This is a genomic window from Sphingomonas sp. (assembly GCF_013812825.1).
GTDB lineage: Bacteria > Pseudomonadota > Alphaproteobacteria > Sphingomonadales > Sphingomonadaceae > Sphingomicrobium.
Genome location: NZ_JACCSU010000045.1, coordinates 1 through 53,483, shown reverse-complemented (window position 1 = coordinate 53,483; position 53,483 = coordinate 1). Strand labels below are relative to the sequence as shown.

The window sequence follows — 53,483 nt, the reverse complement described above, 5'->3', positions numbered from 1 at the left end:
GATGACGGCGCTGAATCTTGCGTCCTCGGCAATGGTGGCGTTCGAGGTGACGTCGCCACCTTCGCCGAGATCCTCGGCCAACACGCGGGCGACGAAATCGTCGATGTCGAACGAGCTGTCCATCGAAGGGCGTGTAGGCGAGCGGCGTTCGTGCCGACAAGCTCAGTGCGCGGTTTGTTCGACCTTGAGCTCGGCGCCGGCGATCCGCCAATGGTCGCCTTCGCGCACGAAGCGCTGCGCATCGCCCGACGCGAACTTGTCGCCGGCCCACGACTGGACCGTCAGGGTGACGTTCTCGCCGTCGATGTCGATCTCGTTGAAGCTTTGCTCCTCGTCGCGCAGCCGGACCGAGGTTGCAGTGCCCGCCTGGATGACCAGCGACGATCCGGCGCGGGTCGCCAGGTCGCGCGCATTGTGCGCCGACGCTCGGTGGTTGTGGCCGGCGAGAAGCAGGTCGACCCCGCAGTCGGCGATCGCGTCGAGCGCCAGCTCCTGCCTGCCGATCGCCTTGCCAAGCTCGGGCCCATCGCCGACCGGAAGCGCGAACAGCGGGTGGTGGGTGACCAGGATCCGCATCGCCTTTGCATCGGTGCGCTCGAACGTGTCGCGGATGAACCGCATCTGCTCGTGGCTGATGTTGCCGTCCTTGAACGTCAGCGAGCGCGCGGTGTTGATGCCCAGCACGGTCGCTCCGCGAAGCTCGTGCATCGGGCACAGCTCGTCGTCGATGAAGCGCTTGTAACGGGTCAGCGGCGACAAGAAACGCCGCAGCACGTCATACAGCGGGACGTCGTGGTTGCCGGGCACCCCGAGCACGTCATGCCCGGCCTCGCGCAGCCGATCGAGGAATTGGCACGCCTCGCGGAACTGCTCGGTGCGCGCACGCTGGGTAAAGTCGCCGCTGATCACGACCAGGTCGGGCTTTTCCTCGTGGATGCGTTGCTCGACCGCCTCGACCAGCCGCGGGTCGTGGGCGCCGAAGTGCAGGTCCGAGAGATGAAGCAGGCGAGCCATGGCGAAAGAACGCGCCTCGGCTCGCCGGGTTCACGCTATTGATCACCGCCGACTGGAAAGCCGCGCTTGCGGAGCAGGGCGTTGACGTCGGGGTCGCGGCCGCGGAACTGGCGGTACGCTTCCGCCCGGTCCGTCTCGTTGCCGGTCGAAAGCAGATACTGGCGGAATCGGTCGGCGGTCGGCTTGTGGAACGGGTCGCCGGCCTCCTCGAACGCCGCCCAGGTGTCGGCGTCCATCGTCTCGGACCACAGGTAGGAATAATAACCGGCCGAATAGGCGTCGGACGAGAACAGGTGATTGAAGTGCGGCAAGCGGTGCCGGAGGACGATCTCCTTGGGCATTCCGATCTTGGCCAGCGCGGCCTTTTCGAACGCGTCGGGATTGATCACCCCGTTCGGGTCCATGTGGAGCATCATGTCGACCAGCGCGGCGGCCAGATATTCGACGGTCGCAAAGCCCTGGTTGAAGGTCTGCGCCTTCTGGATCTTGTCGACCAGGCTCTGCGGCATCGGCTGGCCGGTCTGGTGATGCTTGGCGAAGCGCTGCAGCACCGGCGGGGTCAGCAGCCAATTCTCGTTCACCTGGCTGGGATATTCGACGAAATCGCGCTGCGAGCCGCCGAGGCTCGGATATTTCACGTCGACCAGCAAGTAATGGATCGCGTGACCGAACTCGTGGAACAGCGTCTCGGCATCGTCGAGGCTGATCAGAACCGGCTTGCCGGGCTCGCTCTTGTTGAAATTGTTGTTGTTGGACGCGAGCACGATCTTGTCGCCGAGCAATCCCGCCCGGCTTCGATAGGTGGTCATCCAGGCGCCCGAGCGCTTGCCCTCGCGAGCGAAATTGTCGAGGTAGAACAGGCCGACGACCTCGCCATTACGGGTGTCCGTCACCTCGAAGGTGCGGACGTCCGGGTGGAAGACGGGGACGGTCCCGGTGTTTTCCTTGAAGCCCAGGTCGTAGAGCCGGCCCGCGGACCAGAACATCGCCTCGACCATGTTGTCGAGCGCGAAATAGGGTTTGATCTCGTCCTGGCTGAGGTCGAAGCGCTCCTTCCTCACCTTCTCCTGGTAATAGCGGTAGTCCCAGGGCTCGATCGTGATCCGATGGCCAAGCTTGCGCGCTGTCGCCTGCTGGTCGCGAACCTCTTCCTTCACGCGGGCGACGGCCGCGGGCCACACCCGGTTCATCAGCTCCAGAGCCCGCTCCGGGTTCTTGGCCATCGTGTCCTGCATCCGCCACTCGGCATGATGCTTGAAGCCGAGCAGCTTCGCGCGGTCGGCGCGGAGCTTGACGATCTTGGCGATGAGCTCGTTGGTGTCGCTGGAGCCGCCGTTGTCACCGCGGTTGACGAACGCCCGCCACACCTTTTCGCGCAGCTTTCGGTTGTCGGCGAAGGTCAGCACGGGATCGACCGCCGAACGCGTGTTTTTGATCGAGAAGGTCCCGGCGGGCCGGCCGCGTTCCTTGGCGGCGGCGGCCAGCGACGCCTTGACGTCCTCGGGCACGCCTTTCAGCTCGGCGGCCGTCGCGTCGATGTAGGTGCTTTCATCGGCAAGCACCCGCTCCGAGAAGGTCGCGAACAGAGTCGCCAGTTCCTGGTTGTAGGTGGAAAGCTGCTTCTTCTGCTGCTCGTTGAGGTTGGCGCCGCGGCGAACGAAGCTGTCGTAGAGGCGGGTCAGCAGCCGGTCCTGCTTGGCGTCGAGCCCGAGCGACGCCTTGTTGTCGTAAAGCGTCTTCACCCGCTGGAACAAGGCGGGGTTGAGGATGATCTCGTCGGACGCGGCCGAGAGCTTGGGCGACCACTCCTTCTCGAGCGCCTGGTAGGCCGGAGTCGTCGTGTTGCTGGTCATGACTCCGAACACGGCCTCGACGCGGTCCAGCCGCTCGCCGGAGCGTTCCAGCCCCTCGACGGTATTCTCGAACGTCGGCGCAGCCGGGTTGTTGGCGATGGCGAGAACTTCCCGCTGACGCTCATCGATCCCGAATTGGAAGGCTTGCGGGAACAGCTCGGGCTTGACCAGGTGCCACGGCGGAACGCCCTCGTATGGGCCAGTCCAGTCGGCCAGCAGCACATTGTTCGGCACTGGAATAGCCGGAGCCTGCGGCACGGCCGCCGCTTCGGCCGGCACGGCCGCCGCCGCGGTGACCGGCATTGGGCGGTCCGCAGTCGCGCAGCCGGCAAGCATCGTCATGGCCGTCCCGGCCAGCATCATCCGTTTCATTAAAATTCCTCGTTCATCCACATTTGTGGCGCGACCCGTAACGAACATCGCGCGGGTCGCAAGCCGAAGTTCGACGAACCGGCGATAGTCCGCCGCGACTGAACCTGCGGTGACGGGCCGCGATCAGAAATTCAGGAAAAGCAGAAGCTTGACGTCGATCGCAAATCCCTCGGCGCGCTTGTCCTCGACGAAGGCTGGAATGTCGCGGCGCGCGACCAGGTGGACCTTGATATCCTCGTGCTCGGTGCCGCCGCCCTCGCCCGAGCGGGTGACTGCGTGCGCCCGCACCAGGGTGAAGCTTTCCGACAGCATTCCCGGCGACGCGTGGAAGTCGCCGAGCCGCTCGACGCGCTCGGCGGTAAAGCCCGTTTCCTCCTCGAGCTCCTTGACCGCCGTGTCCTCGACGGTCGCGTCCGGGTCCTCGTCTCCGACCAAGCCGGCCGGCACCTCCAGGCAGCGCCCTCCGACCGCGATCCGCGGCTGGTCGATCAGGATCATCTTGCCGTCATATTCGGCGAGGATGACGACGGCTCGGACATCGCCGACCCGGCTCGCATATTCCCACCGGCCGAGCTTGAGCGCGCGGACGAATTCGCCCTCCCACATCACCTCGGCTTCGTCGGCGGCGGCTTCGCTCACAGCTCGATCAGCTTGTCGGGGATTTCGTTGGTGTCGGTCGACGAGCGCGGGAAATGCTCCCTGAGCACCGCTCCGACGCGTTCCACGGCGGCGACGATCCCGTCCACCGGCCGGCCCGCCTTCACTTCGACGAGCAGCGCGGCCATCGCCTCGCCCCAGGTCTCGGGCGTCGTCACCCTGGTGATCGCCTCGTCGCCGACGATCTCCGCCCGGTGCTCGCCCATCGACAGATAGATGAGGATCCCGGTGCGGCCGATCGTCCGGCGCTCGGCGCCCGCCTTGAAGGTGGCAATTGCCCGCCGCCGCACGCGTCGAGTCTTGGTCGCAGCGGGCGTCAGCGCGAGACGCAGCGGCATGGATTTGAGAAGCAGCAGCGCGACGGTGAATTTGGCGACCGCCAGCACCAGCAGAAGCAGCAGCAATTCGCCGAGCGTCGGCTCGGGCCGCCAGCCGCCCAGGAACAGGTCGAACCACCACTGCAGCAGCGCCGGCGCCGCGGCGAAGATCGCCAGAGTCGCGATCAGGACCAGCACCGCCCAGTGGAGAGCGACGTCGTGGTAGGAATCGCTGAGGTCGGTCGCGACTGCGACGATCTCCCCGTCGCTTGCGCGCTCCGCCGCGGCGATCGCTGCGCTGACCTTGGCGTGGTCGGATTCGCTGAGGCGCTCCATCACCACCCTCCCGACGCTCCACCGCCGCCGAACGAGCCGCCGCCGCCGGAAAATCCGCCGAAGCCGCCGCCTCCCCCGCCAAAGCCGCCGAAGCCTCCGCCGCCGCCCCAGCCGCCGCGCCCGCGCCGCGAGGCCTGGCTCAGCTCGCTCAGGCCCCACAGCACGATCCACGGATCGATGCCGCCCTTGCCGCCCTTGCGGCGCCGATAGCGCCTGCCCGAAGCGCGCCGGAACATCGACAGCAGGACGAACAGCGCGATCATCATCCAGAAGATGACCGGGAACAGGCCGGACCCGGCGTTGTCGCGCTCCCTCTCGCGCCGTTCCGCCGCGCCCGCCTGGCGTTGGGCCTCCTGCGGCGACAGGCTCATCATCTTGATGATCTGGTCGGCCCCGGCGATGATCCCGCCGCCCATGTCGCCGGCCTTGAAGCGCGGCAGGATCGATTCGCGGATGATCACGCTCGACACCGCGTCGGTTAGGAACACCCGGGCGCCATAGCCGGTCTCGATGCGCACCTTCTTCTCGTTCGGAGCGACCAGCAGCAGCACGCCGTCGTCGCGCTTTTCGTCGCCGATTTGCCAGTGCCGGCCAAGCCGGTAGCCATAGTCCTCGATGGTCCGCCCCTCGAGGCTGTTGACGGTCGCGACCACCAACTGCCGGCCGGTCTGCGCCTCGAGCGCCGCCGACTTGCTGGTCAGGTCGAGCTCCTGCTCCGGCCGAAGCAGGTTCGCCTGGTCGACCACTCGCCCGGTCAGCTGCGGAAAGGTCTGCGCCGCGGCGGGCGTGGCCAGCGCAATCAGCGCCAGCCACAGGACGGCGAGGAGGCGCGTCACCTCAGCTGGCGTTGAAGTCGACCGTCGGCGCGGTCTGCGACCCGGCCGCCGCCTCGAACGGGACCTTGGGCTTGGCTCCGTAGAAGACCTTGGCGCCGATCGCGTCGGGGAAGGTGCGGATGGTCGTGTTGTACTGCCGCACCGTCTCATTATAGTCGCGCCGCGAGACGAGGATCGAATTCTCCGTCCCCTCGAGCTGGCTCTGCAGAGTCAGGAAATTCTGGTTCGACTTGAGGTCCGGATAAGCCTCGAACGTCGCCAGCAGCCGCCCGAGCGAACTTCCGAGCTGCGTCTGAGCTTCGTTGAACTGGCGGACCCTGGCGGGATCGTCGAGATCCTCGGCGTTCAGCTGGATGCTGCTCGCTCGAGCGCGCGCGTTGGTCACCTCGGTGAGCACCTCGCGCTCCTGGTCCGCATAGCGCTCGACCGTCCGGACGAGGTTGGGGATCAGGTCGGCGCGCCGCTGATATTCGCTCTGGACATTGCCCCAGGCGGCGTTGACCTGCTCTTCGGCGGTCGGGACGCTGTTGAGACCGCAGCCGGCAAGGCTCAACGCGGCGAGCGGCGCAAGCAACCCCGTCCTGGCTAGTACGGAGCGGCGACGAAGTGCGGTCATCTCAAGTCCCCTGATCACATCCTGTGGCGGGGATAAGTAGAGCGGCGAGTCGCCGCTTTCAATCAGCCGCAACGCGGCTAGGATGCAGCGGCACATGGGAGACGAGTGATGCTCAGGGAATTTCGCGATTTTGTCGCCCGGGGCAACGTCCTCGACCTCGCCGTCGCGGTGATCATCGGCGCGGCGTTCGCGACCATCGTCGCCAGCCTGACCGACGACATCATCATGCCGGTGGTCGGAGCAATCTTCGGCGGGCTCGATTTCGCCAGCTACTTCACGGTGATCGGCGCGGTGCCGGACAGCTACTCGGGCAGCCTCACCAGCTACGCCGACCTCAAGCGAGCCGGGGTCGCGGTGATCGGCTGGGGGCAGTTCACCACGGTGCTGATCAACTTCCTGATCCTCGCTTTCGTGATCTTCCTCTTGATCCGCTGGGCCAACCGGCTGAGCGGCCGCGGCGCCGATGCACCAGGGGGCCCGAGCGAAGCCGAACTGCTCACCGAAATCCGCGACGAGCTCAGGCGCCAGAAATAAGGGAAGTAGGAGGCTTCTGTTGCCCGGTGCCTCGCGCTTGTTTGGAAAGTCCGAGGGATTCTGTTGCCCGGCTCCCTCGGAGGCCGCTGGAATCCCCTTCTGTTGCCCGGTGGGGTCCGACCGCGCTTTTGTCATTGTAACTTCAGACCGTTAGGCCGTCAGTTACGCAGCAATTGCGAGCGCCTCGTTATCGTTGGCACTTGTGGTTATGAACGGTTTTACGGCTCATTCAGGCCGGCCGGCAATCAGGCCTTTACTGCACTCGTCGATCCTATTTCGCCCCCATCAGCAACCCCCGCGCCGGGTCCCATCAAAGTACTACTTTGATGGGGTCCCCATGCGGGGGCTGATGGTGGAGGCGCCGGGGTACTGCCCCCCGGGTCCGAAATGCCTATTCCACCTAACATTCTACCGACATAGCCGGGTCGCCCCGGCCCGTCCTAAATAGGCGTTTTGCCCCGAATTCTCAAGGTTGGGCCGGTCGATCCCCGCGAGGAACCGAATCCAGGCACTGGAATTTGCACCATTGCTGCTGTTATGCCCGACCCCGGCAACAGCCGAACCGAAAGGGATCTTGAATGAAGAAATTCGCATTCGCGCTGGTCGGCGCGACCTCGATCGCGCTCGCCGGCTGCGGCGGCCAGGGCGACGACACGCTGGGCGAGAACGTCCAGGAGAATATGGAGAACCAAGCCGAAAATCTCGACGCGCTCGCGGCCAATGCGGGCGACGCGGAGGCCGAAGCGCTCGGCAACCAGGCCGATCAGCTTCGCGAGGAAGGCGAGCGGCGCGAGGAAGCGATCGACGACGCCGACGTCAACGCCGGCAACCGGGCTGAAGTGGATCAGGCCGTCAACGGCATGTAGGCACGCCGGCCCTTGCCGAACGCAGGCCGCCGGCGGCCCCCCTCAAAGGGCGCCGGCGGCCTTTTTCTTTGCCCACCGCTGGCCTAGGCGGCGGGCGCGATGAGCGACGAGCCGATCCCCGCGGCGACCCTGGTCTTGGTCCGCGACCGCGACCGCGGGCCGCCCGAGCTGCTGATGGTCGAGCGAGCCAGCGGCATGGCCTTCGCCGGCGGCGCCCTGGTGTTTCCCGGCGGCCGAATCGACGACGCCGACCGCGAACTTGCCGGGCGCTTCGGTCTTGCCGACGGCGGCGCCCGGGTTGCGGCAATCCGCGAAACCCTCGAGGAGACCGCGGTCACGGTCGGGATCGCGCCCCTGCCCTCGTGCGCCGACACCCTCGCCTTGCAGCGCGCACTGGTCGCCGACCGACCGTTCGGCGAGCTGCTTGGCAAGAGCGGCCTGGAGCTCGATCTCGAATCGCTGACTCCGCTTGCCCGCTGGCTGCCCAATTTCCACGTCACCCGGCGCTTCGACACCTTGTTCTTCATCGCCGCCGCTCCAGCCGGAGAGTGGCAGCCGTCCGTCATCACCACCGAATGCAGCGGCGCCTTCTGGCTGACTGCGGCCGAGGCGCTCGAGCGCGAGTGCAGCGGGGATGCGCGGCTGATTTTCCCGACCCGCCGCAACCTCGAGCGCCTGGCCGGGCACGACAGCTTCGCGGCGATGCGCGCCGATGCGCTGGCGCACCCGATCGATCCGATTACGCCGTGGGTCGAGGAGCATGGCGGGGAACGGTTCATCACCATCCCCGGCGACCTCGGCTACCCGGTGACCCGCGAAAAGCTCGACGACCTCTGGCGCGGCTGATGCGAACCGCTTTGTGGTGGCTGCTGTTCCTGATCTTGGTCGCCGCCGGGTACCTTTACGGACGCGAGTATGTGCGCCGCCACCCGCAGGACTTCCCGTGGACCGAGCTGCGCCTCGGCGATCCGGTGGGGCTGTTCACGGTGCGCAAACTGGCCGCGCTCGGCGACCAGCCGGCCCAGTGCCGCGCCCTCCTCGCTCAAGCCGGAGTCGGCGATCTCCCCGCGCCTCCGAAAAGCAGCGGCGCCGACTGCGGCTATGCCGACGGGATGCGCCTGGGCGACGAAGGCCGGACGGTCGCGTTCGTTCCCGCCGGACTGGTCACCAGCTGCCCGGTCGCCGCCACGCTGGTCCTGTTCGAGCGCGACGTCCTGCAACCCGCGGCGCGCCGCCATTTCGGCCGGAGAGCGGCGATCATCGATCATTCGGGAAGCTACTCGTGCCGACGATTGTACGGGCGCCTGGAGGGCGAGTTCAGCGAACATGCGACCGCCGACGCGCTCGACATCATCGGCTTCCGCCTGACCGACGGCACCCAAGTGAGCGTCGTTCGGGACTGGCGCTCGAGCGGCCCGGAAGGGCGTTTCCTGCGCGAAGTCCGAGATGGCTCCTGTCGCCTGTTCGCAACGGTGCTGTCGCCGGACTACAACGCCGCCCACGCCGATCATCTGCACCTTGACCAGGCGGAACGCGGCAGGATCGGCGGTGGCCTGTGCCGCTAGAGAGGCGATTCGCCCTCTGCGGCACATGAAAAAAGGGGACCCGCTCGCGCGGATCCCCCGGTCGACTAGCCCTGGAGCCGGCCTATTTCAGATGCCTCGAGAGATGCTTGTTCATCTCGAACATGCTGCAGCGGTCCTTGCCGAAGACCTTCCGGAGCTTGTCGTCCGCTACAATTTCTCTTTTGTTTTGCGGGTTTTGCAGGTTGTTCTTGCGAATGTGATCCCATACCTTGGAAACCACCTGGCTGCGCGGCAGCGGATCATTGCCCGTGATCGCCCCGAGTTCCGGTGAAGGTTGAACCGGGCGTGCCAATCCGCCCCCTGCTGTCCTGCCTGATTTCGCCATGAGCGCCCTCCTGTTGTTGTCCGCTTTTGTAGAGCGCAAAGGCGGCCCCTTTGCAATGGATTCCACACCTGAAGATCAGCTTATTTCGCCCCCGAACGGAACCACCCGGTTAGCCGCGTCGTGGCCGATGTCCGCGCGGCCGCCGAAAGCGATGCCGGATCGGGCGCACCAATCCTCGACGATCGCCAGCTCGTCGCCGCCCCACACGGGGTCGTTGGCGAGGATATCGCCGACCCGGCCGAGGCGAATCCGGGCGACAGCTCGGACATTGGCGCTGGCGGTCACGTGGAACATCGCGCGGTCGATCCGGTAATGGTGCTCGCTGACCTCCTCGAGCAGCAGCTCCGCTCCCGCCAGGTCCAGCTCGAGCGGAGTCCCGAGCAGGCACGACAGCACCGTCAGGTTGAACGCGAACGCCGGAGCCTGGATGTCCGGCTCGAGCGCCGAGCGGTCGCGCCGCACCAGCCAGTCGAGCGATCGGGACACCGCGGCCTCGCCGCCGTCGCGCAAGATGTCCCGCGGCATCGGCCCGTGCGCGACCTTCAGCCCGGCGCGATGGAAGCCGGCGAGAAGGAAGCCTGAGTCGCTATAGCCCAGATAGAGCTTGGAGGCGGCCGCTTGCGGCAGGTCGGCCAAGGCAGCCTCGGCGATCCGGTTCGAGCCGTAGCCGCCGCGTGCGAACCACATGGCATCGACTGACGGGTCGGCCATCACCTCGCGCAAAGCGGCCAGGCGCTGGCCGTCCGCTCCGGCGAAATGCCCGTCCGACAGGAAGCACTGCGCATGGAAAACCAGTTCACAGTCGCCGCGGCGGTCGGCGATCGCCTGCACCCGCTCGGCCGCCTCGCGCTGCAACGTGTTGCTTGGAGCGACCACGGCGATCTTCATTGGGCCCCCATTTGTCATGTCGGCCCGCGTTCAATAGGGCACCGCCGATGAATGATTCCACCTTCTTCTGCGGCATCGGCGGAAGCGGCATGCTGCCCCTCGCCTGCATCCTTCGAGCCTGGGGCGGCCGCGTCGCCGGCTCCGACCGGGCGCTCGATGCGGGCCGGGTCGCACCCAAGTTCGCTTATCTGCGCTCGCTCGGAATATCCTTGTTCCCGCAGGACGGCTCGGGGCTCCAGCCGGGGATGACCCTGGTCACTTCGGCGGCGGTCGAGGACACCGTCCCGGACGTCGTCCGCGCCCGCGAGCTCGGGCTTGCGCACCTGACCCGGCCGCAATTCCTCGCCCGGCTGCTCAACGGCGCTCAGCGCAGCGTCGCGGTCGGCGGCACCAGCGGAAAGTCGACCGTGACCGGAATGATCGGCTGGATCCTCCACGCCTGTCACCGCCAGCCGACGGTGATGAACGGCGCGGTGATGAAGAATTTCGCGACCAGCTCGGCGCCCTTCGCCAGCGCCCTGGTCGGCGACCCCGAACTATTCATCAGCGAGGTCGACGAAAGCGACGGCTCGATCGGGCTCTACACGCCCGAGGTCGCGGTGCTGACCAACATCAGCCTCGATCACAAGGAAATGGCCGAGCTGCGCGCAATGTTCGCCGGCTTCCTCAGCACGGCGCGCAAGGCAGTGCTCAATCTCGACGATCCCGAAACCCGAGCGCTCGCCGACCTGGTCAGAAGCGACAAATGCGTCGGCTACGGTTTCGACAGCCCCGGCGCGGGGCTGATGGGCAAGCAGCTCGAGCTGCTGGCCGACGGTGCGACGTTCGCTGTCGAGGCCGAGGGCGAGCGCCACGAGGTCCGGCTGGCGATTCCCGGCCGCCACAACGCGTCCAACGCGCTGGCGGCGCTCGCCGCGACCCGGGCGCTCGGTGTGCCGCTGGCCGACGGAGCCGCCGCGCTGGCCCGGTTCGAAGGGTTGACTCGGCGGCTCGAAAGGGTCGGCAGCGCGGCCGGAGTGACGGTGATCGACGATTTCGCCCATAACCCGGACAAGATCGACGCCACCCTGGCAACGATGCGCGCCCAGCCGGGGCGGCTGCTGATCCTGTTCCAGCCGCACGGCTGGGGCCCGTTGGCGAAGATGGGCAACGAGCTCGCCCACAGCTTCGTCCGCGGAATGGCGTCCGACGACCGGCTGTACCTGCCCGACCCGGTCTATCACGGCGGCACGGTCGAGCGAGCGCGCGGATCGGACTGGCTCGCCGAGGCTGTCCGGGCCAAGGATCGCCACGCCGAGCACATCCCCGAACGCGCGGCGATCGGCGACGCCCTGGTTGCCGAGGCGCGCGACGGCGACCGGATCCTGATCATGGGAGCGCGCGACGATTCGCTGAGCGAATTCGCCGCCGAACTGGTCGAGCGGCTCGGCGCAAGGAACTGATCCGCTCATTCCGCGTCACTGCTGAATGGCCAAACCCGGCACCGTCACCGGCTGGAAGCTGCCGCGCGATGAGCGCGAACGGCTGCTCGAGCGCTTTCCGCCACGCTACGATGATGTGATCGCCGACCATGTCACGCTGCGGGTCGGAGCGGCCCCCCAGACGCCGCTGCCGCGCAAGCCCGAAGCCCGGGTGATCGGGCGTGCCGACGACAATCACAGCCTCGAATGCCTGGTGGTCGAGCTGGACGGCACGACCGATCGGCCAGACGGCTCGACCTACCACATCACCTGGTCCTTGGGTCCCGGGCGCAAGGCGCGCGAAAGCAACGACGTGCTTCGCGACCGTGGCTGGGAGCACATCGAGGCGCCGATCCCGATCGAGCTCGAGCCGGCCCGCTTCTAGATGCGCAAAGGTCAACCGCGCCTGTTCCTCGACTGCGACGGAGTGCTCGCCGATTTCGACGCCGGCGCCAAGGCGCTGCTCGGGATGACCCCCGCCGAATTCGAGGAACGCGACGGCAAGCGGGAGTTCTGGAAGCGAATCGCCAACGCCCGCAATTTCTACGGATCGCTCCCCGAAATGCCCGACGCCCGCCGGCTGTTCGATGGGGTCGAGCATTTGAAGCCGACCATCCTGACCGGCTTGCCGCTCGGGAACTGGGCGGCCCCGCAAAAGGTCCGATGGGCGGCCGAGCATTTCCCGGGCGTTCCGATCATCACCTGCATGGCCCGCGACAAGCACCGGCACATGGAGCCGGGCGACGTGCTGGTCGACGACCGCGAAAACCACCGCTCCTCATACGAGGCGGAGGGCGTGGTATTCGTCCATCACAAGAGCGCCGAGGACAGCCTCAGCCAGCTGGCGAAGATTTTTCCGTCGGTGAAGGCGGCAGCTTAAGCCGCCGCGATGGCGTCGACCTTCTCGACCCACTCCGGCCAGAACACCGGCTCGCGATTCGACCAGCCGGGGGCGGTTGCCGCGCTTTCGCTGATCGACTGCAGCAGGACTCGCCGGCGGTCGGGGTGAAGATGCGGCAGCGCCGCGGCCGAGCAGAAGGCCGAGGGCAGCCAGGGCCGGGCCGAAGCGCCGATCAGCCGCTCGTAAAGGAACCGATAGGAAGCAAAATGCGGCAGCCGGTCCTGGCCGAGATCGAACGCGGAAACCGTGATCAGCATGCCGATGAACGGCTCGATCATGTCGAGTCCGCTGTCGTCGGGAACCTGGAGGCGCATGTGGTCGAGCTGCTTGTACAGCCGTCCCTGGGCACGGATCGAAGCGGCTTCGCCTTCATCGCGAGCCCAGCACTCGATCGGATCACGGCGGCCGTACGCCACATCGAGCGAGCGCCGAATGTAGCGCTGCGTCGCTTTGGAGAAGCTTGCGAACTCCTTCATTTCGGAGATCAGCATTGCCCCGCTGGCCGGCTGACTCGTCCGCGTAATCATGAACCCGACTCCTTTCGTCTAGGCGGGATCATGCGGCGGTTTGTGTTGCGTATTGATTAACCATGGTCCCACCCCCCGTTCAGCTTGAATCAGAGGGGAGACTCCACGGCAACATGAAATCTTCACACGATGTCGGTTAAAGTCGCCACTGTTGATTATTTGCAACGCGGCGAGTTTTATTTCGGTCCCGCAACTTATTCGGGAAAACTGGACGACGGGACTGGGTCGTCACTCTGGCCAGGCTGCGCAGCCGCGGGCGGATCGGAGGCGTCCATCGACTCGTCGCTGCCGACGTCGGCCTTCTTGTCGAGGTTGTGCGGATTTTCGCGCAGTTCTTGTTCCAGCTCGTGTTCGGGGTCGTCCGAAAACACCGGCGCGGGCGACACGTCTTTCTTCTGTTCGCCATTCATCTTTTTCACTCCTGCCTGCGAGGCGTCAACGAGGGCGCGGCATGGCCGTTCCGCGCCGCTTTCGACGGAGGAGCGTTGTGCTTCTGCCAAACGACCGGTGGCCGATTGCTTTCGCGACTGCCGATGGCCAGATAGAGTTAGATGAACAATCATTCAGAAATCTCGGCCGCCCGAGTCCTGCCGCGCCGCGCTGCGGGTTCGCGATTCGCGGACTGGCCGCTGGCGCTCAAGTCCATCCTCGGCTTCTGGCTGGTCTATTATGTGACCGTCGTCGCGCGGTCTTTCCTCAGCCCCGACCCGGGGACGATCCTGTTCAACCGGTCGTTCACGCTGATCATCGGCATCGTGCTGACCTTCGTCGTCTACAGCGCGATCAAGCTGTTTGCCCGCCGCGAGAATTTGCGGCGGTTGATCCTCGTCGGAGTGGTCGCATCCTTTCTCGCCGCCGCCGTTCAGGCGGCGGTGCTGATCGCGGTCGACCGCTATCTGGAAAAACCGCAGGACGAGCTGCGCTTCACGTCGCGCGAGGGCTACTCCATCACCGAAACCGGCAACATGATGCGGGTCGAGCGAGATGGCCAGGAGCCGCTGGTCCTGACCTTCCCGAGGATCGGCGAGCTGCAGCCCTGGTTCCAGTTCCGGGTCGCAGCCGATTCCACGGTCACCTGGTTCTTTTTCTTTGCCGCGTGGAGCGCCTTCTACATCGCCATGCTCTCGCAGGCGCAGGCGCTCGGCGCCCAACGGCGAGTCACCGAAGCCGAAAGCGCCGCCCGAGCCGCGCAGGTCCGGGCGCTGCGCTACCAGGTCAACCCGCATTTCCTGTTCAACACGCTTAATTCCCTGTCGTCGCTGGTCATGTCCGGGCGGCCGCAGGAAGCCGAGGAGATGATCCTCAAGTTGTCGACCTTCTTCCGCTCGAGCCTGTCGCTCGACCCTTCCGCCGACGTCACCTTGGCCGAGGAGATCGCCCTCCAGCGCCTCTACCTGGACATCGAGCGGGTGCGCTTTCCGCGGCGGCTCAAGGTCGAGATCGACGTTCCGCGGGAGCTCGAGAGCGCGCTTCTGCCGGCGCTGGTCCTGCAGCCGGTGGTCGAGAACGCGATCAAGTACGGAGTCTCGCCGACGCGCGACAAGGTGGTGCTCCGGATCGTCGCGCGCGAGGCCGGGCCAGGGCGTTTCGTGGTCGAGATCAGCAACAGCGGCAATCACAAATCGGCGCGGCAGCGCGACGACACGCCCGAAGGCACCGGGGTTGGCCTGGGCAATGTCTGCGAGCGCCTGCGGGCGCGGTTCGGCGAGGCCGCGCAGTGCGAGTTTGGGCCGATCGACGGTGGCGGCTATCGTGTGGTGATGACGCTGCCGTTGGATCGGGCCGATGGGTGACGAGGCCGAGCTAAGGATATTGATCGCAGACGACGAGCCGCTCGCAGCCGAGCGTCTTCAGTTGCTGCTCGCCAAATGCTCGGGGATCGACCTCGTCGGCACCGCGAGCGACGGCGAAAGCGCCGTCCGGATGGCCCAGGCGCTCGAGCCCGACGTGCTTTTGCTCGACATCGCCATGCCCGGGCTTGACGGGATCGACGTCGCCCGCGCCATCGCCGGTCCCAACAGCTCTCCTGCGGTCGTGTTCGTGACCGCCTTCGACCAGTTCGCGGTCGCCGCGTTCGAGGTCGCGGCAGTCGACTATCTGATGAAGCCGGTCGATCCGGAGCGGCTCGAGCGCGCGCTCGGCCGAGCCCGCGCCTATGTCCGGCAACGCCGCGAGGAGCCGGGCCGGACGCCCTCGAAGACTTCGCAATGGCTCGACGAGTTCTGGGCCTCGGACCTGACCGGCCTGGTGCGAATCGCTGCGCGCGACGTCGACCGGGTGTCGGCCGAGCGCGATTACATGCGGCTGCACGTCGGCCGCCGAAGCTGGCTGATCCACCATTCGATGACGGCGCTCGAGGAAGGTCTCGATCCCGAGCTGTTCGTGCGCCTGCACCGCTCGGCGATCGTTCGACGGGACTTCATCGCCGGCTTCACCCGCAACCAGTCGGGCCGCTGGATCGCGCGTCTCGCCGACGGCGGCGAGCAGCCGGTCGGCCGGCTTTATTCGGATCGCGTCCGAAGCATCGCCGGGCGGTAAATGTTACGCCCGGCCGCCTGGGGCAAGGCAGCCGGGCGCTTCGGGTCGGGCCGCACTGATGCTCAGACCATCAAGCCCGACAATTCGGCCTGGGCGACCGTCGGCAGCAGCAGGATCGCCGAAACGATCGTCGCTGCCAGCATCGTCAAGATCTTCATCGTCACGCTCCTTCAAAATCGCGGCGCGGACCCTCTGGGGGATTGAAGATCTCGCGTCGCAATTTCCCGCTAGCCGGTCGCGGTCCGGAATTCCGCTGCCCCTCGACCAGCGCGCGGCAAGGTTCGGCGATCGTGCGCCGCAGCGACGAACGCCGCTTGCTGGCCGCCGAATCGACGAACGGCGGTCAGCCGGCGTTCAGGCTTCGGGCGCCTCGTCGCCGGTCGACCGATCGACCGCCGCAGTCACCGCGACATCGAGCGTGACGTTGCCCAGCGTTCGGACGATATCGGGGATCATCTCCACCGCGACGAGCAAAGCGAGTGGTGCGATCGGCACTCCCAGCGCCATGGCGATCGGAGCGATCGAGCTGATGAAGGTGATCTCGCCCGGCAGGCTGATGGCCGCGTAGCTCATCACCGCGCCAACAGCGGTCGCCGCGATCACCTGACCGATGCTCGGCTCGTAGCCGAGCCAGTGGGCGACGTAGAAAGCGACCGCGACGTTCATTGCCGGACCAGTGCCTCGGAACAAGGCGACGGCAATCGGCAAGGTGACGTCGGCGACCCGCTCGCGGATTCCCATCAGCCGCGCCGCGGCGAGCATCGCCGGCAGGGACGCCAGTGACGACCGGGTCGAGATGGCGACGCTCTGCGGAGCGATCATCGACTTGGCGAAGGTGCCAAGGCCGATCCGGCCGGCGAGGATCGCGATCGGGTAGCCGACGAGGGTCACCGCAATGCCAATCGCCGAAACCAGGACAATATAATGGAGGACTCCGGCGAACGCGGCGCCCCCGGCGCTTGCCCCGACCGTGAAGGACAGAGCGAACACTCCGACCGGCGCGATCCACAGCACCCAGCCGATGATGACCAGCAGGGCGTCGGAAATTGCCTCGAACAAAGCGAGCAGCGCCCGGCGGCCCTGCTGGCCGATGCGGGTGATGGCGAGCGCGAAGAAAAGCGTGAAAACCACCAGCGGCAGCACGTCGCCGTTGGACGCGGCCGCGATGACATTGTCCGGGATGATGCCGCGCATGAAATCGGCGATCCCGGGCATCTGTGGCGCCGCCGCGCCCTGATCGAGGCCGGCGAGTCCGGCCTGCAGCGCCTGAGCGGCTGCTTGCGGCAGCGGGAAGAGGCCGGTGAGCAGCTGGATCATCAGCATCCCGAAGATCGCCGAGGCGGTGCAGACGATCACGATCCACATCACCGAACGTCCGGCGATTCGGCCTGCCCGAGCGGCCTCGGCGCCCTTCGCGATCCCGACCACCAGCAGCGCCACGACCAGTGGAATGACCGTCATCTTGAGCGCGTTCAGCCACAGCCCACCGACCAGCCCGGAAGCCTGCAGCATCGGCTCGCGGATGCCGTCGCCGAGCCTCGCCGCCCCCGCCCCTAAACCGAGCCCGAGAACCAGCGAGAGCAGGACCCAATAGGACCTGCGCCCTTGCACCGGCTGTGCGACGCTGGCTTCGGCCCGCTCGCTCAAGCGGGATTCCGCAAGCGGTAGTCGGCCGCCGGCAGCATTCCAAACGGTCGCATCAGCCCTCCATCCGCACTGGCGCCTGCGCTTCCCATAGCACGGGGCCTGACCCGCGCCAGCCGGTGAAAATGAAGCGGCCCGAGGCTTGCACGGCCGCCATTTCGCGCTAGGACTTCGACATTCGTCAGCCATTCCTTGGGGGGAGGAAGAGCCTTGGCAACCGTCACTTCACCACGAGCCGAGCAATTGTCGGCCGAGCGCCGCTTCTATTCGCGGATGGCGCTGTTCCTGGTCGCCCTGGCGTTCCTCGGCTTCGCGCCCAGCTTCTACTTGCGCGACATCGTCCCATCCTATCCGCGGCCGAACCCGACGCTGACGCCGGGAGTGATTCTGCACGGCGCCTTGTTCACCTTGTGGATGCTGGTGTTCGTCGCCCAGACGCAGCTCGTCGCCAACGGCCGGACCGACATCCACATGAAGCTCGGCAAGGCGTCGATGCTGCTGGCGCTGCTGATCGTGCCGATGATGTATCTGATCGGCGTCTGGCAGGTGGAGCGGGCGAACCAGCCGCCGTTCACCGACCCACTCAACTGGACCGCGGTGCCGCTTTCGGCAATCCCGCCCTATGTGGTTCTCGTCTGGACCGGGTGGGAGCGTCGCAGACAGGCGCAGTGGCACAAGAGGGCGATGCTCGGCGCCGCCATCGCCGTGGTCGCCGGGCCGGCAATCGGCCGCCTTCCGATCGCTCCTCCAATCTTCGCCGGTTTCGCCTTCCAGATGATGCTCGGCCTCGCTCTGTTCGTGCCGTTGATGCTGTGGGACCGCCGAAGCACCGGCCGAATCCATCCGGCGACATGGCTCGGCTTCGGCGTGGTTGCCGCCTCGGTCGTCATCAGCCTCGCTTTGGTCGGCACCGGCACCTGGGCACCGATCGCTCGGCAGCTGCCGGGGATCTAGACCGATCAAGCTCGCGGGTGGGCGTGGCGGTAGACGTCGAGCAGTCGCGCCGCGTCGACCGCGGTGTAGATCTGGGTCGACGACAGGCTCGCATGGCCGAGCAGCTCCTGGAGCGCTCGAAGGTCCGCACCGCGGGCCAGCAAATGAGTCGCGAAGCTGTGGCGCAATGCGTGCGGGGTCAGGCTGTCGGGGAGCCCCAGGCGCTGGCGCGCGCAGCGCACCGCCCGTCGCACCAGATCGCCGTTCAACCGGCCGCCGCGGGCGCCAACGAACAAGGGCGTCTCGCCGCGCAGCGGGAACGGGCATTGGCGCGCATAGTCCTCGATCGCCTGCGCGACCGCGGGAACGATCGGCACGACTCGCGACTTGGAGCGCTTGCCGATCACCCGGATCGACGGTCCGACCGGCAGCACCCGAGCGGTGAGCGACAGCGCTTCGGCGACGCGCAGTCCGGCGCCATAAAGCAGCAGCAGGATCGCCAGGTCGCGGGCTCCGATCCACTCGGCCGAGGCTCCTCCCGCCGCGTCGTGGGCCAGCCCCATCGCGTCCTCTGGCGAGGCCGGCCGCGGCAGGGTCCGCGGCCGCTTCGGGGCGCGGGTGCGGGGCAGCTGCGCGGTCTCGCCCAGCTGCTCGGCCGCATAGTTCAGGAATGCGCGCACCGCCGACAGCTCGCGCGCCGCGGACGACGCTCCAAGGCCGCTTGAGCGGCGGTCGGCGAGAAAGGCGCGAAGGTCGGATGCGTTGAGCGCCAAGAGCGCGAATCGGCCGATCTGCTCGCCTCGGTGGCGGCCGAGGAAGTGGATGAAGCGGTGGGCGGTGGCGACATAGGCGCGCACGGTGTGCGGCGATCGCCGCCGGTCATGCCGGAGATAGCTGCCCCAGCGCTCGGCCAGCGCCGGCGCCGGGTCGTGCTCCCTCAGCTCGTCGCTGAGTTGGTTGGGCGGGGGTCGGTCAGCCACCGGCGCAGCATAGCGCCAAGGCTGCGGCCAAGGAACATCAGCAATTCCGAGCCGTGGCGGGCATCGAGGCTCTGCTCGGTGCGTTGGCCGAGCGCGATCAGGCCGCGGGGCAGGGGCGGCTCACAGTCGATTCGGATCAGGGCCTCGGCGCGAATCAGGTCGCAGGCCGGACCGAACAGCGGATGGCCGCGCTCGACGGTGCGCATTTCGACCCCGTCGACCTGGTCGATGGCTCGGGCGAGGATTTGCGGCTCGACCAGCTGCACCCCGTTGCCGTCGGAGCGAAAACCCTGCTCGCCGACGATCAAAGACAAGGCGACCGCGTCGATTCCGAGGATCAGCGGCCATTCCTGGGTGACGACGTGGAGCAGCGCCTCGATGCTGTCGGCCTCCAGTGCCGCGAGCACCGCCGCATGGATCGCGGACACCGCGCCCGAATGTCCGCGCGCGAAAGCGATCAGATCCTGGTTGGCTTCCTCGATGACCCCGAGCCGTTCGCGCAGGTGCGCGACCGCCCGCTCCTCGAACTGGATCACCCGTCCCATGCGGCAAGTGTAACCCGCCGGCGGTTAATTTCCTACAACCCCGGCCGGTGAGCGATTGAGCGCTTACCTCGGCTCATGTTGAGTCGCATGCGCCTTCGCCTCGCGCAGCTCCACGCGAGTGCCGTCGCCCTTGCCGGCGACCTCGAGCAACGCGGCGTAATAGCGGCTCGCGTGGCTCATGTTGCCGGCCAGCTTCGCCGCCCGAGCCGCCCCGTACAGTGCCGCCAGGCGACGCGGCGCTCGCGCCATCGAGGCTTCGAATTCGCGCATCGCCTCGGCCGGCCGGCCAAGCTCGAGGAGCAAGTCACCGAGCTGCTCCCTGGCCGGAAGCACGGCCCCCGGCGTCACCGGATGCTTCTCGGTCGAATCGTCGAGATCGGCGGCCGCTCGCATCGCCTTGAGCGCGTCGTCTTTGCGGCCCTCGGCAAAGGCGAGCCAGGCGTCGGCAACCTGGCGCTCGATCGCCACCTGCGTGCGCCAGTCATAGGTGCCGGGAGGGATGACGAGCGCCTGCTCGACCTTGCCGAGCTCGGCGACCTCGCGGCGCGCAAGAGTGGGATTGCCACTGCGCGCGGCCCCGACCGCTCGGGCGAAGTAGATGTGCGCCTTGCCCCATGCGAAACTGTCGAGCGGCGCGTAGCCGCGGACGTTCTCGTGCAACTCGAGCGACGCGGCTTCTTTCCAGCGACGCCGCTCGAGCACCAGGCGCGCCGGGATCGCGGTTGCCGCGTAGCCGACGGTGAAGACGGGCGGTTCGACGGTCTTGATCGCGTTGAGCTCAGCGAGAACGCGCTCGGCTTCGCGGTCCTGCCCGGTCTGCAAATAGCCGTAGGCGAGATAGTCCATTGCGTGCAGCCGCTGGTCCCACTCGCCGGCCATGCCTTTCGACCTCGCGTACGCGCGTCCGGCTGCGTCCGCGGCCACGTTCGAACGGATCATTTCTTCCCACAGGCCCAGCCGGGTGAAAATATGCGAAGGCATGTGCTGCGCATGCGCGGAGGCCGGCGCGATGCTCGCATAGCGCCGCGCCGCTTCGAGCCCTAGGCGGGCCAGCGCGGGATAATCGAAGCCGTGGATCAGGTAATGCGCGACCCCCGGGTGGTTCGGCGCATCGGGCAGGATCCGGTTCAGGATCGCCGCCGCTTCCTTTTCCCGGGCATAGGTCGGATCCTGATCCATCATGCCGGCCGCGATCAACTGCAAGGCGTGAAACAGAGCGGCTTCGCGGTCGTCGGGATAACGCTTCGACAATCGGTCGAGCGCCGCCAGATAGGCGAGCGTCCTGGTCTTGTGATCGACCGTCGCGGCATCGCGGTAGAAGGTATCGAGCGCGGCGATGTAATCCTGCTCGCGCTTGCTTCGCGCTCCGAGCGCCCGCGCCTTGGCAAGAGCCGCACCGGCTTTCTCCAGCTCCGCGGGCGTCGGAGCGGCCCACAATGGGTGGTAATTGCTCATGGCGACGCCCCAATGGGCGATCGCGCAGGTCGGATCGGCCTCGGCGGCGGCGGCGAACGCCTGCTCCGCCGATGCATATTCGAACGAGTGGAGCCAGCCGAGGCCCGTTACCAGCTGCGCCTGCGCGGTCGCATTGCAGGTCGATTGGAAGGAAACCTGTCCGAGCCGGGGACCGTGATCGTGATCGCCTTCGTGCGGCGCGGCGAGTGCGATCGCAGAAGCGATGATCAGTGCGTTCATGGTCAGGACCTCCCCCCGGTCATTGATAAATCAACCGCGCTGAGTCGCGCAAATCAGCCGCAATTGTTCGCTTGCGTCCGTGTCAATGACGCCCCGCTCAAATCTTCTGCCCGCTCGCCTGCCAGTCCTTGAGGAAGCCGGCGATGCCGGCGTCGGTCAGCGGGTGCTTGAACAATTGATGGATGATCTTGGGGGGCGCGGTCATCACGTCGGCGCCGAGCTTGGCCGCCTCGACGACGTGGATCGGGTGACGCACGCTGGCGACCAGGATTTCGGTCGCAAAATCGTAATTGTCGTAGATCATTCGGATGTCGGCGATCAATTGCATGCCGTCGAAGCCGACGTCGTCGTGGCGGCCGACGAACGGCGAGATGAAGCTCGCGCCGGCCTTGGCCGCGACTAGCGCCTGGGCGGCCGAGAAGCACAGGGTGACGTTGACCATCGTCCCGTCGCCGGTCAGCGCCTTGCACGCTTTGAGGCCGTCGGGCGTCAGCGGCACCTTGATGGCGATGTTCTTGGCGACCTTCCGAAGCACTTCGGCTTCGCGCATCATCGAATCATAGTCGAGCCCGACGACTTCGGCCGAGACCGGCCCTGGGCAGACTTCGGCGATGTCCTTCAATACCTCGATGAAATCGCGTCCCGACTTATGAACCAGCGACGGATTGGTGGTCACCCCGTCGAGCAGCCCCGTGGCGGCCAGGTCACGGATTTCGGAGATTTCGGCGGTGTCGGCGAAGAATTTCATGCGTCGGCTGGCCCTTGGCTGCGTGGCTTTGGCGGGCAATAGCCGCTGGCGGGCAATCCGTCATCCGATTCGCCTGTCTGATTTGCGATGGAGCGACAGGGATGAGCGAGCATGTGTGGATCGAGAGCGGCGGCGGAGTGCTCGCCGTCACCTTGGTCCGGCCCGAGCGGCGCAATGCGATCACCGTCGCCATGTACTCGGCGCTGGCGGACGCGATCGGCCAGGCGCAGCAGGATCCGTCGCTTCGGCTGATCACTCTGCGCGGCGAAGGCGAGGATTTCACCGCCGGTAACGACCTTGCCGATTTTCTCGCCGCAATGCCGCGGGACGGCCCAGGGGACGGGGACGAGATTGCCGTCTGGCGCCTGCTTCGGGCGCTCGCCGTCAACGAGCTGCCGGTGATCGCAGCGGTCCACGGCAACGCGATCGGCATCGGCACCACCGTGCTGCTCCACTGCGACTTCGTGCTGGCCGAGGAAGGGACGCGCTTTTCGCTGCCCTTCGTCGACCTGGGGCTGGTTCCGGAGGCGGCGAGTTCGTTGCTGCTGCCGAGCCTGGCCGGCCGCCGCCGGGCCGCCCGCTATCTGCTGCTGGCCGAGCCGTTCGGGCCCGAGGAAGCGGTCGAATGGGGGCTGGTTACGAGGGTCGTGCCGACAGGCGGGCTCGACCAGGCCGTGTCGGAAACGGTCGCTGCGCTGCTCGCCAAGCCGGCCGAGGCGCTTCGACTGACCCAGAAGCTGCTTCGCCACGGCAGCCGCGACGAGATGCTCGAGCGCTTCGAGCTCGAAAACGGCCACTTTTCGGAGCGGCTGCAGTCGGCCGAGGTCAAGGAGGCGATCACGGCGTTCTTCGAAAAGCGGAAGGCCGACTTCACCGGCCTCGGCTGATCCGCATCAGGTGACGGGCAGGTAGACGACCTTGCTTCGAGTCAGGGTCACCGTCGGCCCGGGCACCAGCAGGAAATCCATCGGCGTCGTGTAGGTGATGGTGAGCGTCTTGGAAGTGGTATTGGTCACCGGCGCGGCAACGGTGAAGGCCCCGTAGCCCTGGCCGAACAGCTTGGCGTTCATTCTCGTCGTAATCTGCGAGTCGGTCGGTGTCGGATAGAGCGTCGCCAGCCGTGCCCCTTCGCCAAGCGCGTGCTGCATCCCGGCATTGGCCTGGTACAGGAGCCCGAGGCGGAAAATGCCGTAGATCAGCAGGACCAGCACCGGGACCGCGATCGCGAACTCGATCGCCGCCGCTCCCCGCTGGTTGCGCCGAAGGCCTTGCCGGTTGCGCATAAGAAGAATGGACCTGGTCATTGCGTGCGCAAGCCTGCTTCGGCGTTGATCGTGTAGGTGCCGTCGGCGTTGGCGCCCGGGAAGAACCGAGTCCCAAACATCGGCGAGAACTTCTTGTTGATCGAAACGCTGATGTAGCGCGCATAGTTCTGACCGCTCGCGCAATTGGTCTCATAATTGCTCGACCGCACGCCGTTGCATTCGAGCCAGTAATCGACGGTGACATCGGTTGCGTTGACGCCGGCAGCGGTCGCCGCCTCGGCCCGGAGCGTCGAGTAAGTGCTGGTCGTCGTGCGGTATTGCTGCACCTTCTCGATCGATCGCTGGGCGGCCTGCTCGAGCTGCAGCTTGGCCGAATACGCTCGGCTGATGTCGACCATCCCGACGAGCAGGGTCGCAAGGACCGGCGTCACCATCGCCATCTCGATGATCGACGCGCCGCGCTCGTCGCGGGCGAGGGAACGGACGAAGCGGATCATTCGACGAGCCTGATGCGCTTGCCCGCGAAGCTCTGGGCGCCCGAGCCAGTCGGGCAGCTGTTGGAAATCCCGCTGTTGCCGGTGAAGGTCACTCGGCGGCTCACCAGCTGCAGGCAATTGGTGTTCATGCCGGTGTTGCCGCTGAACTCGAGATCCTGCTGCGGGAAGTAGAACGCGCCTTCGAAATAGGAGGTGCTGCTGCCGGTCAGAACATTGTCGTAATTGGTGCCGGTGCCGTCGATTGCACGGCGGTCCTGGTAGATTAGGATGCCCTCGAAATCACCCGACCGCGGCGCGGTCCAGTGCATCTGGGGCGAGCCGGTGACTCTGAAGTTGCCGATTGTCGCGGTTGGGGACGGATCGCTGTTGGTGAGCACGATCGTGCATTCGTCGCAGGTGACATTCGCCTGGGTGCCGATCGATACACTGCCGCCATCGACATAGATCGTACCTCTCAACGTCGCGGTGCCGGCGATGTTCAGGTTTCCGACGCAGGTGACGCTGGTGGCGCTGGTGCCGAGCGTGCCGGTCGAGTTGTTCGGGATATTATGGTTGCCGTTGCAGCTCTGACCGGTTGGCGGGTTGACAGTTCGAGCCGGATTATTGAACGGATCTTCCTGCGCCACCGTGAAGGGCTGAAGCGTCGTCCCGCTGCCCCAATTGTTGCTCGCCGGAATCCCGCCGACGGCGGCGACGGGGCTCGCGACCACCGTCGAGGCACCGGTCGCGACCGCCGCGTTCATCGAGGTTGAATTGGTGATCATTCCGCAGCCGAGGTTAAGGCTGGTGCTGCCGGTCGCGTTGATTCCGGTGACCGCCATCTCCTCGAGACTGATGACGCAATATTGGCCGCTCGGAACCACCGTGGCCGTCGCGCTGACGCTGATCGTCGGGGCGGTCGGCAGGAACAGCGAGGAGAAGCTGAGCGACTTCTGCACCGAAAGCGCCACCCGGACCGCATTGGGGTCGCTGGTGTAGGCGCCGACGCTCGGAGAGCTCGTGACGTTCTTGGTCGTCGTGATCCCGACGTGCGAGTTGACCTGAAGGTCCCGAGTAACGGCGTCCTGGACGCCGCTATTGGCTCCTTCCAGCTGAATGATGGAATAGACGCCGGCCATCGCGGCCGAATCCGCGGCACGCTGAAGCTGCCGTTTCCACAGCGCCCACTCGATCGTGTCGCTGGCGAGCCCGGCCGATCCCAGGACCAGCGGCAGCGCGGCGGCAGCGATCACCAGCGCGTTGCCGCGCCGGTCGCGCCACAGGCTCCTCAGGAAAGCAATCATCGGGTTGTCCCCAGCCAGTCGATGCGCATGACGGCAGTATCTAGCGCCGACAGGGTGAGTGAAGGGTTCAGGCACATGGTTAACTCGCGTTCACCATTGATCGCGGGCTCCGACTACTTGCGAACGCCTGTATTGCACCTATAATACAGTTACATCCTCTGGCGCGGCATTGGGTCAGCCGTTCCCCGTCGCCCTGCGATGCGCTAGAGGGCCGCGAAGCCCGCGATGGGCATTGAGAGGGATTTGAAGATGGCGACCGAACCAGGGACCGCTCCAGCCGCCGAGACCGCGACGGCGACCAAGCTCAAGCTCGACCCGCCCGAAGCCCTGCAGCCGATCGCGACCGCCGAGGCGTCGGGCCTGGTCCCGCTCAAGAGCGATGAAGTCAGCGAGCTCGACAAGAAGGTCGCTCAGTTCGTCGACGAGCTGGCGGCGCTCGACAGCAACAGCCCCGATTTCGGCAAGAAGGTGGATGCTCTGACGGCGATGGGGCGCAAGGAGATCGCCGAGGCGGCGGGCGCGTCCAACCGTTTCCTCGACCGGCCGGTGCGGGCGATCGACGCCGACACCGGCATCGGCGCCGACCTGACCGAGCTTCGCCGAACCGTCGAGGACCTCGACCCGGCGCGGCACGGCAAGCTGATGCAGAAGAAGAAGCTGTTCGGGATCATCCCGTGGGGCAACCGGCTGCGCAACTATTTCGACAGCTACAAGTCGAGCCAAAGTCACATCTCGGCGATCCTCGCCCGCCTTGCCTCGGGCAAGGACGAGCTGCTGATGGACAATGCCGCGATCGACACCGAGCGCGCCGGCCTGTGGAAGACGATGCACAAGCTCGAGCAGATGATCCACATCTCGCGGAGTCTCGACAAGAGCCTCGAGGACAAGGCCAACGAACTCGATGCGACCGAGCCCGCCAAGGCCAAGGCGATCCGCGAAACCGCTTTGTTCTACACCCGCCAGCGGACCACCGACCTGCTCACCCAGATGGCGGTCACCGTCCAGGGCTATCTGGCGCTCGACCTGGTCAAGAAGAACAATGTCGAGCTGGTCAAGGGCGTCGACCGGGCCTCGACCACCACCGTCTCGGCGCTTCGAACCGCGGTCACGGTCGCCCAGGCGATGACCAACCAGCGCCTGGTGCTCGAGCAGATCGGAGCGCTCAACACGACCACCGCCGGGATGATCGATTCGACCGGCGAAATGCTGCGCACCCAGACCGGGTCGATCCACGAGCAGGCGGCGTCTTCCACCATCCCGCTGGAGACCCTGCAACGCGCGTTCCAGAACATCTACGAGACGATGGACCAGATCGACCGCTTCAAGCTGGAAGCGCTCGGCAACATGAAGCAGACGGTCGAGACGCTCTCGACCGAGGTCGAGAAATCGAAAGGCTATATCGCCCGCGCCGAAGGCGTCGAGCAGGCCCGGATCAAGGGGCCGGCCGAATCCTCGCCGTTTACCGCAATCGAGACAAAATGAGCGTCGAGTCCCTCAATGCGATCGTCGCTCGCGCCCGCGAGGGCATGGACGAGGCGGTGACGAGCGCGGCGCGGGTCAACAAGACCCTGACCCGCGCGGACCGGGTGATGCAGCAGGAGTCGCTGCGCGACGGGCCGGCGCGCGAAGCGGCGCGGCGTGAACGCCAGCGCCTCAACGAAAGTCTCAAGCGCAGGACCATCCAGATCGGCGTCGCCATCGGCGCCATCAGCATCGTCACGATCGTCATCGGGCTGATCCTTCCGACCGGAATCGGAATGTTCGGCTTTTTGGCCGCGGTTGGCCTCGCGATCGGGATCGCGGCGATGCTTACGGTCATGCCCACTCCGGAGCGCAGCGCCGCCGCTCCGCCCGCCGACCTTCCCAACGGCGAGATGGTCCAGCGTTTCGACTCGTACATCTACCGGAGCCGCGCCGCCCTGCCCGCACCCGCCCAAGCCGAGCTCGACTCGATCAGCGCCGCGCTCCCCTCGCTTCGCCAGACCCTTGAGCGGGTCGATGCGCTCGACCCCAATGCGCAGGACGCCCGGCGGCTGATGTCGCTGCACCTGCCGGGGCTGATCGAACGCTATGCCCAGGTCCCGCACGCCTATCGTGGCGAGCGCGATGGCGAAGGAATCAGCGTCGACGAGCGGCTGGTCGAGGGGCTGTCCGCCGGGCGGGCGGCGCTCGCCGAAATCTCCGAAAAGCTCGCCCGCTCCGATATGATCGCGTTCGAGACCCAGGGCCGCTTCATCAAGTCGCGCTACGGCGAGGAGCGGATCGACCAATAGAGCCTAGGCGACGATGCCGTCGGCTTTGAGGCGCTCCAGATCCTCATCCTTCACTCCAAGCTCGCGCAGCACCTCTTCGCTATGCTCGCCCAGCGCCGGCGGCGGCCGATCGGAATCGCAGCGCTCGCCGTCGATCCGCACCGGCGAGCCGACCATCGGCACTCCGCCGATCGTTCTCACCATCGCCCGGTGCTGCGCCTGGACGTCGGCCAGAGCCTGGCCGACGCGGTTGATCGGCCCGGCCGGTATCCCGGCGGCATCGAGCTTCTCGAACCATTCCGCCGCGGGCTTGCCTGCAATGCATTGGGCGACCAGCCGGACGATCTCGCCGCGGTTGGCGACCCGCGCGCCGTTGGTCGCGAAGCGCTCGTCGCCGGCCCATTCCGGATGGCCGCACATCTGCGCGAGCCGGGCGAACTGGCGATCGTTGCCAACGGCGATGATGAGCGGCCGGTCGGCGGCTTCGAACGGCTGGTACGGGACGATGTTCGGGTGGGTGTTGCCCTGCCGCGGCGGCTCGTCGCCCGAGACCAGCGCGTTCGAGGCCTGGTTGGCGAGCATCGCCAGCTGCGCGTCGAACAGCGCCATGTCGATATGCGCGCCCTCGCCCGTCTTCTCGCGCCTGTGGAGCGCGGCGAGGATCGCGACGCAGGCGTACATACCGGTGAACAAATCCGCGATCGCGACCCCGGCCCGCATCGGCCCGCCGCCGGGCTCGCCGTCGGGATGGCCGGTGACGCTCATCATCCCGCCCATCGCCTGGATGATGAAGTCGTACCCGGCGCGGTTCGCGTAGGGGCCGTCCTGGCCGAAGCCGGTGATCGAGGCGACGATCAGCTTCGGGTTGGCGGCACGCAGGGATGCGCCGTCGAGCCCGAACCGGGCGAGTCCGCCGACCTTGAAATTTTCCACCACCACGTCGCACTGCCCGGCCAGCCGCCGGACAAGCTCGGCGCCCTCCTGCGTCGCGAAGTCGATCGCCGCCGAGCGCTTGCCGCGATTGGCCGAGAGGAAATAGGCGGCGACGCGCTGGTCCCCCTCGCCGTGCCACGGCGGGCCCCAGTGGCGCGTGTCGTCGCCCGCCCCCGGCCGCTCGATCTTGATCACGTCGGCGCCGAGGTCGCCGAGCAATTGCGTGCACCACGGCCCGGCGAGCACCCGGCTGAGGTCGAGCACCCGGATACCGGTCAGCGGCCTTGTCTCGCGTTGCGGCATGCTCAATGCCCGCGCTTCCAGGGCCGGCGGTCGGCGAGCACCGCGCGCGCCGCATTATGCCCCGGCGCCCCGGTGACTCCGCCGCCCGGGTGAGCGCCGGATCCGCACAGGTAAAGGCCCTTCAAGGGCATCCGATAGTCGGCGGCGCCGACCATCGGCCGGGCGCTGAACAATTGGTCGAGCCCCATCTTGCCGTGGAAGATGTCGCCGCCGGTCAGGCCGAAGCGGCGCTCAAGGTCGAGCGGCGAATGGATCTGCCGCCCGAGCACCGATTTGCCGAACCCGGGCGCATGCGCATCGATGGTGGCGATGATCGAGTCGGCCGCCGCCTCGCGCTCATGGTCCCAGCTCCGGCCGGGCCCGAGGTCGAAGCGGAAATGCTGGCAGAACAGCGACGCGACATGCTTGCCCTTCGGCGCCAGGCTCGGGTCGAGGGTGCTCGGGATCAGCATCTCGATGATCGGCTGCTTCGCCCAGCCGTCGCGGCTCGCGTCGATGAACGCCCGATCCATGTAGGCAAGGCTCGGCGCGATGATGATCCCGGCGGTCAGATGGTTGCCGCGCTTGGGAAGCACCGTGAACTTCGGCAGCTCGGACAAAGCGACGTTCATCCGGAAGGTCGCGCTTTCGCACTTCCAGTTGTGCATCCGCCGCTCGACCTCGGGCTCGATCGCACCGCTCGGCACCATCCGGTCGAACAGCAGCTTGGGATTGACCCCGGCGACGATCTGCTTGGCTCGCCACGCGCGCCCGCCCGCGACGACTCCGGCCGCTCGGCCCCCTTTGCCGTCGCGCTCGACGATCACTTCCTCGACCGGAGTGTTGAGCAGAATGTCGGCGCCCGCCTCGCGCGCCGCGTGTGCCATCGCCTGGGTGATCGATCCCATGCCGCCGATCGCATGGCCCCACGCTCCCGGCACTCCGGCCGCCTCGCCGAACAGATGGTGGAGCAGGACGTAAGCGGTGCCCGGAGCGTAGGGCGAGGCGAAATTCCCGACCACTCCATCAAAGCCGAACAGGGCCTTGGCCAGGTCGCCGTTGAAATGCCGGTCGAGGATGTCGCCGGCGCTTCGGGTCGCATAGTCGTGGAGGATGCGCTTGTCGGCCAGCGACAGGCCAACGAGGTCGCGCGCCAGCTGCAGCATCTTTGGAAGCCCGCCGACCCCGCCGCCGATCTCCGGCGGAGCGCGCAGGACCCACTTGCGGAGCAGCGGCACCACCGTCCCGAGCTCGGCGAGATAGCGGTCGTATGCCTCGCCGTCGCCCTTGGCGTGCCGAACCAGTTCCTTGCGCGTCAGCCCGCGCCGGCCTGACAGCAGATAGTCGCCGTCGCCGGGCAGGAAATTGTCGGTCTTGCGCAGCACCACCTTCAGCCCGTGCCGCTCGAGCGCCATGTCGCGAATGACCTTCGGGTTGAGCAGGCTCACCGTGTAGGCCGCCGCCGAGTTGCGGTATCCGGGCAGGAACTCGTCGGTGACCGCGGCTCCGCCGACCGTCGTCGCACGCTCGAGCACCGCGACCTTCAACCCCTTTTTGGCGAGGTAGAAGGCGCAGGTCAGGCCGTTGTGGCCGGCGCCGATGATGATCGCGTCATGCGTGTCGGAAGCCGGCATCAGCGCATCAGCACCAATTCTTCGGCCATTGTCGGGTGGAGCGCGACCACCGAGTCGAAGTCCGACTTCTTGAGCCTGGCCTTCACGGCGATCGCCGCCGCCTGCAGGATTTCCGGCGCGTCGGGGCCGATCATGTGCACTCCGACGATGCGGTCGTTGTGGCCGTCGACCACCAGCTTGTAGAGCGAGCGCTCGTTGCGGCCGGCGAGCACATTCTTCAGCGGCCGGAAGTCCGAAATATAGGCCTTGACCGAGCCGAGCTTGTTGCGCGCCTGCCCTTCCGTCATTCCGACGGCGGCGAGCGGCGGATGGCTGAACACCGCCGATGGGATGCAGCCGTAATCGACCAGCGTCGGCTTGCCGCCGAAATGGGTGTCGGCGAACGCCTGCCCCTCCCGGATCGCCACCGGTGTCAGCTGCACCCGGTTGGTGACATCGCCGACCGCGAAGATCGACGGCACGGACGTGCAATTGTCGTCATCGACCTTGATCTCGCCCTTTTCGCCGACGGCAACACCGGCCGCATCGCAACCGAGCCCTTCGACGTTGGGGCGCCGCCCGACCGCGAACAGCACCTGGTCGGATTCCAGGTCCTCGCACCCGGTCATGGTCGAACTTCGGCTGCCGTCGGCCTTGGCCTCGATCCGTTCGAACGTCGCGTTGAACTCGAAGTGGATGCCCTTCTTGATCGAGATCTGCAGCAGCCGGTCGACGATTTGCTGGTCGTAGCCACGCAGGATGACGTCGCTTCGGTTGACCAGCGTCACCTGGCATCCGAACTGGTGAAAGATGCCGGCGAATTCGTTGGCGATATAGCCGCCTCCGACGATGACGATGCGCCTGGGCAATTTCTCGAGGTGGAACACTTCGTTCGAGCTGATCGCATGCTCGATCCCCGGGATCTCGGGCATCAGCGGGCGGGCGCCGGTGGCGATCAGGATCTTGCCGGCGCTGACCGTCCGACCCGAGGCGAGGCGGACCGAGCTGGGCCCCGCAAGCTCCGCTCTCTCATGGAAGATTTCGACGTCGTGGTTGGTCAGCGTGTCGGTGTAGGCGCCTTCCAGCCGCGCCACTTCGGCGAGCACATTGTCCCTCAGCACCGCCCAGTCGAAGCGCTTCTCCGGAACGTCCCAGCCGAACATCGCCGCGTCGTCGATGTCCTCGGCGAAATGCGCTCCGTAGACCAGCAGCTTCTTTGGGATGCAGCCGCGCACCACGCAGGTTCCGCCGACCTTATGCTCCTCGGCGATTCCCACCTTGGCGCCGTGCGCCGCCGCGACCCGCGCCGCGCGCACCCCGCCCGACCCGGCGCCGATCACGAACAGGTCGTAATCCGCCATCAGACGCCCGCTCTTTCCATCAGCGCCCGGGTCGATGGATCGAGCGTAGCCTCGTCCGTGCCCTCGCCGAGCTCGCGCGCGATTTGTTTGCCGAGCTCGACTCCGAACTGATCGAACGGGTTGATTCCCAGCAGCACCGCGTTGGCAAACGTCCGGTGCTCGTAAAAAGCGATCAGCGCGCCCAGCGACCGGGCGTCGAGCCGCTCGAGCAGCACCGTCGAGCTCGGCCGGTCGCCCGGGTAGCTGCGTTGCGGATCGTCGCTCGCCCGCCCGTGCATCAGCGCCGCGCCCTGAGCGAATGCGTTGAGCAGCAGCAGCCGGTGATGCTCGTCGGCCTGCGAATGGTCGGCCTCCGCGGCGGCGACGAACTCGGCCGGCACCCTCACCGTCCCCTGGTGGAGCAGCTGGAACACCGCGTGCTGAGCATCGGTCCCGGTGCCGCCCCAGGTGACGGGCGCGCTGGCCTGGCCGAACGGCTTGCCGTCGGCGGTCACCGACTTGCCGTTCGATTCCATCTCCAGCTGCTGGAGATAGGCGGGCAGCAGCCGCAGCCGCTCGTCGTAGGCAAACACGGCGCGCGTCTGGCAGCCCTGGCGCGCGTAAAGGCGGTCGGCGAACGCCGCGACCAGCGGCACGTTCTGCGCGGCTTCCGCAAAGCGGAAATGGCGGTCCATCTCGGCCGCGCCTTCGAGCAGCTCCTCGAACATGTCCCAGCCCAGCGCGAGCGCGGCCGACACTCCGACCGAGCTCCACAGCGAGTAGCGCCCGCCGACGCCCGGCGCGAACTGCAGCACGCGGGTCTCGTCGATGCCCGCCTCGACCGCCGCTTCGGGCCTGGCGGTCACCGCGATCAGCCGCCCGTGCGGGTCCTCGACCCCGGCCGCGGCCAGCCAGCGCAGCGCGGCGCCCATGTTGGCCAGGGTCTCGGTGGTGGTAAAGGTCTTCGATGCGGCCACGACCAGGGTCGTCGCCGGGTCGAGGTCGCCGACCGCCTCGTCGAACGCCTCGCCGTCGATGTTGGACAGGAATTTGACCTTGTAGCCGACGCTCCGCCGGCCGAGCGCGTCGACCAGCAGTGCCGGCCCAAGCACCGATCCGCCGATGCCGATGTGCAGCACTCCGGTGACGTCGCCGAACGCCCCGCCCTCGATCGCGTCGATCAAGGCGCGCATCCGCTGCCGGCGGGCGCTCGCCAGATCCACCGCATCGGGAGCGCCATTGCCGCGCTCGGCGACATGTTCGGCCGGCTGGCCCTCGCTCGGGTTGACGATCCCGCCGGCGAACAACGCCTCGCGAGCGGCCGCGAACCCCTGCTTTTCGCTTAGTGCGGCAAACGTCTCGACCAGCTCCGTATCGAGGTGGGTCTTCGACCAGTCGAAATAGATTCCGGCGACTTCGAAGCTCAGCCGGCTCAAGCGGTCGGGCTCGGCCTTGAACAGCTCATCGAGGCGCCGGGCGCCATGTGAGTCGATCGCCTGCCACTGCTTGCCCGCCATGCAAGCGCCTCATAATCGGCGGCCCTCATATTGCCACCCCCGCTTGACGGTTACGCGTCCGCCCGAAAGAAGCACCGGCTCATGTCCTGGACCCGCCCTAGATCGCGAACCCGGGCCGAGCGCGGCGCCAAAGGCCGTGACGGCGGCCTGCTGCGCTTCCTGCTGATCCTCGCTCTGGCGGCTTGGGCGATCCGCAGCTTCCTGGTCGCTCCGTTCAGCATCCCGACCGGATCGATGATCCCCACCCTCTATGTCGGCGATTATCTGTTCGTCGCCAAATGGCCGTACGGCTATTCGCGCTACAGCTTCCCGTTCACCTTCCCCTCTTTCGACGGGCGAGTGCTGGCGAAACTCCCCGAGCGCGGCGACGTCGCGGTGTTCCGGCCGCCCGGCGCCGAAATGGATTTCGTCAAGCGTGTCATCGCCATTCCCGGCGACACCATCGAGGCCCGGGGCGGGATGCTGATCCTCAACGGCCGGGCGCTGTCCCGCCAATCGCTGCGGCCGTTCGCGATGCCGATCTCCCCCAACAGCCCGTGCAAGGTGGTGCCTCCGGCCCGCCCGTTCGTCATCACTCGCGGCGACGGCCGCAGCTATTGCCTGTATCCCGCCTATCGCGAGACCCTCCCCGGCGGTCCCAGCTACACGGTGCTCGACCAGGTCGAAAATCCCCGAGCCGACGATTTTGCGTCGCTGAAAGTCCCGCCAGGCCATATTTTCCTGATGGGCGACAACCGCGACGACAGCCTCGACAGCCGCTTCACCCCGGCCGAAGGCGGCATCGGCCTGGTTCCCATCGAGAACCTGGTCGGCCGGGGGCTCGTCACCTTCTGGTCGACCGACGGCAGCGCCTCCTACCTCAAGCCATGGACCTGGTTTACCGCGCTTCGCGGCAGCCGCATCGGCAACGGCTATACCGGCGATCCCGAATGAGCGATCTCGCGACCTTCGTCCGCGACAAGCTCGGCCACCAGCCCAACGACCTTGCACTGTTCGAGCGGGCGCTGACTCACCCCAGCTTCGGCCGCGACCATTACCAGCGCCTCGAGTTCCTCGGCGACCGCGTGCTCGGCCTGGTCATGGCCGAATGGCTGAGCGAGCTGTTTCCAAGCGAGCCCGAGGGCTTGCTCTCGCACCGCTTCACCAATCTGGTCTCGCGGGCCCAGTGCGCGCTGGTCGCCCGCGATCTCGGGCTCGTCGATTATCTGCGGCTGGGCAAGCAGGCGTGGGACGACGGCGGGTCCCAGAGCGACAACATCCTCGGCGACGTGACCGAAGGGCTGATCGGCGCGCTTTACCTCGAAGGCGGCGTCAATGCCGCTCGCAGCTTCATTCGCCGCGCGTGGGCGCCGATCGTCGATTCGCAATCGAGCGCGCCCCGGCATCCCAAGTCGCTGCTGCACGAATGGGCCGAGGGGCATGGCCGCAAGCCGCCGACCTACAAGGTGATCGAGCGCACCGGCCCGCCGCATGCGCCCCGCTTCACGGTTCGAGCCTCGGTCAAGGGCTATGGCGAGGCCGACGGCGAAGGTTCGAGCAAGCACGAAGCCGAAACCGCCGCCGCGACCGCTCTGCTGGAGCAGCTGGCATGACCACCCGCTGCGGTTTCGTCGCGGTGATCGGCGCTCCCAACGCCGGCAAGTCGACGCTGGTCAATGCGCTGGTCGGTCAGAAGGTCGCAATCGTCAGCGCCAAGGCGCAGACCACGCGAGCGCGGCTGATGGGAATCGCGATCGAGGACGAGGCGCAGATCCTGCTCGTCGATACGCCGGGCATCTTCGCTCCGCGCCGCCGGCTCGACCGGGCAATGGTCGCCGCCGCCTGGGCCGGAGCCGAGGACGCCGATCTGGTGCTGCTGGTGATCGACGCCGCGGCCCGGCTCGGCGAGCGGGTCGAGGCGATGCTCGCCGGCGTCGAAGGTCATTCGCAGCCGCTGATGATCGCCCTCAACAAGGTCGACATCGCGCCCAAGGAGGATCTGCTCGCTCTCGCGGCGCAGCTTTCCGAGCGGCTCAATCCGCGGCAATTGTTCATGGTTTCGGCCACCACCGGCGATGGAGTCGCCGACCTCAAGCGCGCGCTCGCCGATGCGATGCCCGAAGCGCCGTGGCACTTCCCCGCCGACCAGCTGAGCGACGCCACCGAGCGGATGGTCGCCGCCGAATTGACCCGCGAGCAGATCTACGGGCAGCTGCACGCCGAGCTGCCCTATTCATCGGTCGTCGCGACCGAAAAATGGGAGGATCGCAAGGACGGCTCGACCGTCATCCACCAGCAGATTCTGGTCGACCGCGACAGCCAGAAGGCGATCGTGCTCGGCAAGGGCGGAACGCGCCTGAAGAGCATCGGCCAGGCGGCGCGCGAAGCCATCGCCGAGCACCTCGGCCGCAAGGTCCATCTGTTCCTGCACGTCAAGGTCAACCCGCGCTGGGACGAAGACCGCTCGCTCTACCGCGACATCGGGCTCGAGTGGGCGGAGTGAGCACCGGATAGAAGTTCCTCAACCCACACCGGCACCAGCTCCCCGGCGCGGCCGGTGCGGCTTTCGTCGAACAGGAAGCTGGCCAAGCTCGGCTCGAGGTTGAGCTCGAGCGTCCGGGCGCCGCAGTAGCGCGCGGTCTGGACGAAGCCCGCGGCCGGATAGACGGCGCCCGAAGTGCCGATCGACACGAACAGGTCGCAGCGCTGCAGCGCCTCGTCGATCCGCTCCATCTCGTACGGCATCTCGCCGAACCAGACGATGTCCGGTCGCACCCGGCCTGGCGTGGCGCAAGCCGGGCAGACCGCCCCCTCACCCATCACCCCGTCCCATTCGAACCGGTCGTCGCACTCGAGACACCAGCCGCGCTTGAGCTCGCCATGCATGTGCAGCAGCCGCTTCGAGCCCGCCCGCTCGTGCAGGTCGTCGACGTTCTGGGTGACCAGCAGCAGCTTGCCGGGCCATTCGCAGTCGAGTCGCGCGAGAGCCTCGTGCGCGGCGTTGGGTCCGATGGTGCCGAGCTTCGCGCGCCGGGCATCGTAGAACGCGTGGACCAGCGCCGGGTCGCGCGCAAAGGCCTGCGGAGTCGCGACATCCTCGACCCGGTGCCCCTCCCACAGCCCGTCGGGCCCGCGGAAGGTCGCGACGCCGCTTTCCGCCGACACCCCGGCGCCGGTCAGCACGACGATGTTGCGAATCCCGTGTGAAGTCATGACAGCGCCACTAACCGAGCTTGCCGAACCGCGCGACTTGGAAGCGCAATTCTGCTATTGGACCGGCAGTGCCGTTCCTCGATCCATTCCGCTCACTCCGCTCGCATCCACGGCCATTTCCATTCAGGGACGCCGTGCAAATGGCGGAGTGGGCCGAAGCACAGGAGCGCAAGCGTCGCGGACGCCGGCGCAAGGACCTCGACGATGGCGGCGTTCCGGTCGCTCCGGACAAGCCCAGGAACCTATCCGGCGGGGCTGCCGCGGCGCTCGAGTTCGAGGATGACGGCGAACCTTGACGGAGGTTAGATTTTTTTAATGATATAAGAAGCTTATGGGGAGGCCGCGCGTGTGCTGCGCGGCGATCTGAGTAGGGGCGGGGTCATCAAGAAGATCTTCCGATCGCGGCTACCCGAACGGCTCGAGAGGCGGTTCCCGCCGCTGCTCGTCGAGCTCGGCGTCGCCGTCGTGGTCGCGGTCGCAATGATCGCTGCGCGCATGCCGCTGGAGCCCCTGCTCGGGCAGCAGGCGCCCTATGCGCTGATTTTTCTCGGGGTCGTGATCGCCTGCGCGCTCGCCGGCTGGCGAAGCGGCCTGCTGACCCTGCTGATCGGCCAGTTGTTCACCTTGTACGCGGTCGTGGAGCCTCGCGGGAGTTTCGTGCCGACCGAGACGCAAGCGGCGGGCGCATTCCTGTTCGCAACCGGAGCGCAATTGCTGATCCTGGCGGTCATTGCCTTCTACCAGCGCGAGGTGGCGAACGCGCTCGCCGAGCAGGAGCGGCAGATGGACCTGCTGAGCCAAGCGCTGCGCGAGATCGACCACCGCACCAAGAACAATTACCAGACCGTGGTCGCGCTGCTGATGCTGCAGGCCCAGCGGGCCCAGCTGCCAGAGGTCAGCCAGGCGCTCCGCGACGCCGCCGACCGGGTGAACGCGGTGTCGCGGGCCTCCGAGCAACTCGCGCTTCGAAGCGAAGATCTCGGCACCGTGCGGCTCGGCGATCATCTGTGCGAGCTGTGCGAGCAGATCAGGCGCGGCCTGTCGCGCGACGAAGTGAAGGTCGAATGCGATATCGACGATCTCAGCGCCAGCACCGAAAAGGCGATCCATTTGTCGATCATCGTCAACGAGCTCGTGACCAACTCGCTCAAGCACGCCTTCAATAACGGCTCCGGGGGCGTCATCCGAGTGAGCTCCGAAACGCGCCCCGACGGAGTCGCGATCATCGTCGAGGACAATGGCTCGGGCATTCCGGAGCGGCCGCCCGGAGCGCGAAGCGGCCTTGGCACGCGGCTGGTCGAGCGCTTCGTCACCCAGGTCGGCGCCGTCCATCAAGTGGCGACGTCGAAGAGCGGCACGGTCCACAAGATCCTCGTCCCGAGCCTCGTCTGACGTCCAGTGCGGCTTGTGCGACTCGCCGGGAGATGATTGATCCGGTTTCCGGAGCGCCTGGCGTTCCCAGTGCGTCCTCAAACGCGACGGAGGGAACGATGATCAAGAGGACTTATGTGCTGATATTGGCCGCTTCGGCGGCGCTGCTGCCCGCATGCGACAAGGCCGGGCACCGCGACACGCCCGAGACCGCGCAAGCCAGTACCGCCGCCGACGAGCAGGCGATCCGCGACAATATCGCCCGCTGGCTTCAGCTGATCAAGGCCAACGACTCAGCCGCGATCGCCCAACTCTACGCCGACGATGGGGTGGTCATGGCGCCCAACCAGCCGCTCGTCACCGGCCGGGAGGCGATCGCTCAATACTGGCAGTCGATGAACGCAATGCCGGAAGCGACGCTGACCTTTCAGCCCGAGCGAATCGAGATTTCCAGCGCGGGCGATATGGCCCTGGACCGCGGCACCTATCGATTCACCGCCAAGCCGGGCGGCCAGACTATCGACGATACCGGAAAATATCTCGTCGTCTGGAAAAAGGTCGGCGCCGACTGGAAAGTGGCGGCCGACATGTTCAACAGCGACAAGCCGGCCGCAGGGGGCTGAGCGATCGCGAAAAGGCGGATCCGGATCGGGATCGGCGGGTGGACCTACCCGCCGTGGCGCGGAACTTTTTATCCGCCCAAGCTTGCGCAATCGAAGGAGCTCGAGTTTGCGGCGAGCAGGTTCGGAGCGATCGAGATCAACGCGACCTTCTACGGCCGCCAGAGTCCCAAGAGCTGGGCTGCCTGGGCGGCCGCGGTTCCCGACGGCTTCCAGTTCGCGATCAAGGGCTCGCGCTTTTGCGTCACCCGGCCGCGGCTGGCCGACGCCGGCGAGGGGATCGGCAACTTCCTCGCCCAGGGGCTGAACGCGCTTGGGCCCAAGCTCGGGCCGATCCTGTGGATGCTCGCCGCGCGCCGCAAGTTCGACCGCGACGACATCGCCGCCTTCCTCGAGCTGCTGCCCCGCGAGCTCGACGGAATCCCGCTTCGCCACGTGATCGAACCACGTCACGACAGCTTCCGCGACGATCGCTTTTTCGATCTCTGCCGGGCCCGGGACGTCGCGATCGTGTTCGGCGACGACGACGAGTTCCCGTGCATCGAGGCCGACACCGCGACCTTCGCCTACGCCCGGCTGCAGCGCATGCGCGAGGAGGTTCCCACCGGCTATGACAAGGCGTCGCTGGACGCCTTCGCCCGGCGCGCGCGGCGCTGGCAAAAGGCCGGCCGCGACGTCTACATGTTCATGATCAACGGCGCCAAGATCCGCGCGCCCGCGGCCGCGCTGGCCCTGCAGGAACGCCTCCGCTAAACACCCTCGAATGCGCACCGACCAGCAGCCGATCCGCATCACCTTGTTCGCGCCAAAAGGGCGGATGGGCGAGGCGATCGCCGCTGCGGCCGCCGATGATCCGGGCTTCGCGATCGACCAGGACCATGGCGACGTGCTGGTGGATTTCTCGGCTCCGTCGGCGCTCCAGTCGAGCCTCGACCGGGCGGTCTCGGCCGGAGTCCCGATCATCGTCGGAACAACCGGTCTCGACGACTTGGCCGGCCGCCGGATCGACGCCGCGGCCGAGCGGATCGCAATTCTGCGCGCCGCCAACACCTCGCTCGGGATTGCCGTGCTCGCCGACCTCGTCGAGCGCGCAGCCGCGGTGCTTGGCCCGCAGTGGGACGTCGAGATCGTCGAAGCCCATCATCGCATGAAGGCCGACGCCCCGTCGGGAACCGCGCTCATGCTCGGCCAGGCGGCGGCGCTCGGCCGCGCCACCGAGCTCAGGGCCGAGCGCGGCCGCGACGGCACCGGCCTCAAGCGCGACGAAGGGTCGGTCGGCTTCGCTTCGCTTCGCGGCGGCACCGTCGCCGGCGACCATGACGTGTTGTTCCTCGGGCCCGACGAGCGGCTGGTCCTGTCGCACCGCGCCGAAAGCCGAGCGATCTTCGCCCGCGGGGCGCTCGCCGCCGCGCGCTTCCTCGTCGGCCGACCCGCGGGCCTCTACTCGATGCGCGACGTCATCGATTCCCTTTGAACCCGGCCAGGTGAACAAAGCCAAGGTTCTCGAATTCTTCTCGCGGCTCGCGGAGACCAATCCCGCGCCAACCACCGAGCTTGAATATAGCAACCCCTACACGCTGCTGGTCGCGGTCGTGCTCTCGGCCCAGGCGACCGATGTCAGCGTCAACCTCGCCACCCGCGACCTGTTCAAGCGCGTCCGCACTCCCCGGCAGATGGTCGCGCTCGGCGAGGATGAGCTGCGCGAGCAGATCAAGTCGATCGGACTGTTCAACACCAAGGCGAAGAACGTGATCGCCTTGTCCGAGGCCCTGATCCGCGACCACGGCGGCGACGTGCCGCGCAGCCGCGAGGAGCTCGAACAGCTCCCCGGGGTCGGCCGCAAGACCGCCAACGTCGTCCTCAACACCGCGTTCGGCGAAGAAACGTTCGCGGTCGACACCCACATCTTTCGAGTCTGCAACCGCACCGGCCTCGCTCCCGGCAAGAACCCGCTCGAAGTGGAGCTCAAGCTCGACCGGATCACTCCCCATCCGTTCCGCCGCGACGCGCACCACTGGCTGATCCTCCACGGCCGCTACACCTGCAAGGCGCGGCTGCCGCTGTGCTGGAAATGCCCGGTGATCGACCTCTGCCGCTACAAACCCAAGACGCCGCCGCCCAGGGGCTCAGCGCCCCAAGCTCCCTCTCCCGCGCGCGGGAGAGGGCTGGGGTGAGGGCCTTATCGCCAGCGCCGCTCGAAGCGGCCGCCTAGCGTCGTCAGAAGCTCGTATTGCGACAAGCCCGATTGCCTGGACGCAGTCGGCAGGTCGTAGTCCACCTCCACCCAGTCGCCTTCCTTGAGGTCGGGCGCGGCGTCGCAGCGAACCGCCATCAGATCCATCGACACCCGCCCCAGCACCGGCAGTGCAAGCTCGCCGGCGAACGCGCTGCCGTTGGAGGAGAAGCCGCGCAGATAGCCGTCGGCGTAGCCGATGTTGAGGATCGCCGCCTCGGTCTCGGCCTCGGCGACGAACGTCGCGCCATAGCCGCAGCTTTCGCCGGCGCGGATGGTTCGGCGCTGGACGATTTGCGCCTCGACGTGAGCAACCTGGCGGATATGACCCTCGGCCTCGCGCCGCGGGACCCCGCCGTAGATCGCGATCCCCGGTCGGACGAGGTCGAACGCATAGTCGCGGCCAAGACAGATGCCGGCCGAGTTGGCGAGGCTGTATCGGGTTGCCGGGACCGCAGCGGCGACCTCGCGAAAACGCTCGAGCTGTGTCGCGTTGAGCGGATGGTCCTCGTCGGCGCAGGCGAGGTGGCTCATCAGCGTGTCGATCGCCAGCTCGTCGAGGCAACCGGTCTCATCCGGGCGCAGCCCGAGCCGGTTGATGCCCGTGTCGAGCATCACGTCGCACGGCCGCCCGGGAGCGATCTCCTTCCACCGGCCGACCTGCTCGCCGCTGTTGAGCACCGGGCGCGCGCTCGAGCCCAGCGCGGCCTCGACGTCGCCCGGCCCGACCCCGTGCAGCACGCCGAGGCTCGCACCCGCCGGCAGATCGCCCAGCTCCGCCGCCTCGGCCCAGTTGGATACGAAAAAATCGCGGCAGCCGGCTTCGTGCAATGCCGCCATCGCCTCGCGAGCGCCGATTCCATAACCGTCGGCCTTGATTGCCGCCCCGCACGCGGTCCCCGCCGTCTCCGCGAGCCAGCGCCAGTTGTGCTGGAGCGCGGCTCGGTCGAGCGTCAGTCGGAGCGGGCGGTGCATCGATGAAGCTATCCCCGTTCGTCCCGAGCTTGTCGAGGGACTGCCATTTGACTTCAGCTCCGAGAGGAAAAGACAGCTCTTGGCCTTCCCCCGGAAGGTCCTTGATCGCAGAGCCGATCATGAACCTTCCCCCGGAAGGTCCTTAATCGCCTCTTCCCAGTGCTGCCCGTCGAACCAGTCGACGATCACCTCGACCGGCTCATCGAGGCAATGCGCGTTGACGCTCCATGAATCGGGATGCGAGCGGGGCTGGTAGAAGCTCTTTGCGCCGCACTTCGAGCAGAACAGATGCTCGGCCGCGCCGGTCCCGAACCGGTAGCTGCTCAGACTGTGCTGGCCGGTTTCCAGTGCGAAATCCGAGTGCGGGACGATGATGTGCAGGAAGCCCGTCATCCGGCAGATCGAGCAATTGCAATCGATTGCCGGCACCGGCGGCTGGGGGATTGTCGCGGTGAACCGCACCGCGTTGCAATGACAGCCGCCCCGGACCTCGATCATCGGAAGCGACGCTAGGGCGGCTGCGGCGCGGGGACAAGCGGAACGGCGCCCCTGGGGAAAAGGCGCCGCTCCATGGGGATTCTTCTAACGAGCGGCGGCCACCGCGATCACTCCATTGCGCCTGGCGATGAGGGAATCGCGCTGAGCCCGGGCCTTGGCAATGGTTTCGTCGCGGCATTCGCGCACCGCATTCTTGCCTTCGACGTCGGCGTCGGACGCGGCTCCGCAAACTTCGCGCGCGGCGCGGGCAAGCCGAAGCTCGAGCTTGCGCCGGCCGACTTCGCTGCTGAGGTCGAGGTCGCCGGTCCGCACCAGGCTGATGTTCGTCTCGGTCCCTGCGGGCTCCTGAGCGATCGCCGGCGCGGCCTTGATCGCCGCAGTGGTGATCAGCGCCGACGCGAGCGCGATATAGATGGCCTTTTTCATGGTCGCTTCCTCCTGTGAGCCATTGTTAGCTTCGAAAGGGCCGGCTTTCCCGGCGCGACCGTTTATTTAGTCGCAAATTGCAACTTACGTGAGCAACGATGTTGCGCTATGATTCTGCAAATATGCCGAACCGACCGCCGCTCGACTGGAACGACTTGCGCTATTTCCTCGGCGTCGCGCGCGGCGGAAGCACGCTCGCCGCCAGCCGTTCGCTGCGGGTCAGCCAGACGACCGTCGCGCGCCGCATCGCCGCCCTCGAGGAGGCGGTGAAGCTGACCTTGTTCGACAGGCGCCAGGCCGGTTACGCGCTGACTCCGGAGGGGGCCGAGCTCCTCGTCCACGCCGAGGCGGTCGAGGCCGCCGCGCAAAGGTTCGACAGCGCCGCTTTGGCCAGCGGCCGGGATTTGAGCGGCAACGTGCGGGTCACCACCGAGGAGATCTTCGCCGTCACCTTGCTCGCGCCGATGCTCCGCGAGCTCCACGATCTCCACCCGCAGATCCGGATCGAGCTCGACACCGCACAGGCGATCCGCGACCTCGGCGCCGGCGAGGCCGACATCGCCATCCGAAGCACCGTCCAGGCCGACGGCAACGGCCTCGTCGGGCGGCGCCTTTGCCGGGACGATTGGACGCTTTACTGCAGCCGTGACTATGCGGCTCGCAACGGCGTTCCCGAAAGCCCCGACGACCTTCGGAACCACGCGATCATCGGCGGCGGCGGCGGCAACCTTTGGCGTCATTACCAGGCGTGGCTGCGAAGCCTCGGGCTCGAGGACCAGGTGGCGATGCACCACGCGTCGTCGACCGGCCTGCTGTCGGGAGCCCGCTCCGGCTTCGGGATCGCGGTGCTGCCCTGCATCGTCGCCGATGCGGAGCCCGACCTGGTCCGCTGCCTGCCGCCGCGCAAGGACCATGACCGGAGTTTCTGGCTCTTGACCCACGAGCGGGTCCGCAACGCTCCGCGCGTCCGCACGGTGATCGATTTCCTCTACGAACGCCTGAGGCGCCACGTCGCCTCGCTGCCCGAGCGCCTAGAGCAGGCCGATCAGGATCGCCGCCAGCAGCGCCAGGCCTAGCGCAACACCGACCGCCATGCCGGCAAGCGCGGCCTTGCCGCACCGACCGCGCGGGCCCGCCGGTTCCCACAGGCTTTTCACTCGACCGTGACGCTCTTGGCGAGGTTGCGCGGCTGGTCGACGTCGGTGCCCTTGAGCACCGCGACATGATAGGCGAGCAGCTGCACCGGCACCGCATAGACCAGCGGCGCGATCAGCGGGTGGACTTCGGGCATCTCGATGGTCGCCATCGTCCCCTCGCCCGCCTCGGCCAGGCCCCTGGCATCGCTGATCAGGACGATCTTGCCGCCGCGGGCGCGGACTTCCTGCATGTTGCTGACGGTCTTCTCGAACAGCGGCCCGGACGGCGCCAGGACGATCACCGGCACGTCCTCGTCGATCAAGGCGATCGGGCCGTGCTTCATCTCGCCCGCGGCATAGCCCTCGGCGTGAATGTAGCTGATCTCCTTGAGCTTCAGCGCGCCCTCGAGCGCCATCGGATAGTCGGGCCCGCGGCCCAAATAGAGCACGTCCCGGGCCGGAGCGATCAGGTGCGCCATGCCGGCGATCTCGTCGTCGTGGCCGAGCGCCGCGTTAATCGCCGCCGGCGCCTGCTGGAGGTGGGCGACGATGGTTTTCTCCTCATCGCGCGACAGCCGGCTCTTGGCCCGCGCCAGGTTCGCGGCCAGCGCCGCGAGCACCGCCAGCTGGCACGTGAAGGCCTTGGTCGAAGCGACCCCGATCTCGGGACCAGCGTGGGTCGGCAGCAGCAGGTCCGCCTCGCGCGCCATCGAGCTGGTCGGGACATTGACCACGACCGCGATTCGCTGCTGCTCGGATCGCGCATGCCTGAGCGCGGCGAGCGTGTCGGCGGTTTCGCCCGACTGGCTGACGAACAGCGCCAGCCCGCCCGGTTCGAGCACCGGCTGCCGGTAGCGGAACTCGGATGCCACATCGATGTCGACCGGAACCCGGGCGAACTGCTCGAACCAGTATTTGGCGACCATGCCGGCGTAGAAACTGGTGCCGCAAGCGACGATGGTGACTCGGTCGATCGCCGCCAGATCGAGCTCTCCGGTCGGCAGCGCGACCTCGCCCTCGAACGGCCGGACGTAGCTTTGCAGGGTCTGGGCGACGACGATCGGCTGCTCGAAGATCTCCTTTTGCATGTAATGGCGGTAATTGCCCTTATCGATCCGCGCGGCCGAGGCTCCGGACTCGACGATCTCGCGCTTGACGGGCTTGTTCTCGCGGTCGAAGATCTCGACCCGGTCGTGCCTAGCGGCGACCCAGTCGCCTTCCTCGAGATAGGCAATGCGCTGGGTCAGCGGCGCCAGCGCCAGCGCGTCCGAGCCGACGTAATTCTCCCCCTTCCCATAGCCGACGGTCAGCGGCGCTCCCATCCGTGCGCCGATGATCAGGTCGGGGTGGTCGCGGAACAGGAAGGCGATGGCGAACGCGCCGTGAAGCCGCGGCAGGACGGTGGCCACCGAGTCCTCGGGTGACGACCCGCGTTCGATCTCGCGCGCGACGAGATGGGCGACGACTTCGCTGTCGGTTTCCGACGCGAACTCGCGGCCATCGGCGATCAGCTCGTCGCGCAGCGGCTTGAAATTCTCGATGATTCCGTTGTGGACCAGGGCCACCGGCCCGGCGATGTGCGGATGGGCGTTGCCGACCGTCGGAGCGCCATGGGTCGCCCAGCGCGTGTGGGCGATCCCGATCGTCCCGCCCAGAGGCTCGCGCGACAGTTCCGTCGCCAGATTTTCGAGCTTGCCCTCGGCCCGCCGCCGCTTCAGCCCGCCGTCGTTGACCGTGCAGATTCCCGCCGAGTCATAGCCGCGATATTCGAGCCGCTTCAAACCGTCGAACAGCCGCTGAGCGACATCCGACTTGCCAACGATTCCGACGATTCCGCACATGAGTGAAGGTCCTGCTAGAGCGTGTAGGCGACAGTCGTTATTCGGCGGCTTTCTTGGCGGCCTTGGCTGCACGGAAGCGTTTGGCCCAGCCGGCGATGCCTTTCTGCTCATTGCGCTCGACCGCGAGGCTGTGCGGCGCGACGTCCTGGGTAATCACCGAGCCGGCTCCGACCACCGCACCCTCGCCGATCGTCACCGGCGCGACCAGGGCCGTGTTCGAGCCGATGAAGGCGCCGTCGCCGATCACCGTCTGATGCTTGTCGAACCCGTCGTAATTGCAGGTGATGGTGCCGGCGCCGATATTGGCGTCCTCGCCGACGACGCTGTCGCCGACATAGCTTAGATGATTGACCTTGGCGCCGCGGCCCACCAGCGCCTTCTTGAGCTCGACGAAATTGCCGATGCGCGAGCCTGGGCCGAGCCGGCTTCCGGGCCGGATTCGGGCAAATGGGCCGACGCTCGCTCGAGCGCCGATCACCGCGCCCTCGATGTGGCTGAACGCCTTGATATAGGCGCCGTCGGCAACCTCGACCCGGGGTCCGAAGACGACGTGCGGCTCGACCGTCACGTCGCGGCCGAGCTTGGTGTCGAAGGCGAACCAGACGCTTTCGGGATCGATCAGGGTCGCTCCTTCCTCGAGCGCCTGCTCGCGCCGCCGCCGCTGCCATTCGAGCTCGAGATGCGCGAGCTCGGCGCGGCTGTTGACCCCCGCGGTCTCATACGGATCGCCCTCGATGACCACCGCCTCGCGCCCCTCGGCGGCCGCAATGTTGACCACGTCGGGCAGGTAATATTCGCCGGCCGCATTGTCGTTGCCGACCTTGTCCAGCCAGCGGAACAGGTCGCGCGCACGAAGCGCCATCATGCCGCTGTTGCACAGGCGGACGGCGCGCTCCTCCTCGGTCGCGTCGCGATACTCGACCATCTTGGCGATGCGGTCGCCTTGCCCAAGGATGATCCGGCCGTAAGTCTTGGGATCGGCCGGCCGCGAGGCCATCACGACGACGCCGGGCCCGTCGTCGCCGTCGAGGCGGTCGAGCATCTTCCTCAAGGTCTCCGCTTCGACGAACGGCGTGTCGGCGTAGAGGATCAGGACCGCGCCGTCGTAGCCGCCGAGCGCCTGGGCCGCCTGCTGGACCGCGTGCGCAGTGCCTTTCTGCTGCGCCTGATGCGCGACCGTGACGTCGCGGCCGTTGAGCGCCACCTCGACCTGGTCGCGGCCCTTGCCGACGACCACCACGCGCTTTTGCGCGCCGAGCCCGTCGACCCGGTCGAGCAGGTGCAGCAGCAGCGGCCGGCCGGCGATCGGATGGAGGACCTTGTGCATGTCGGAGCGCATTCGCGTGCCTTGCCCGGCGGCGAGGATGGCGACTGCGAAATCAAGGGTCTGGCTCACCCGCGGCCCAATGGCACGAGGATTCCCCAAGCGCCAGAGGGCGGTGGATTCAGGGCCGTGCCACCCCCAATCGGCTAGAAGTTGGCGTGCGCTTCGTTGCCCACGAACCCCATATTGCTCACGCCCGCTCGCTTACTGATCGCGAGAACCTCGTCGACCAACTCATACCGAGCGCTTGCCTCGGGCTGCAGGTGGAGTTCGGGGGATGGCTTCATTTGCTGAGTGAGATGGAGGTTGCGGCTCAGCCCGTCCTTCGAGATGGGAATTCCATTCCACAGGATCTGATCGGCGGTCGTCACGACCACCTTATTCTTGATGGGACTGAGCACATATTCCCTCTCGGGCGGTGCGATTGGAAGATCGAATTTCACCGCGTGGGTCTGAATCGGAATCGTGATGATGAACATGATCAGGAGAACGAGCAGCACGTCGATCAGCGGCGTGGTGTTGATGTCCAGGAACAGCGGCTCCTCACGGTAGCGCAGCGCTTCAGGCATGATCCGGCCCTCCAGGATGATGTTACATCATCTCATGGTTCGCTCCTGAAGACAAGTCTCGAACGAAAAAGGCGGCCCGCGAGGATCGCCCTATCGGATCAGCGAAACGGAAGCCCGTTTTAGAAAGTCGCGTATTGCTCGTTGCCGACGAAGCCCATCTTTTCGACCCGCGCCTGTTTGGTGACTGCCAGCACCTGGTCGACGACCTCGTAACGCGCTTCGGGCTCGGGCTGCAGGTGAAGCTCGGGCACCGGGTCCATCTGCTGCGAAACGTCGAGATACTGGCGCAGCTGCATCGCGCTGACCGGGGTGCCGTTCCACAGGATCGCCCCGGGTTGGGTGATCACGACCTTGTTCTTGACCGGGTCGACCGGCGGCGGGTTCGGATCGTTCGTGTTCTGCGGCAGATCCAGCTTCACCGCGTGGGTCTGGATCGGGATGGTGATGATGAACATGATCAACAGCACCAGCAGGACGTCGATCAGCGGCGTCATGTTGATGTCCATGATCGGCTCGCCCTGGAGGTTGTCCGTGGTGGTTTGCATTGCCATGGCGGCTTGCTCCTATCCGGCTACAGGCGCGTCGTGACGCCACCCGCGGGCGGCTCGGAAATGAAGCCGACCCGCGCGAAGCCCGCGCGCTGCATGGTGTAGATGGTCCCGCCGATGCACTTGTACGGGGTATTGACGTCGCCTCGGATATGCGCCTCCGGCATCGTCTCTTCGGTGATGTTCTCGACCCCGCCCTGGCGCTCGATCTCGTCCTCGAGTTTCTTGACGGCGCGGTCGAGCAGATTCTTGCTGTCGACCTTGGTCAGGTTCCAGTAAACGCCGCATGAACCGTCCGGCTCGCCACGGACGGTCAGATTGACGTTCTCGGGCTTGGTCGTGGTCGGCTGAAAGCGCACTGCGGGCAGCTTGACCGGCACCGACTGCAGCACGACTGGGATGGCGATCAGGAAAATGATCAGCATCACCAGCATCACGTCGACCAGCGGCACGACGTTGATGTCGGACATCGCCTCCATCTCTTCGCCCTCGCCGGGGCCTACGCTAACTGCCATCGCCAGTTTCGCCTTCTGCTGGTTGCATTCGGGTTCGAACGAAGGGCGCCGACACGGTGCCGGCGCTCTTCGATTGTCTTACGTTCGGTCGGATACGGTCGGCGTAGCCTCGGTGCCACTGCGGGTGTCGCTGCGCAACGGTTCGTTGCCCCGCTGAGTCGAGGTGGTGGCGCCTCTCGTGGGCGTGGTGCCACGGGTGCCGTCCGCGACTCCGGCCATGCTCGGTTTCACTTGGCCGTTGGACATCAAATAGCCGTGGAGGTCGTTGGTGAACGCCGCCAGATCCTCCATGATCGACTTGTTGCGTCGCACGAGCCAGTTGTAGGCAAGCACCGCCGGAACCGCGACGACCAGGCCCAGCGCGGTCATGATCAGCGCTTCGCCGACCGGCCCCGCGACGGTGTCGATGGACGCTTGTCCCGATGCACCGATCTTGATCAGCGCGCGGTAGATTCCGACGACGGTGCCGAACAGGCCGATGAACGGTGCCGTCGAGCCGACCGTCGCGAGGAAGGCGAGGCCTTCGCCGAGCCTCGCACCGATCGATCCCTGGCTGCGCGCCAGGCTGTTGCCCATCCAGTCGTGCTGGTCGATCGGGTCGGTCAGCTTGCCGTGCTGCTCCTGGGCGAGCAGCGCGTCATCGACGATCGCTCGATAGGCGCTGCGCTTCTCGAGCTTGGTCGAGGCTTCGCGCAGATTGGGCGAGTTCCAGAAGCTGGCTCGCACTTTCCGCCCCTGGCTCATGATCTTTTGCTGCTGCATGAGCTTGGTGAACAGGATGTAGAAGGTGCCCAGGGACATGATCACGAGGATGCCGAAGGTGGTCCAGGCAATGATGCCGCCCTCCTCGAGAGCCTGCATCAGGCCATAGGGGCTATCGCCGGCGGGTGCTGGTGCTGCCATGATCGTTACTTTCCTCCGATGGTTGTGCCATTCATGGCGGTTACTGCAGCCGCCACGTGATGCGTTGCGAAACTGAATCGGTCGTCGGGTTCCCGCTGCTGTCGCGCGCCGGGGTGAACTTCGCCCGGCTCTGCAGGATCCGGCAGGTCGTACTGTCGAGCGTTCTTGAGCCGCTCGACGAAGTTACGTTGCAGCCGGTGACTCGCCCCGTCGTGCCGATCGTAAGAGAGACCGACACGGTGCCCTGCTCCTCCCTGTCCATCGCGCTCTGCGGATAGTCGCTGTCGCGGAACAACCCCTGCAGATTTCCGACGGCGCTCCTGGCCTCGACTCGCTTGACCGGCGGCGGCGGCGGCGGCGGCGCCGGTGGCGCCGGCCGATAGACCGGGACGATCGGCGCTGGCGGCGGCGGGGTCGGAGTGGTCTGGATCATCGGCGGCGCGGTGTTGGTGCGCACCAGCGGCGGCGGCGCGGCGATCTGCGGCGGCGGCGGAGTGTCCGGCTGCTCGGGTGGCGGCGGCGGCTCTTCGGGGGGCGGCGGCTCTTCCTCGACGTCGAAGGTCTTCAAATCTTCCATCGCATTCTTGGCGACATTATAGGCAAGTCCAGTAATGAGAGCGTAACCGAGCACCACGTGGAGCAACGCGACGACGACGATCGCCGCCGTCCGATTACTGCTCATCTGTCTGCGTTGAGCGTAGGACATTAAGCCGCAATTCTCCTCGACACGCCGCCGGTAGAGCGGTCAGACCGGACGTCTGGACACGCGCCCCGTCTGGTGGACTGAAGCTGCCGATGTATCAACATATCATCGGCCGCAAGCGCGCCTCCTTATAACCCGCTCAAAGGCCGCGCAATCGATTTTGTTCCACAACCGCAAGGTGCCACGCCAAAGTGGTGGCAGGTTTCAAATGAACGAGGCGATTTCGACCCCCACCCCGCGTGCTTCCGCATAGATGTCGGGTTTCGCGGTCGCGACGCGCAGTGCCTTGACCCCGCGCAGTGCGGCGAATCGATTGTAGATCGCGTGCGCCAGAGTCTCCTGCAAATTGTAGCGCCGGGCGCTGGCCAGCGCCTGCACTTCGGTGCGCAGATAGTCGTAGTCCCAGGCCGCCGACGGGTCCTCCTCGTCCGGCGGAGCGAGGTCGTCGAGCCAGATCTCGACGGTGACCAGCAGCCGCTGCGGCCGGCCGATCTCATAGTCGTGGAACCCGATGTCGGCCTGCACCTCGAGCGAATCCAGCAGAATCCGGCTCGAGCGCACGCGCAAGTCATCGGGGACGAGGCCATCGAGCCTGGGTTCGTCGGGCTTCATTGCTTCTCCACCCATTGCCCCTCGCCCGACGGCGAGAGGAACTGAACGTCGCGCTCGAGCGACCAGAAGCGCTGGCCGCCGTCGATGGTCAGCACTTGTCCGGTCACCGCGGGCGCGGCAATCAGGTAGCGCAGCGCAGCGACCACGTCGCCCGGCTCGACTCCCCGGCGCAACGGGTTGGCGCGCTGCATCGCCGCGAAATTCTCCTCGCTCTGGCCGGTCGAGCGCAGCATCAGCGACGGGGCCAGGCCATTGACCCGGATGCCCTTGGGGGCAAGCGCCCTGGCCGCCAGCTCGGTCAGCCCGGCAAGCGCCTGCTTGGACAACGTGTAGCTGAGGAAATCGGGATTGGGCGCGGCGAGCTTGGAGTCGAGGATGTTGACGATCAGCCCGTCGCGCTCGCCGTCGTGCGCGGCCGCGAACGCTTCGGTCAGGAGCAGCGGCGCTCGGACATTGACCGTCAGGTGCGCGTCGAACTCCTCGGCGTTGAACGCGCCGAACCCGTCCCGCTCGAACCGAGCGGCATTGTTGACCAGCAGGCGAACCGGCGGCAGCTCCCGGGCGGCTGCGAAAATGGCTTCCGCGCACCCCGCATCGGCGAGGTCCGCCGCTGCCTTCACCGTCCCTTCCGGGACCGGATCCCCGTCGCGCCGGACATGGGCGAGGACGGTCCAGCCATCCGCGACCAGCGCCCGGGCGATTTTAGCTCCGACCCGCTTGCCGGCGCCGGTGACGATCGCGGTTCGAGGTCCATCCATGCTCCGTCCTTGCGAGGAGCGTTGCGACGAAGCAATCCAGTTTGTGCGTGGATTGCTTCGCCGTGCTCGCAATGACAGAGGGAGGCCCATGCCCGAGAGCCGCCCCCCAATCGAGCTTCGAGGCCTCGGCCTGGCCGAGCTGCAGGCGCTGATCGATGAGCGCCGATTGCCGCCGGTCGACCAGTGGGACCCGGAGCGCTGCGGTCATTCGGGGATGCGCATCGCGCGCGACGGGACCTGGTACCATCAGGGCGATCCGATCCGCCGCCCGGCGATGGTGCGGCTGTTCTCGACCGTGCTTCGCCGCGAGCCGGACGGGCGCCACATGCTGGTCACTCCGGTCGAAAAGCTCGAAGTCGACGTCGAGGCGACCGCCTTCCGGGCGATTGAGATGGAAAGCGAGGGCGAGGGTGAGGAGCGCAAGATCGCGCTTCGCCTCGACAGCGGCGATGCGGTGATCCTCGGGCCCGGCCACCCGCTGCGGCTGGTGCCCGACGAGCACGGACCGAGCCCGCGAGTGCTCGTCCGCCACGGACTCGAGGCCGAGCTTGCTCGGCCCGTCTTTTATGAGCTCGCCGAGATCGCGCTCGCCGAGGGCCACCAGCCGCCGGGCGTGTGGAGCGACGGCGCCTTCTTCCCGCTGGACCAACGTTCGTGAAGGCCGCGAGGACTCCGGCCCAGACCAGGCTGGCCGACCGGCTGCGAGAGGCCCTGCGCGCGCCGCCCTTTGAGCCGATTCTCGCCGGCGATGATTGGTCGGCGGGCTCGTCCCCAGCGCCGGCCGCGGTGCTGATCGCCATCACCGACCGGCCCGAACCGGGAGTCATCCTCACCGTCCGCCATGCCGACCTGCGCACCCACGCCGGCCAGGTCGCCTTTCCCGGCGGCCGCATCGACTCGGACGAAGACCCGACCGCCGCCGCGCTTCGCGAGGCGTGGGAGGAGCTTGGGCTGGAGCCGGCAGCGGTCGAGCCGATCGCGGCCCTCGAGCCCTATCGAACGATCACCGGCTTTGCCGTCACTCCAGTCGTCGGAGTCGTCGCGCCGGACCTGCCGCTCGCTCCCCATGAGCAGGAAGTCGAGGACTGGTTCGAGGCGCCGCTCGCCTTTCTCCTCGACCCCGCCAACCAGCAGCTCCAGGCGATGCTGTTCGAGGGCCGCGAGCGCCATTATTACCGCATCGCCTGGAACGGCCGGGACATCTGGGGGGCGACCGCGGCGATGCTCGTCAATCTTTCGCGCAGGCTGCGATGGAGCTGAAGCTGGATGCCGCCAAATGGCGCCGCCGACGCGGCATGAAGCGGCTTTTGAAAGCGCTTGGCGCGGACGAAGGTCTGACCCGCTACGTCGGCGGGGCGGTGCGCGACGACCTGCTCGGGCTGCCCGTCAGCGATATCGACCTGGCAACCCGGATCCGCCCCCCGGAAGTGGTCCAGCGGCTCGAGAAAGTCGGAGTCAAGGTGGTCCCGACCGGGATCGCGCACGGCACCGTCACTGCGGTCAGCGACGGCCTGCCGGTCGAAGTCACCAGCCTTCGCCGCGACGTATCGACGGACGGCCGGCGCGCGACGATCGCCTACACCGACGACTGGCAGGAGGACGCGGCGCGGCGCGATTTCACCTTGAACGCGCTCAGCGCCGACCCCAACAGCGGCGAGATCTTCGACTATTTCGGCGGACTGGAGGACCTCGAGGCCCGACGCGTGCGATTCATCGGCGAGCCGTTCGCCCGAATTGCCGAAGACCATCTGCGGATCCTGCGATTCTTCCGCTTCCACGCGCGCTTCGGCGCCGGCGAGCCCGACCCGGCGGCGCTCGCGGCCTGCGCCGCGCGTGCCAACGATTTGATGGCCTTGTCGCGCGAGCGCATCGCCGACGAGCTGTTGAAGCTGCTCGCCATGCCCGACCCCTCGCCGACCGTCGCGGTAATGCTCGACCGGGCGATCCTCAAGCCGGTGCTGCCGGAGATCGAACCGGGCGCGCTCGCCTCTCTGGAACGCGTGATCGCCGCCGAGCGCGAGGCGATGATCGAGCCCGACGCGCTTCGCCGGCTGGCGGCGCTGCTTCCGCCCGACGAGCTGCTGGCGGAGAAGATCGCCATCCGGC

62 protein-coding genes and 1 other RNA gene (1 of these 63 running past the window's edge) are annotated in these 53,483 nt (G+C 67.0%); 26 read left to right on the top strand and 37 right to left on the bottom strand.

Annotation, left to right across the window (positions count from 1 at the left end; all coding sequences use genetic code 11):
- The 7 genes from nadC to H0T81_RS05995 form a co-directional block, all read right to left on the bottom strand.
- On the bottom strand, window positions 1–123 hold the beginning of the coding sequence (gene nadC / locus H0T81_RS06025; protein WP_294010915.1) for a carboxylating nicotinate-nucleotide diphosphorylase. Its footprint begins 729 nt before the window's first position; the window shows 123 of its 852 coding nt (coding positions 1–123); the start codon lies at window positions 121–123; its stop codon lies beyond the left edge, outside the window.
- A 39-nt stretch (window positions 124–162) separates the two neighbouring features.
- Window positions 163–1,014 carry a metallophosphoesterase gene (locus H0T81_RS06020; protein WP_294010913.1) on the bottom strand — a complete coding sequence of 284 codons (852 nt, stop codon included), beginning with the start codon at window positions 1,012–1,014 and terminating at the stop codon, window positions 163–165.
- Between the two features lie 35 nt (window positions 1,015–1,049).
- Entirely contained in the window at window positions 1,050–3,239 is a 2,190-nt protein-coding gene (locus tag H0T81_RS06015) for a M3 family metallopeptidase (RefSeq protein WP_294010911.1), read from the bottom strand.
- Between the two features lie 123 nt (window positions 3,240–3,362).
- Window positions 3,363–3,878, bottom strand: a complete 516-nt coding sequence (locus H0T81_RS06010) for an NUDIX hydrolase (RefSeq protein WP_294010909.1) — start codon at window positions 3,876–3,878, stop codon at window positions 3,363–3,365.
- Window positions 3,875–4,549, bottom strand: a complete 675-nt coding sequence (locus tag H0T81_RS06005) for a hypothetical protein (RefSeq protein WP_294010907.1) — start codon at window positions 4,547–4,549, stop codon at window positions 3,875–3,877. The genes H0T81_RS06010 and H0T81_RS06005 overlap by 4 nt, the downstream gene beginning before the upstream one ends.
- On the bottom strand, window positions 4,549–5,385 hold the full coding sequence (locus tag H0T81_RS06000) for a TPM domain-containing protein (protein ID WP_294010905.1): 837 nt from the start codon (window positions 5,383–5,385) through the stop codon (window positions 4,549–4,551). The genes H0T81_RS06005 and H0T81_RS06000 overlap by 1 nt, the downstream gene beginning before the upstream one ends.
- A gap of 1 nt (window position 5,386) precedes the next feature.
- On the bottom strand, window positions 5,387–6,001 hold the full coding sequence (locus H0T81_RS05995) for a LemA family protein (protein ID WP_294010903.1): 615 nt from the start codon (window positions 5,999–6,001) through the stop codon (window positions 5,387–5,389).
- 108 nt (window positions 6,002–6,109) lie between these two features.
- On the opposite strand from H0T81_RS05995, the gene mscL reads away from it, so the two are divergent.
- The gene (gene mscL / locus H0T81_RS05990) at window positions 6,110–6,535 is read left to right on the top strand and encodes a large conductance mechanosensitive channel protein MscL (RefSeq protein WP_294010901.1); all 426 of its coding nucleotides are present in this window, start codon (window positions 6,110–6,112) and stop codon (window positions 6,533–6,535) included.
- An 87-nt stretch (window positions 6,536–6,622) separates the two neighbouring features.
- On the opposite strand, the gene ssrA is transcribed toward mscL, so the two are convergent.
- Window positions 6,623–7,009: a transfer-messenger RNA gene (gene ssrA / locus H0T81_RS05985) on the bottom strand.
- Between the two features lie 104 nt (window positions 7,010–7,113).
- On the opposite strand from ssrA, the gene H0T81_RS05980 reads away from it, so the two are divergent.
- The 3 genes from H0T81_RS05980 to H0T81_RS05970 all read left to right on the top strand — a co-directional run bounded on the left by H0T81_RS05980 (window position 7,114) and on the right by H0T81_RS05970 (window position 8,966).
- Window positions 7,114–7,401, top strand: coding sequence for a hypothetical protein (locus H0T81_RS05980; RefSeq protein ID WP_294010900.1), 288 nt, complete (start codon window positions 7,114–7,116; stop codon window positions 7,399–7,401).
- Window positions 7,402–7,500: 99 nt separating this feature from the next.
- Window positions 7,501–8,247, top strand: a complete 747-nt coding sequence (locus H0T81_RS05975; RefSeq protein WP_294010898.1) for an NUDIX domain-containing protein — start codon at window positions 7,501–7,503, stop codon at window positions 8,245–8,247.
- Window positions 8,247–8,966, top strand: coding sequence for an extensin family protein (locus tag H0T81_RS05970; protein WP_294010897.1), 720 nt, complete (start codon window positions 8,247–8,249; stop codon window positions 8,964–8,966). Before H0T81_RS05975 ends, H0T81_RS05970 begins: the two co-directional genes overlap by 1 nt.
- 82 nt (window positions 8,967–9,048) lie before the next feature.
- On the opposite strand, the gene H0T81_RS05965 is transcribed toward H0T81_RS05970, so the two are convergent.
- On the bottom strand, window positions 9,049–9,312 hold the full coding sequence (locus H0T81_RS05965) for an SWIB/MDM2 domain-containing protein (RefSeq protein ID WP_294010895.1): 264 nt from the start codon (window positions 9,310–9,312) through the stop codon (window positions 9,049–9,051).
- Between the two features lie 75 nt (window positions 9,313–9,387).
- Window positions 9,388–10,200 carry an LD-carboxypeptidase gene (locus H0T81_RS05960; RefSeq protein ID WP_294010893.1) on the bottom strand — a complete coding sequence of 271 codons (813 nt, stop codon included), beginning with the start codon at window positions 10,198–10,200 and terminating at the stop codon, window positions 9,388–9,390.
- Window positions 10,201–10,247: 47 nt separating this feature from the next.
- Here H0T81_RS05960 and H0T81_RS05955 point away from each other — a divergent pair, with 47 nt between their 5' ends.
- From H0T81_RS05955 to H0T81_RS05945, 3 genes are read left to right on the top strand one after another with little or no spacing between them, the layout of a single operon-like run.
- Window positions 10,248–11,642: a Mur ligase family protein gene (locus H0T81_RS05955; RefSeq protein WP_294010892.1), complete on the top strand. Its 1,395-nt coding sequence runs from the start codon at window positions 10,248–10,250 to the stop codon at window positions 11,640–11,642.
- Between the two features lie 25 nt (window positions 11,643–11,667).
- On the top strand, window positions 11,668–12,045 hold the full coding sequence (locus H0T81_RS05950) for a hypothetical protein (protein WP_294010891.1): 378 nt from the start codon (window positions 11,668–11,670) through the stop codon (window positions 12,043–12,045).
- Window positions 12,046–12,540, top strand: a complete 495-nt coding sequence (locus H0T81_RS05945; protein WP_294010890.1) for a hypothetical protein — start codon at window positions 12,046–12,048, stop codon at window positions 12,538–12,540.
- On the opposite strand, the gene H0T81_RS05940 is transcribed toward H0T81_RS05945, so the two are convergent.
- Together H0T81_RS05940 and H0T81_RS05935 are read right to left on the bottom strand one after the other, a co-directional pair.
- Window positions 12,537–13,088: a hypothetical protein gene (locus H0T81_RS05940; RefSeq protein ID WP_294010889.1), complete on the bottom strand. Its 552-nt coding sequence runs from the start codon at window positions 13,086–13,088 to the stop codon at window positions 12,537–12,539. The genes H0T81_RS05945 and H0T81_RS05940 overlap by 4 nt on opposite strands.
- 194 nt (window positions 13,089–13,282) lie before the next feature.
- Window positions 13,283–13,498 (bottom strand): hypothetical protein, encoded by a 216-nt coding sequence (locus tag H0T81_RS05935; RefSeq protein ID WP_294010888.1) that lies wholly within the window; start codon window positions 13,496–13,498, stop codon window positions 13,283–13,285.
- Window positions 13,499–13,639: 141 nt separating this feature from the next.
- Between H0T81_RS05935 and H0T81_RS05930 the strand changes: the two genes are divergently transcribed.
- Together H0T81_RS05930 and H0T81_RS05925 are read left to right on the top strand one after the other, a co-directional pair.
- Complete coding sequence (locus H0T81_RS05930; protein ID WP_294010886.1) at window positions 13,640–14,881, top strand: histidine kinase; 1,242 nt, start codon at window positions 13,640–13,642, stop codon at window positions 14,879–14,881.
- On the top strand, window positions 14,874–15,626 hold the full coding sequence (locus H0T81_RS05925; RefSeq protein WP_294010884.1) for a LytTR family DNA-binding domain-containing protein: 753 nt from the start codon (window positions 14,874–14,876) through the stop codon (window positions 15,624–15,626). The genes H0T81_RS05930 and H0T81_RS05925 overlap by 8 nt, the downstream gene beginning before the upstream one ends.
- 354 nt (window positions 15,627–15,980) lie before the next feature.
- Here the strand turns inward: H0T81_RS05925 and H0T81_RS05920 are convergent, their stop codons facing one another.
- Window positions 15,981–17,273 carry a cation:dicarboxylase symporter family transporter gene (locus H0T81_RS05920; protein ID WP_294010882.1) on the bottom strand — a complete coding sequence of 431 codons (1,293 nt, stop codon included), beginning with the start codon at window positions 17,271–17,273 and terminating at the stop codon, window positions 15,981–15,983.
- Between the two features lie 207 nt (window positions 17,274–17,480).
- Here H0T81_RS05920 and H0T81_RS05915 point away from each other — a divergent pair, with 207 nt between their 5' ends.
- Window positions 17,481–18,224, top strand: coding sequence for a hypothetical protein (locus H0T81_RS05915; protein ID WP_294010880.1), 744 nt, complete (start codon window positions 17,481–17,483; stop codon window positions 18,222–18,224).
- A 5-nt stretch (window positions 18,225–18,229) separates the two neighbouring features.
- On the opposite strand, the gene H0T81_RS05910 is transcribed toward H0T81_RS05915, so the two are convergent.
- The 4 genes from H0T81_RS05910 to fsa all read right to left on the bottom strand — a co-directional run bounded on the left by H0T81_RS05910 (window position 18,230) and on the right by fsa (window position 22,171).
- Window positions 18,230–19,183, bottom strand: coding sequence for a tyrosine recombinase XerC (locus H0T81_RS05910; protein ID WP_294010878.1), 954 nt, complete (start codon window positions 19,181–19,183; stop codon window positions 18,230–18,232).
- Window positions 19,141–19,728: a DUF484 family protein gene (locus tag H0T81_RS05905; RefSeq protein ID WP_294010876.1), complete on the bottom strand. Its 588-nt coding sequence runs from the start codon at window positions 19,726–19,728 to the stop codon at window positions 19,141–19,143. The genes H0T81_RS05910 and H0T81_RS05905 overlap by 43 nt, the downstream gene beginning before the upstream one ends.
- 63 nt (window positions 19,729–19,791) lie before the next feature.
- Window positions 19,792–21,423: a hypothetical protein gene (locus H0T81_RS05900; RefSeq protein ID WP_294010874.1), complete on the bottom strand. Its 1,632-nt coding sequence runs from the start codon at window positions 21,421–21,423 to the stop codon at window positions 19,792–19,794.
- Window positions 21,424–21,520: 97 nt separating this feature from the next.
- Window positions 21,521–22,171: a fructose-6-phosphate aldolase gene (gene fsa, locus H0T81_RS05895; RefSeq protein ID WP_294010872.1), complete on the bottom strand. Its 651-nt coding sequence runs from the start codon at window positions 22,169–22,171 to the stop codon at window positions 21,521–21,523.
- Window positions 22,172–22,272: 101 nt separating this feature from the next.
- Between fsa and H0T81_RS05890 the strand changes: the two genes are divergently transcribed.
- On the top strand, window positions 22,273–23,058 hold the full coding sequence (locus H0T81_RS05890) for an enoyl-CoA hydratase (RefSeq protein WP_294010870.1): 786 nt from the start codon (window positions 22,273–22,275) through the stop codon (window positions 23,056–23,058).
- A 6-nt stretch (window positions 23,059–23,064) separates the two neighbouring features.
- On the opposite strand, the gene H0T81_RS05885 is transcribed toward H0T81_RS05890, so the two are convergent.
- The 3 genes from H0T81_RS05885 to H0T81_RS05875 are packed head-to-tail and all read right to left on the bottom strand — an operon-like array spanning window position 23,065 to window position 25,216.
- Window positions 23,065–23,475, bottom strand: coding sequence for a TadE/TadG family type IV pilus assembly protein (locus H0T81_RS05885; protein WP_294010868.1), 411 nt, complete (start codon window positions 23,473–23,475; stop codon window positions 23,065–23,067).
- Window positions 23,472–23,933 carry a TadE family protein gene (locus tag H0T81_RS05880; RefSeq protein ID WP_294010866.1) on the bottom strand — a complete coding sequence of 154 codons (462 nt, stop codon included), beginning with the start codon at window positions 23,931–23,933 and terminating at the stop codon, window positions 23,472–23,474. The genes H0T81_RS05885 and H0T81_RS05880 overlap by 4 nt, the downstream gene beginning before the upstream one ends.
- Window positions 23,930–25,216 carry a pilus assembly protein TadG-related protein gene (locus H0T81_RS05875; RefSeq protein WP_294010864.1) on the bottom strand — a complete coding sequence of 429 codons (1,287 nt, stop codon included), beginning with the start codon at window positions 25,214–25,216 and terminating at the stop codon, window positions 23,930–23,932. Before H0T81_RS05875 ends, H0T81_RS05880 begins: the two co-directional genes overlap by 4 nt.
- A 249-nt stretch (window positions 25,217–25,465) precedes the next feature.
- Between H0T81_RS05875 and H0T81_RS05870 the strand changes: the two genes are divergently transcribed.
- Entirely contained in the window at window positions 25,466–26,698 is a 1,233-nt protein-coding gene (locus H0T81_RS05870; protein WP_294010862.1) for a toxic anion resistance protein, read from the top strand.
- Entirely contained in the window at window positions 26,695–27,489 is a 795-nt protein-coding gene (locus tag H0T81_RS05865) for a hypothetical protein (protein ID WP_294010860.1), read from the top strand. Before H0T81_RS05870 ends, H0T81_RS05865 begins: the two co-directional genes overlap by 4 nt.
- 3 nt (window positions 27,490–27,492) lie before the next feature.
- On the opposite strand, the gene H0T81_RS05860 is transcribed toward H0T81_RS05865, so the two are convergent.
- Genes H0T81_RS05860 through pgi form a run of 4 tightly spaced genes read right to left on the bottom strand, consistent with a single transcriptional unit; the run spans window position 27,493 to window position 33,153 of the window.
- Window positions 27,493–28,704 (bottom strand): CaiB/BaiF CoA-transferase family protein, encoded by a 1,212-nt coding sequence (locus H0T81_RS05860; protein WP_294010858.1) that lies wholly within the window; start codon window positions 28,702–28,704, stop codon window positions 27,493–27,495.
- A 2-nt stretch (window positions 28,705–28,706) separates the two neighbouring features.
- Window positions 28,707–30,317 (bottom strand): NAD(P)/FAD-dependent oxidoreductase, encoded by a 1,611-nt coding sequence (locus H0T81_RS05855; protein ID WP_294010856.1) that lies wholly within the window; start codon window positions 30,315–30,317, stop codon window positions 28,707–28,709.
- Window positions 30,317–31,657, bottom strand: a complete 1,341-nt coding sequence (gene gorA / locus H0T81_RS05850; RefSeq protein ID WP_294010854.1) for a glutathione-disulfide reductase — start codon at window positions 31,655–31,657, stop codon at window positions 30,317–30,319. Before gorA ends, H0T81_RS05855 begins: the two co-directional genes overlap by 1 nt.
- Window positions 31,657–33,153: a glucose-6-phosphate isomerase gene (gene pgi / locus H0T81_RS05845; protein WP_294010852.1), complete on the bottom strand. Its 1,497-nt coding sequence runs from the start codon at window positions 33,151–33,153 to the stop codon at window positions 31,657–31,659. Before pgi ends, gorA begins: the two co-directional genes overlap by 1 nt.
- 81 nt (window positions 33,154–33,234) lie before the next feature.
- Here pgi and lepB point away from each other — a divergent pair, with 81 nt between their 5' ends.
- The 3 genes from lepB to era are packed head-to-tail and all read left to right on the top strand — an operon-like array spanning window position 33,235 to window position 35,635.
- Window positions 33,235–34,086, top strand: coding sequence for a signal peptidase I (lepB, locus tag H0T81_RS05840; protein WP_294010850.1), 852 nt, complete (start codon window positions 33,235–33,237; stop codon window positions 34,084–34,086).
- Window positions 34,083–34,745, top strand: coding sequence for a ribonuclease III (gene rnc / locus H0T81_RS05835; RefSeq protein ID WP_294010848.1), 663 nt, complete (start codon window positions 34,083–34,085; stop codon window positions 34,743–34,745). The genes lepB and rnc overlap by 4 nt, the downstream gene beginning before the upstream one ends.
- Window positions 34,742–35,635, top strand: a complete 894-nt coding sequence (gene era, locus H0T81_RS05830) for a GTPase Era (RefSeq protein ID WP_294010846.1) — start codon at window positions 34,742–34,744, stop codon at window positions 35,633–35,635. Before rnc ends, era begins: the two co-directional genes overlap by 4 nt.
- Here the strand turns inward: era and H0T81_RS05825 are convergent.
- Window positions 35,602–36,345 (bottom strand): NAD-dependent deacylase, encoded by a 744-nt coding sequence (locus H0T81_RS05825; protein ID WP_294010844.1) that lies wholly within the window; start codon window positions 36,343–36,345, stop codon window positions 35,602–35,604. The two genes, era and H0T81_RS05825, sit on opposite strands and share 34 nt — an antisense overlap.
- Window positions 36,346–36,485: 140 nt before the next feature.
- Between H0T81_RS05825 and H0T81_RS05820 the strand changes: the two genes are divergently transcribed.
- From H0T81_RS05820 to nth, 6 genes are all read left to right on the top strand, one after another.
- Entirely contained in the window at window positions 36,486–36,641 is a 156-nt protein-coding gene (locus tag H0T81_RS05820) for a hypothetical protein (protein ID WP_294010842.1), read from the top strand.
- A gap of 52 nt (window positions 36,642–36,693) precedes the next feature.
- Window positions 36,694–37,737: a histidine kinase dimerization/phosphoacceptor domain -containing protein gene (locus tag H0T81_RS05815; RefSeq protein ID WP_294010840.1), complete on the top strand. Its 1,044-nt coding sequence runs from the start codon at window positions 36,694–36,696 to the stop codon at window positions 37,735–37,737.
- A 98-nt stretch (window positions 37,738–37,835) separates the two neighbouring features.
- Window positions 37,836–38,339, top strand: a complete 504-nt coding sequence (locus H0T81_RS05810; RefSeq protein ID WP_294010838.1) for an SgcJ/EcaC family oxidoreductase — start codon at window positions 37,836–37,838, stop codon at window positions 38,337–38,339.
- A gap of 3 nt (window positions 38,340–38,342) precedes the next feature.
- Window positions 38,343–39,089, top strand: a complete 747-nt coding sequence (locus tag H0T81_RS05805) for a DUF72 domain-containing protein (RefSeq protein WP_294011095.1) — start codon at window positions 38,343–38,345, stop codon at window positions 39,087–39,089.
- 10 nt (window positions 39,090–39,099) lie between these two features.
- Window positions 39,100–39,810 carry a 4-hydroxy-tetrahydrodipicolinate reductase gene (gene dapB / locus H0T81_RS05800; RefSeq protein WP_294010836.1) on the top strand — a complete coding sequence of 237 codons (711 nt, stop codon included), beginning with the start codon at window positions 39,100–39,102 and terminating at the stop codon, window positions 39,808–39,810.
- Between the two features lie 10 nt (window positions 39,811–39,820).
- Window positions 39,821–40,510, top strand: a complete 690-nt coding sequence (nth, locus tag H0T81_RS05795) for an endonuclease III (RefSeq protein ID WP_294010834.1) — start codon at window positions 39,821–39,823, stop codon at window positions 40,508–40,510.
- Between the two features lie 5 nt (window positions 40,511–40,515).
- Here nth and alr read toward each other — a convergent pair whose 3' ends face one another.
- The 3 genes from alr to H0T81_RS05780 form a co-directional block, all read right to left on the bottom strand.
- Window positions 40,516–41,544, bottom strand: a complete 1,029-nt coding sequence (gene alr / locus H0T81_RS05790) for an alanine racemase (protein ID WP_294010832.1) — start codon at window positions 41,542–41,544, stop codon at window positions 40,516–40,518.
- A 117-nt stretch (window positions 41,545–41,661) separates the two neighbouring features.
- Entirely contained in the window at window positions 41,662–42,042 is a 381-nt protein-coding gene (locus tag H0T81_RS05785; protein ID WP_294010829.1) for a GFA family protein, read from the bottom strand.
- Window positions 42,043–42,126: 84 nt separating this feature from the next.
- A complete protein-coding gene (locus H0T81_RS05780; RefSeq protein ID WP_294010826.1) occupies window positions 42,127–42,468 on the bottom strand; it encodes a UrcA family protein in 342 nt (113 codons plus the stop codon).
- A gap of 122 nt (window positions 42,469–42,590) precedes the next feature.
- On the opposite strand from H0T81_RS05780, the gene H0T81_RS05775 reads away from it, so the two are divergent.
- Complete coding sequence (locus tag H0T81_RS05775; protein WP_294010824.1) at window positions 42,591–43,544, top strand: LysR family transcriptional regulator; 954 nt, start codon at window positions 42,591–42,593, stop codon at window positions 43,542–43,544.
- Between the two features lie 77 nt (window positions 43,545–43,621).
- Here the strand turns inward: H0T81_RS05775 and glmS are convergent, their stop codons facing one another.
- The 9 genes from glmS to H0T81_RS05730 all read right to left on the bottom strand — a co-directional run bounded on the left by glmS (window position 43,622) and on the right by H0T81_RS05730 (window position 51,377).
- Complete coding sequence (gene glmS / locus H0T81_RS05770; protein WP_294010821.1) at window positions 43,622–45,445, bottom strand: glutamine--fructose-6-phosphate transaminase (isomerizing); 1,824 nt, start codon at window positions 45,443–45,445, stop codon at window positions 43,622–43,624.
- A gap of 37 nt (window positions 45,446–45,482) precedes the next feature.
- Window positions 45,483–46,841: a bifunctional UDP-N-acetylglucosamine diphosphorylase/glucosamine-1-phosphate N-acetyltransferase GlmU gene (gene glmU / locus H0T81_RS05765; RefSeq protein ID WP_294010818.1), complete on the bottom strand. Its 1,359-nt coding sequence runs from the start codon at window positions 46,839–46,841 to the stop codon at window positions 45,483–45,485.
- Between the two features lie 74 nt (window positions 46,842–46,915).
- Complete coding sequence (locus tag H0T81_RS05760; protein ID WP_294010815.1) at window positions 46,916–47,338, bottom strand: biopolymer transporter ExbD; 423 nt, start codon at window positions 47,336–47,338, stop codon at window positions 46,916–46,918.
- Between the two features lie 119 nt (window positions 47,339–47,457).
- Window positions 47,458–47,883 carry a biopolymer transporter ExbD gene (locus H0T81_RS05755; RefSeq protein ID WP_294011093.1) on the bottom strand — a complete coding sequence of 142 codons (426 nt, stop codon included), beginning with the start codon at window positions 47,881–47,883 and terminating at the stop codon, window positions 47,458–47,460.
- Between the two features lie 26 nt (window positions 47,884–47,909).
- A complete protein-coding gene (locus H0T81_RS05750) occupies window positions 47,910–48,401 on the bottom strand; it encodes a biopolymer transporter ExbD (RefSeq protein WP_294010811.1) in 492 nt (163 codons plus the stop codon).
- 78 nt (window positions 48,402–48,479) lie between these two features.
- Entirely contained in the window at window positions 48,480–49,304 is an 825-nt protein-coding gene (locus H0T81_RS05745; protein ID WP_294010808.1) for a MotA/TolQ/ExbB proton channel family protein, read from the bottom strand.
- 40 nt (window positions 49,305–49,344) lie between these two features.
- Window positions 49,345–49,986, bottom strand: coding sequence for an energy transducer TonB (locus H0T81_RS05740; RefSeq protein ID WP_366474092.1), 642 nt, complete (start codon window positions 49,984–49,986; stop codon window positions 49,345–49,347).
- A gap of 225 nt (window positions 49,987–50,211) precedes the next feature.
- Window positions 50,212–50,619, bottom strand: coding sequence for a dihydroneopterin aldolase (locus H0T81_RS05735; protein ID WP_294010801.1), 408 nt, complete (start codon window positions 50,617–50,619; stop codon window positions 50,212–50,214).
- The gene (locus H0T81_RS05730) at window positions 50,616–51,377 is read right to left on the bottom strand and encodes an SDR family NAD(P)-dependent oxidoreductase (protein ID WP_294010799.1); all 762 of its coding nucleotides are present in this window, start codon (window positions 51,375–51,377) and stop codon (window positions 50,616–50,618) included. The genes H0T81_RS05735 and H0T81_RS05730 overlap by 4 nt, the downstream gene beginning before the upstream one ends.
- Window positions 51,378–51,465: 88 nt before the next feature.
- Between H0T81_RS05730 and H0T81_RS05725 the strand changes: the two genes are divergently transcribed.
- From H0T81_RS05725 to H0T81_RS05715, 3 genes are all read left to right on the top strand, one after another.
- Window positions 51,466–52,035, top strand: a complete 570-nt coding sequence (locus H0T81_RS05725) for a DUF1285 domain-containing protein (protein ID WP_294010797.1) — start codon at window positions 51,466–51,468, stop codon at window positions 52,033–52,035.
- Window positions 52,036–52,112: 77 nt separating this feature from the next.
- Entirely contained in the window at window positions 52,113–52,637 is a 525-nt protein-coding gene (locus H0T81_RS05720; RefSeq protein WP_294011091.1) for a CoA pyrophosphatase, read from the top strand.
- The coding region (locus H0T81_RS05715) for a CCA tRNA nucleotidyltransferase (protein WP_294010794.1) at window positions 52,628–53,483 on the top strand (856 nt) is incomplete at its 3' end. The genes H0T81_RS05720 and H0T81_RS05715, both read left to right, overlap by 10 nt.

Bases quoted from the DNA above. Each gene is read 5' to 3' on its own strand.
- H0T81_RS06020 (WP_294010913.1), bottom strand. From the start codon at position 1,014: ATGGCTCGCCTGCTTCATCTCTCGGACCTGCACTTCGGCGCCCACGAC.
- H0T81_RS06015 (WP_294010911.1), bottom strand. From the start codon at position 3,239: ATGAAACGGATGATGCTGGCCGGGACGGCCATGACGATGCTTGCCGGC.
- H0T81_RS06005 (WP_294010907.1), bottom strand. From the start codon at position 4,549: ATGGAGCGCCTCAGCGAATCCGACCACGCCAAGGTCAGCGCAGCGATC.
- H0T81_RS05995 (WP_294010903.1), bottom strand. From the start codon at position 6,001: ATGACCGCACTTCGTCGCCGCTCCGTACTAGCCAGGACGGGGTTGCTT.
- mscL (WP_294010901.1), top strand. From the start codon at position 6,110: ATGCTCAGGGAATTTCGCGATTTTGTCGCCCGGGGCAACGTCCTCGAC.
- H0T81_RS05980 (WP_294010900.1), top strand. From the start codon at position 7,114: ATGAAGAAATTCGCATTCGCGCTGGTCGGCGCGACCTCGATCGCGCTC.
- H0T81_RS05975 (WP_294010898.1), top strand. From the start codon at position 7,501: ATGAGCGACGAGCCGATCCCCGCGGCGACCCTGGTCTTGGTCCGCGAC.
- H0T81_RS05970 (WP_294010897.1), top strand. From the start codon at position 8,247: ATGCGAACCGCTTTGTGGTGGCTGCTGTTCCTGATCTTGGTCGCCGCC.
- H0T81_RS05965 (WP_294010895.1), bottom strand. From the start codon at position 9,312: ATGGCGAAATCAGGCAGGACAGCAGGGGGCGGATTGGCACGCCCGGTT.
- H0T81_RS05960 (WP_294010893.1), bottom strand. From the start codon at position 10,200: ATGAAGATCGCCGTGGTCGCTCCAAGCAACACGTTGCAGCGCGAGGCG.
- H0T81_RS05955 (WP_294010892.1), top strand. From the start codon at position 10,248: ATGAATGATTCCACCTTCTTCTGCGGCATCGGCGGAAGCGGCATGCTG.
- H0T81_RS05950 (WP_294010891.1), top strand. From the start codon at position 11,668: ATGGCCAAACCCGGCACCGTCACCGGCTGGAAGCTGCCGCGCGATGAG.
- H0T81_RS05945 (WP_294010890.1), top strand. From the start codon at position 12,046: ATGCGCAAAGGTCAACCGCGCCTGTTCCTCGACTGCGACGGAGTGCTC.
- H0T81_RS05940 (WP_294010889.1), bottom strand. From the start codon at position 13,088: ATGATTACGCGGACGAGTCAGCCGGCCAGCGGGGCAATGCTGATCTCC.
- H0T81_RS05935 (WP_294010888.1), bottom strand. From the start codon at position 13,498: ATGAATGGCGAACAGAAGAAAGACGTGTCGCCCGCGCCGGTGTTTTCG.
- H0T81_RS05930 (WP_294010886.1), top strand. From the start codon at position 13,640: ATGAACAATCATTCAGAAATCTCGGCCGCCCGAGTCCTGCCGCGCCGC.
- H0T81_RS05925 (WP_294010884.1), top strand. From the start codon at position 14,874: ATGGGTGACGAGGCCGAGCTAAGGATATTGATCGCAGACGACGAGCCG.
- H0T81_RS05905 (WP_294010876.1), bottom strand. From the start codon at position 19,728: ATGGGACGGGTGATCCAGTTCGAGGAGCGGGCGGTCGCGCACCTGCGC.
- H0T81_RS05900 (WP_294010874.1), bottom strand. From the start codon at position 21,423: ATGAACGCACTGATCATCGCTTCTGCGATCGCACTCGCCGCGCCGCAC.
- fsa (WP_294010872.1), bottom strand. From the start codon at position 22,171: ATGAAATTCTTCGCCGACACCGCCGAAATCTCCGAAATCCGTGACCTG.
- H0T81_RS05890 (WP_294010870.1), top strand. From the start codon at position 22,273: ATGAGCGAGCATGTGTGGATCGAGAGCGGCGGCGGAGTGCTCGCCGTC.
- H0T81_RS05885 (WP_294010868.1), bottom strand. From the start codon at position 23,475: ATGACCAGGTCCATTCTTCTTATGCGCAACCGGCAAGGCCTTCGGCGC.
- H0T81_RS05880 (WP_294010866.1), bottom strand. From the start codon at position 23,933: ATGATCCGCTTCGTCCGTTCCCTCGCCCGCGACGAGCGCGGCGCGTCG.
- H0T81_RS05875 (WP_294010864.1), bottom strand. From the start codon at position 25,216: ATGATTGCTTTCCTGAGGAGCCTGTGGCGCGACCGGCGCGGCAACGCG.
- H0T81_RS05870 (WP_294010862.1), top strand. From the start codon at position 25,466: ATGGCGACCGAACCAGGGACCGCTCCAGCCGCCGAGACCGCGACGGCG.
- H0T81_RS05865 (WP_294010860.1), top strand. From the start codon at position 26,695: ATGAGCGTCGAGTCCCTCAATGCGATCGTCGCTCGCGCCCGCGAGGGC.
- H0T81_RS05860 (WP_294010858.1), bottom strand. From the start codon at position 28,704: ATGCCGCAACGCGAGACAAGGCCGCTGACCGGTATCCGGGTGCTCGAC.
- H0T81_RS05855 (WP_294010856.1), bottom strand. From the start codon at position 30,317: ATGCCGGCTTCCGACACGCATGACGCGATCATCATCGGCGCCGGCCAC.
- gorA (WP_294010854.1), bottom strand. From the start codon at position 31,657: ATGGCGGATTACGACCTGTTCGTGATCGGCGCCGGGTCGGGCGGGGTG.
- pgi (WP_294010852.1), bottom strand. From the start codon at position 33,153: ATGGCGGGCAAGCAGTGGCAGGCGATCGACTCACATGGCGCCCGGCGC.
- lepB (WP_294010850.1), top strand. From the start codon at position 33,235: ATGTCCTGGACCCGCCCTAGATCGCGAACCCGGGCCGAGCGCGGCGCC.
- rnc (WP_294010848.1), top strand. From the start codon at position 34,083: ATGAGCGATCTCGCGACCTTCGTCCGCGACAAGCTCGGCCACCAGCCC.
- era (WP_294010846.1), top strand. From the start codon at position 34,742: ATGACCACCCGCTGCGGTTTCGTCGCGGTGATCGGCGCTCCCAACGCC.
- H0T81_RS05825 (WP_294010844.1), bottom strand. From the start codon at position 36,345: ATGACTTCACACGGGATTCGCAACATCGTCGTGCTGACCGGCGCCGGG.
- H0T81_RS05820 (WP_294010842.1), top strand. From the start codon at position 36,486: ATGGCGGAGTGGGCCGAAGCACAGGAGCGCAAGCGTCGCGGACGCCGG.
- H0T81_RS05810 (WP_294010838.1), top strand. From the start codon at position 37,836: ATGATCAAGAGGACTTATGTGCTGATATTGGCCGCTTCGGCGGCGCTG.
- dapB (WP_294010836.1), top strand. From the start codon at position 39,100: ATGCGCACCGACCAGCAGCCGATCCGCATCACCTTGTTCGCGCCAAAA.
- alr (WP_294010832.1), bottom strand. From the start codon at position 41,544: ATGCACCGCCCGCTCCGACTGACGCTCGACCGAGCCGCGCTCCAGCAC.
- H0T81_RS05785 (WP_294010829.1), bottom strand. From the start codon at position 42,042: ATGATCGAGGTCCGGGGCGGCTGTCATTGCAACGCGGTGCGGTTCACC.
- H0T81_RS05780 (WP_294010826.1), bottom strand. From the start codon at position 42,468: ATGAAAAAGGCCATCTATATCGCGCTCGCGTCGGCGCTGATCACCACT.
- H0T81_RS05775 (WP_294010824.1), top strand. From the start codon at position 42,591: ATGCCGAACCGACCGCCGCTCGACTGGAACGACTTGCGCTATTTCCTC.
- glmS (WP_294010821.1), bottom strand. From the start codon at position 45,445: ATGTGCGGAATCGTCGGAATCGTTGGCAAGTCGGATGTCGCTCAGCGG.
- H0T81_RS05760 (WP_294010815.1), bottom strand. From the start codon at position 47,338: ATGCCTGAAGCGCTGCGCTACCGTGAGGAGCCGCTGTTCCTGGACATC.
- H0T81_RS05755 (WP_294011093.1), bottom strand. From the start codon at position 47,883: ATGCAAACCACCACGGACAACCTCCAGGGCGAGCCGATCATGGACATC.
- H0T81_RS05750 (WP_294010811.1), bottom strand. From the start codon at position 48,401: ATGGCAGTTAGCGTAGGCCCCGGCGAGGGCGAAGAGATGGAGGCGATG.
- H0T81_RS05745 (WP_294010808.1), bottom strand. From the start codon at position 49,304: ATGGCAGCACCAGCACCCGCCGGCGATAGCCCCTATGGCCTGATGCAG.
- H0T81_RS05740 (WP_366474092.1), bottom strand. From the start codon at position 49,986: ATGAGCAGTAATCGGACGGCGGCGATCGTCGTCGTCGCGTTGCTCCAC.
- H0T81_RS05735 (WP_294010801.1), bottom strand. From the start codon at position 50,619: ATGAAGCCCGACGAACCCAGGCTCGATGGCCTCGTCCCCGATGACTTG.
- H0T81_RS05730 (WP_294010799.1), bottom strand. From the start codon at position 51,377: ATGGATGGACCTCGAACCGCGATCGTCACCGGCGCCGGCAAGCGGGTC.
- H0T81_RS05725 (WP_294010797.1), top strand. From the start codon at position 51,466: ATGCCCGAGAGCCGCCCCCCAATCGAGCTTCGAGGCCTCGGCCTGGCC.